Origin of the sequence: Gluconobacter sp. DsW_058 (assembly GCF_002153615.1) — a bacterium.
Lineage (GTDB): Bacteria > Pseudomonadota > Alphaproteobacteria > Acetobacterales > Acetobacteraceae > Gluconobacter > Gluconobacter cerinus.
On sequence record NZ_JOPH01000039.1, the window covers coordinates 1 to 46318 of the forward strand.

45 protein-coding genes and 1 pseudogene are annotated in these 46318 nt (G+C 57.0%); 21 read left to right on the plus strand and 25 right to left on the minus strand.

All coding sequences use genetic code 11. From position 1 onward, the window contains the following. The 6 genes from HK24_RS14005 to HK24_RS08610 form a co-directional block, all read right to left on the minus strand. Positions 1–696, minus strand: a 696-nt coding sequence (locus HK24_RS14005) for a MerR family transcriptional regulator (protein WP_304441049.1), incomplete at its 3' end; no start/stop codon positions are given. Then, a complete protein-coding gene (locus HK24_RS08590) occupies positions 689–1012 on the minus strand; it encodes an integration host factor subunit alpha (protein ID WP_064273136.1) in 324 nt (107 codons plus the stop codon). The genes HK24_RS08590 and HK24_RS14005, both read right to left, overlap by 8 nt. 72 nt (positions 1013–1084) lie before the next feature. Beyond that, positions 1085–2053: a beta-ketoacyl-ACP synthase III gene (locus tag HK24_RS08595; protein ID WP_086634128.1), complete on the minus strand. Its 969-nt coding sequence runs from the start codon at positions 2051–2053 to the stop codon at positions 1085–1087. A gap of 8 nt (positions 2054–2061) precedes the next feature. After that, positions 2062–3171 (minus strand): phosphate acyltransferase PlsX, encoded by a 1110-nt coding sequence (gene plsX, locus HK24_RS08600; protein WP_086634129.1) that lies wholly within the window; start codon positions 3169–3171, stop codon positions 2062–2064. A 63-nt stretch (positions 3172–3234) separates the two neighbouring features. Next, positions 3235–3438 (minus strand): 50S ribosomal protein L32, encoded by a 204-nt coding sequence (gene rpmF, locus HK24_RS08605; RefSeq protein WP_046901404.1) that lies wholly within the window; start codon positions 3436–3438, stop codon positions 3235–3237. A 154-nt stretch (positions 3439–3592) separates the two neighbouring features. After that, the gene (locus tag HK24_RS08610) at positions 3593–4174 is read right to left on the minus strand and encodes a DUF177 domain-containing protein (RefSeq protein ID WP_086634130.1); all 582 of its coding nucleotides are present in this window, start codon (positions 4172–4174) and stop codon (positions 3593–3595) included. Positions 4175–4282: 108 nt separating this feature from the next. Here HK24_RS08610 and HK24_RS08615 point away from each other — a divergent pair, with 108 nt between their 5' ends. Further along, positions 4283–4855 carry an outer membrane protein assembly factor BamE gene (locus HK24_RS08615; RefSeq protein WP_086634131.1) on the plus strand — a complete coding sequence of 191 codons (573 nt, stop codon included), beginning with the start codon at positions 4283–4285 and terminating at the stop codon, positions 4853–4855. Between the two features lie 8 nt (positions 4856–4863). Here the strand turns inward: HK24_RS08615 and HK24_RS08620 are convergent, their stop codons facing one another. Genes HK24_RS08620 through def form a run of 4 tightly spaced genes read right to left on the minus strand, consistent with a single transcriptional unit; the run spans position 4864 to position 7901 of the window. After that, on the minus strand, positions 4864–6231 hold the full coding sequence (locus tag HK24_RS08620) for an ATP-binding protein (protein ID WP_086634132.1): 1368 nt from the start codon (positions 6229–6231) through the stop codon (positions 4864–4866). Beyond that, the gene (locus tag HK24_RS08625; protein WP_046901400.1) at positions 6209–6907 is read right to left on the minus strand and encodes a response regulator; all 699 of its coding nucleotides are present in this window, start codon (positions 6905–6907) and stop codon (positions 6209–6211) included. The genes HK24_RS08620 and HK24_RS08625 overlap by 23 nt, the downstream gene beginning before the upstream one ends. Beyond that, positions 6904–7386, minus strand: coding sequence for a MarR family winged helix-turn-helix transcriptional regulator (locus HK24_RS08630; protein ID WP_232309068.1), 483 nt, complete (start codon positions 7384–7386; stop codon positions 6904–6906). Before HK24_RS08630 ends, HK24_RS08625 begins: the two co-directional genes overlap by 4 nt. A 2-nt stretch (positions 7387–7388) precedes the next feature. Continuing rightward, a complete protein-coding gene (def, locus tag HK24_RS08635) occupies positions 7389–7901 on the minus strand; it encodes a peptide deformylase (protein WP_086634133.1) in 513 nt (170 codons plus the stop codon). 189 nt (positions 7902–8090) lie between these two features. Here def and rpsU point away from each other — a divergent pair, with 189 nt between their 5' ends. Then, entirely contained in the window at positions 8091–8294 is a 204-nt protein-coding gene (rpsU, locus tag HK24_RS08640) for a 30S ribosomal protein S21 (protein ID WP_007283570.1), read from the plus strand. A gap of 128 nt (positions 8295–8422) precedes the next feature. On the opposite strand, the gene HK24_RS08645 is transcribed toward rpsU, so the two are convergent. The 6 genes from HK24_RS08645 to HK24_RS08670 form a co-directional block, all read right to left on the minus strand. Next, positions 8423–10540, minus strand: coding sequence for a prolyl oligopeptidase family protein (locus HK24_RS08645; protein WP_086634134.1), 2118 nt, complete (start codon positions 10538–10540; stop codon positions 8423–8425). A gap of 68 nt (positions 10541–10608) precedes the next feature. Continuing rightward, positions 10609–11475 carry a flagellar motor stator protein MotA gene (motA, locus tag HK24_RS08650; protein ID WP_046901396.1) on the minus strand — a complete coding sequence of 289 codons (867 nt, stop codon included), beginning with the start codon at positions 11473–11475 and terminating at the stop codon, positions 10609–10611. Between the two features lie 26 nt (positions 11476–11501). Next, a complete protein-coding gene (locus HK24_RS08655) occupies positions 11502–12422 on the minus strand; it encodes a flagellar motor protein MotB (protein WP_086634135.1) in 921 nt (306 codons plus the stop codon). Between the two features lie 49 nt (positions 12423–12471). Then, entirely contained in the window at positions 12472–13869 is a 1398-nt protein-coding gene (locus HK24_RS08660) for a glycosyltransferase family 39 protein (RefSeq protein ID WP_233126187.1), read from the minus strand. 1 nt (position 13870) lies between these two features. Further along, a complete protein-coding gene (locus tag HK24_RS08665) occupies positions 13871–14992 on the minus strand; it encodes a glycosyltransferase family 2 protein (protein ID WP_233126188.1) in 1122 nt (373 codons plus the stop codon). Further along, positions 14992–15474 (minus strand): Lrp/AsnC family transcriptional regulator, encoded by a 483-nt coding sequence (locus tag HK24_RS08670; protein ID WP_046902047.1) that lies wholly within the window; start codon positions 15472–15474, stop codon positions 14992–14994. The genes HK24_RS08665 and HK24_RS08670 overlap by 1 nt, the downstream gene beginning before the upstream one ends. 98 nt (positions 15475–15572) lie before the next feature. On the opposite strand from HK24_RS08670, the gene trxB reads away from it, so the two are divergent. Together trxB and HK24_RS08680 are read left to right on the plus strand one after the other, a co-directional pair. Next, on the plus strand, positions 15573–16547 hold the full coding sequence (gene trxB / locus HK24_RS08675) for a thioredoxin-disulfide reductase (protein ID WP_086634136.1): 975 nt from the start codon (positions 15573–15575) through the stop codon (positions 16545–16547). Between the two features lie 117 nt (positions 16548–16664). Further along, the gene (locus HK24_RS08680; RefSeq protein ID WP_046901392.1) at positions 16665–17561 is read left to right on the plus strand and encodes a LysR family transcriptional regulator; all 897 of its coding nucleotides are present in this window, start codon (positions 16665–16667) and stop codon (positions 17559–17561) included. Between the two features lie 22 nt (positions 17562–17583). On the opposite strand, the gene HK24_RS08685 is transcribed toward HK24_RS08680, so the two are convergent. From HK24_RS08685 to HK24_RS08700, 4 genes are all read right to left on the minus strand, one after another. Further along, positions 17584–17778 (minus strand): hypothetical protein, encoded by a 195-nt coding sequence (locus tag HK24_RS08685; protein ID WP_086634137.1) that lies wholly within the window; start codon positions 17776–17778, stop codon positions 17584–17586. Between the two features lie 232 nt (positions 17779–18010). Further along, on the minus strand, positions 18011–18316 hold the full coding sequence (locus HK24_RS08690) for an integration host factor subunit beta (protein ID WP_046901391.1): 306 nt from the start codon (positions 18314–18316) through the stop codon (positions 18011–18013). Positions 18317–18355: 39 nt separating this feature from the next. Next, the gene (gene sppA, locus HK24_RS08695) at positions 18356–19309 is read right to left on the minus strand and encodes a signal peptide peptidase SppA (protein ID WP_086634138.1); all 954 of its coding nucleotides are present in this window, start codon (positions 19307–19309) and stop codon (positions 18356–18358) included. Between the two features lie 68 nt (positions 19310–19377). Next, the gene (locus tag HK24_RS08700) at positions 19378–19842 is read right to left on the minus strand and encodes a MucR family transcriptional regulator (RefSeq protein WP_086634139.1); all 465 of its coding nucleotides are present in this window, start codon (positions 19840–19842) and stop codon (positions 19378–19380) included. Between the two features lie 207 nt (positions 19843–20049). Here HK24_RS08700 and HK24_RS08705 point away from each other — a divergent pair, with 207 nt between their 5' ends. From HK24_RS08705 to HK24_RS08735, 7 genes are all read left to right on the plus strand, one after another. After that, positions 20050–21312 carry a UdgX family uracil-DNA binding protein gene (locus tag HK24_RS08705; protein ID WP_086634140.1) on the plus strand — a complete coding sequence of 421 codons (1263 nt, stop codon included), beginning with the start codon at positions 20050–20052 and terminating at the stop codon, positions 21310–21312. A gap of 31 nt (positions 21313–21343) precedes the next feature. After that, entirely contained in the window at positions 21344–23590 is a 2247-nt protein-coding gene (locus HK24_RS08710; protein ID WP_046901387.1) for an FUSC family protein, read from the plus strand. Between the two features lie 328 nt (positions 23591–23918). After that, positions 23919–25211, plus strand: coding sequence for a phage integrase central domain-containing protein (locus tag HK24_RS08715; protein ID WP_086634141.1), 1293 nt, complete (start codon positions 23919–23921; stop codon positions 25209–25211). A 657-nt stretch (positions 25212–25868) separates the two neighbouring features. After that, positions 25869–26075: a hypothetical protein gene (locus HK24_RS08720; RefSeq protein WP_048843891.1), complete on the plus strand. Its 207-nt coding sequence runs from the start codon at positions 25869–25871 to the stop codon at positions 26073–26075. Then, positions 26072–26662 (plus strand): hypothetical protein, encoded by a 591-nt coding sequence (locus HK24_RS08725; RefSeq protein ID WP_086634142.1) that lies wholly within the window; start codon positions 26072–26074, stop codon positions 26660–26662. The genes HK24_RS08720 and HK24_RS08725 overlap by 4 nt, the downstream gene beginning before the upstream one ends. Positions 26663–26729: 67 nt before the next feature. Further along, positions 26730–27377, plus strand: coding sequence for a hypothetical protein (locus tag HK24_RS08730; RefSeq protein ID WP_086634143.1), 648 nt, complete (start codon positions 26730–26732; stop codon positions 27375–27377). Then, positions 27374–28021, plus strand: a complete 648-nt coding sequence (locus HK24_RS08735; RefSeq protein ID WP_086634144.1) for a hypothetical protein — start codon at positions 27374–27376, stop codon at positions 28019–28021. Before HK24_RS08730 ends, HK24_RS08735 begins: the two co-directional genes overlap by 4 nt. A 137-nt stretch (positions 28022–28158) precedes the next feature. Here HK24_RS08735 and HK24_RS08740 read toward each other — a convergent pair whose 3' ends face one another. From HK24_RS08740 to HK24_RS08750, 3 genes are all read right to left on the minus strand, one after another. Next, on the minus strand, positions 28159–28455 hold the full coding sequence (locus HK24_RS08740; RefSeq protein ID WP_086634145.1) for a hypothetical protein: 297 nt from the start codon (positions 28453–28455) through the stop codon (positions 28159–28161). Between the two features lie 6 nt (positions 28456–28461). Continuing rightward, positions 28462–28686: a hypothetical protein gene (locus HK24_RS08745; protein WP_086634146.1), complete on the minus strand. Its 225-nt coding sequence runs from the start codon at positions 28684–28686 to the stop codon at positions 28462–28464. A 164-nt stretch (positions 28687–28850) separates the two neighbouring features. Continuing rightward, positions 28851–29489 (minus strand): LexA family transcriptional regulator, encoded by a 639-nt coding sequence (locus tag HK24_RS08750; protein ID WP_086634147.1) that lies wholly within the window; start codon positions 29487–29489, stop codon positions 28851–28853. 191 nt (positions 29490–29680) lie between these two features. Between HK24_RS08750 and HK24_RS08760 the strand changes: the two genes are divergently transcribed. The 9 genes from HK24_RS08760 (at position 29681) to HK24_RS08800 (ending at position 43403) form a co-directional block, all read left to right on the plus strand. After that, positions 29681–29923 (plus strand): hypothetical protein, encoded by a 243-nt coding sequence (locus HK24_RS08760; protein ID WP_007284186.1) that lies wholly within the window; start codon positions 29681–29683, stop codon positions 29921–29923. Positions 29924–30013: 90 nt separating this feature from the next. Beyond that, the gene (locus HK24_RS08765; RefSeq protein WP_086634149.1) at positions 30014–30862 is read left to right on the plus strand and encodes an FkbM family methyltransferase; all 849 of its coding nucleotides are present in this window, start codon (positions 30014–30016) and stop codon (positions 30860–30862) included. A 451-nt stretch (positions 30863–31313) separates the two neighbouring features. Beyond that, positions 31314–31943, plus strand: coding sequence for a DUF6088 family protein (locus tag HK24_RS08770; protein WP_198942098.1), 630 nt, complete (start codon positions 31314–31316; stop codon positions 31941–31943). Next, positions 31936–32973, plus strand: coding sequence for a nucleotidyl transferase AbiEii/AbiGii toxin family protein (locus HK24_RS08775; RefSeq protein WP_086634150.1), 1038 nt, complete (start codon positions 31936–31938; stop codon positions 32971–32973). Before HK24_RS08770 ends, HK24_RS08775 begins: the two co-directional genes overlap by 8 nt. 184 nt (positions 32974–33157) lie before the next feature. Continuing rightward, positions 33158–34477 (plus strand): SIR2 family protein, encoded by a 1320-nt coding sequence (locus tag HK24_RS08780; RefSeq protein ID WP_086634151.1) that lies wholly within the window; start codon positions 33158–33160, stop codon positions 34475–34477. Further along, positions 34474–35007, plus strand: coding sequence for a hypothetical protein (locus HK24_RS08785; RefSeq protein WP_198942099.1), 534 nt, complete (start codon positions 34474–34476; stop codon positions 35005–35007). Before HK24_RS08780 ends, HK24_RS08785 begins: the two co-directional genes overlap by 4 nt. After that, entirely contained in the window at positions 35004–37052 is a 2049-nt protein-coding gene (locus HK24_RS08790) for an AAA family ATPase (RefSeq protein ID WP_086634152.1), read from the plus strand. The genes HK24_RS08785 and HK24_RS08790 overlap by 4 nt, the downstream gene beginning before the upstream one ends. Further along, positions 37049–39361 (plus strand): hypothetical protein, encoded by a 2313-nt coding sequence (locus HK24_RS08795; RefSeq protein ID WP_198942100.1) that lies wholly within the window; start codon positions 37049–37051, stop codon positions 39359–39361. The genes HK24_RS08790 and HK24_RS08795 overlap by 4 nt, the downstream gene beginning before the upstream one ends. Beyond that, positions 39348–43403: a hypothetical protein gene (locus HK24_RS08800; RefSeq protein ID WP_198942101.1), complete on the plus strand. Its 4056-nt coding sequence runs from the start codon at positions 39348–39350 to the stop codon at positions 43401–43403. Before HK24_RS08795 ends, HK24_RS08800 begins: the two co-directional genes overlap by 14 nt. A gap of 104 nt (positions 43404–43507) precedes the next feature. On the opposite strand, the pseudogene HK24_RS08805 reads toward HK24_RS08800, so the two are convergent. Continuing rightward, a pseudogene (locus tag HK24_RS08805) lies at positions 43508–43699 on the minus strand (ATP-binding protein); the annotation flags it as partial. Between the two features lie 589 nt (positions 43700–44288). Here HK24_RS08805 and HK24_RS08815 point away from each other — a divergent pair. After that, on the plus strand, positions 44289–45284 hold the full coding sequence (locus HK24_RS08815) for a serine protease (protein ID WP_086634153.1): 996 nt from the start codon (positions 44289–44291) through the stop codon (positions 45282–45284). A gap of 150 nt (positions 45285–45434) precedes the next feature. Here the strand turns inward: HK24_RS08815 and HK24_RS08820 are convergent, their stop codons facing one another. Continuing rightward, on the minus strand, positions 45435–46139 hold the full coding sequence (locus HK24_RS08820; RefSeq protein ID WP_086634154.1) for a hypothetical protein: 705 nt from the start codon (positions 46137–46139) through the stop codon (positions 45435–45437). Between the last annotated feature and the right edge of the window lie 179 nt (positions 46140–46318).

Here is a 46318-nt window from a genome sequence, read left to right on the forward strand (position 1 = left end):
TTCGGCTTCGGCTTCGGCTTCGGCTTCGGCTTCGGCTTCGGCTTCGGCTTCGGCTTCGGCTTCGGCTTCGGCGAATGTCCTTCCCGTCAGACACTCGTCAAGCACCTGATCCGCTTTTTCTTCAGGTTCAAGAGTTTCGCGATACTCTGAAAGCGATACGTCTTCTTCGTCGTGAAGCACTGACGTCTCACCAACGAGGACGCTCTCTTCTCTCAGTTCAGGAGTACCAGAGATCTCTGGTACTGCCGGAGCTTCGGGAAAGATAATATCGTCCGCAGCGTCTCCTAAAATTGGCTCCTCAACTGGAGCGGGCGCTGCATGAACACTCGCAATATTCTCCTCTGCCTTAGGAGAAACAGTGCGATTTTCTAGAGATTTCCGAGCTTTTTCTTCTCTTAAAACTCGCAGAACGCCCTGACCCTTATAGCCCTGCACGTAGAGAAGATCGGAAATAAGACGTAGCGTCTCGACGTGTTCAGGGCTGTAATAACGGCGCCCACTCTCCCCACGAAATGGCTTCACACCCGGATAAAGAGTTTCCCACGAACGCAGTCGATGCTGCGGAATATGGAGTTCCTCCGCAACCTCGCTGATGGTTCTGTAAGCGTCTGGGCCCTTTTTGATTTTCCCAGCGCCAGAATCAGCCAGATTATCATCAGAGAAATCAGCGCCATTGTTCGAAGCGGTATCAATCATCTGCGTCGTCCACATCGTCAGCATGGCTTTCCACGCCATTCATCTGGTCCCGCAGAAGCTGCGAAGACCGAAACACCAAGACAGCGCGAGGCAAGATTGGAACCTCAACCCCGGTCTTGGGATTTCGCCCGATGCGTTCTCCCTTCTGGCGAACAGAGAAGGTCCCGAAGCCGCTCAGCTTCACGGACTCACCTGCTTCAAGTGTGGAGGAAATTTTTTCCAACACACTTTCCAGAATCATGGAGGAATCGTGCCGGGACAGCCCAACACGGCTATAGATGTGCTCGACAAGATTCGCGCGCGTGACTGTACTCATGACACATGCGTATCATGACGTTCAGAACAGTCAAAGGAATCAATCGTTAACCTTGAAAGACGATGCGCCGTTTCACATGCGGACGAGCGCAGAACCCCAGGTCAAACCGCCACCCAGCGCTTCCATCAGAACAAGATCGCCCTTCTGGATACGACCGTCTCTGACAGCTTCATTCAGAGCCAACGGGATGGAGGCCGCAGATGTGTTAGCGTGACGGTCCACTGTCACCACGACACGATCGGCAGGAAGAGCCAGCTTTTTGGCCATACCGTCAATAATACGGAGATTGGCCTGATGCGGTACAAGCCACTGAATATCCTGACCCGTCAGGTTGTTGGCTTCCAGCGCTTCATCAACAGCCTGAGACAGCTTAACAACCGCATGACGAAACACTTCTCGCCCAAGCATTTTGAGATGCTGAGTTGTGCCTGCGCAGCCTACTGCCCCGTCAACGTACAGAATATCCCCTGATCGACCGTCAGAATGAAGATGGGTCGAGAGAACGCCCTCACCCTCCTCAGCTCCGGCTTCCAGAAGCACCGCGCCGGCGCCATCTCCGAACAGAACGCAGGTTGTGCGATCATTCCAATCCAGCAGTCGGGAAAAGACCTCGCTCCCAATCACGAGAACCTTCTTGGCCAACCCGGATTGAATGAACGAATTTGCTGAGGCCAACGCATAGACGAACCCCGAACACGCAGCGCTGATATCGAAGCCGAACCCTTTGGTGACCCCGAGCAGGGCCTGCACCTGCGTTGCCACAGCGGGAAAAACCTGATCTGGCGTTGAGGTTGCCACAATGATGGCGTCAACGTCTTCAGCGTTTACACCGGCCTGCTCAAGAGCCTGACGCGCCGCGGCAGCGGCCATAGACGCCGTCGTCTCATCCCCTGAAACGATGTGACGCTGCGTGATGCCCGTGCGTGCCCGGATCCACTCGTCGGATGTTTCGATCTTCTGAGCGAGATCGTCATTCGTGACAATCGTGCGTGGCAGATAGCCACCCACGCCTGTCAGGCGGGCACGAAGGGGACCGGACATAAAGTTTCTCAGCTCACAGGTTCTGGGGCGACCGTGCTGGCAGCAGCAGAAGCTACATCAGCTCCAAGCATACCGAGCTGATCTAGGCGGGCACGGATCTTGTCGTTCAGGTTATGGGTTACGGCATCCATTGCGATATCGACGGCTGAGGCAAAAGCTTCGCCATCTGCGCCACCATGAGACTTCACAACAACGCCATTCAACCCAACAAAAACGGCGCCATTATAACGCCGCGGATCAATCCATTCCCGCATTCGCTCCAGTCCGGGGCGAACCAGCAGATAACCGATGCGAGTCAGCAGATTGGTTTCGAAAACGCGCTTCAACAGACCGAAAGCAAGCTTAAGAGCCCCCTCGCCTGTTTTCAGAGCAACATTCCCCGTAAAACCATCTGTCACGACAACATCAGTCGTCCCGGCCGTAATGTCATGACCTTCGACAAAGCCATGGAACTGTTCCGCCAGCGCGCTGTCTCGAAGGCGCTCGGCAGCCTGACGCAGCCTTTCGTCACCCTTGAGGTCTTCAGAGCCGACGTTCAGGAGCCCGATTGTTGGCTTTGGCAAACCCAGCGCGGCCTGAGCAAAAGCCTCGCCCATGACGGCGAATTCTACCAGATTTCGGGCGTCACACGCGATGTTAGCGCCCAGATCCAGCATAACCGTGTCACCGCGCGCAGAAGGCTGGACAGCTACCATCGCAGGGCGGGAAATTCCAGGCAGCGCTTTGACGATAATCTTGGCGAGGGCCAGCATCGCTCCGCTGTTTCCAGCAGACACAACACCACAGGCCTCACCAGAAGATACAGCCTCCATAGCCAGGCGCATGGAAGAGCCACGAACACGCAGTGCTGCGGTCGGCTTCATTTCCATCGAAATGCTGGCTGGAGTATGACGAATGTCACAGATGCGGGCAGCTTTAGGATATCGTGCCAGAGCCGGCTTGAGAACCGCCTCATCTCCGATCAGGAGCAGTCTGGCTGTCGGATGACGATCAGCCGCCAGTTCGAGACCGGCAAGGACGATATCCGGTGCCCTGTCTCCCCCCATTGCGTCGACGGCAAGGGCATAAGGCCCTAGGGCCGCGGCGTCACGAACAGGCGTGACAGGCGCTTTAGACATTAAGACAGTTTCCCGGACAGCATCGCAGATGCGGATACTCCATCAGAGCATCCGCAGAAGAGATCAGGCGCGGACGGCCGTCTTCAGGCTCTTGCCTGCTGCAACAACTTCACGACCATCGTAATGACCGCAATGGCTGCAAACGTGGTGCGGGCGCTTCAGTTCGCCGCAGTTCGCGCATTCCGCATGCGCTTCAGCCTGTAGGGCATGGTGGCTGCGACGCATGCCAGCACGGGACGGCGAGGTCTTTCTTTTAGGGACGGCCATGGCTTTTATGCCTCTTTCTGCTTCTGTGTCGGCACCCTTGCTCCGCTCCCAGCGGCATCCGGTGCCCCGTTGTTCGTCGTCTCGTATTTACGCCGAGTTCAGGCGGGCGGCTCTAGCAGAGCAAACGCAAACCCGCAAGCTAAAGCGAGGGATTTTATTCTTTTTTATCCCCGTTCTTCAGACCTGCGAGCGCTGCAAATGGGTTTGGGCGACGCTCTGACTCAGGCAGGTCCTCGGACTGATCGTCCCCTTCTTCCCCTTCCGCAGGGGCCACGTCAACAGCATTTTCCAGACCGGCACCCGGAAGACGAGGATATGGGTCCAGCATCAGGGCCAGTTGTTCGGCAGCGGCTTCACCAATGTCCAGCGCCCTGCCATCATGCGGAACGTCGTCAGGGGCATCCAGATTAATGGAATCGATGTCGAATTCATCTTCCGGCATCTGGGATTCCGGAATGAACCGCAGAACAAAGGTCTCGGCGAGCACATCGTCAAATTTTTCTGCCGTGATGACGCATTCCTGTGTCACCTTCGCGCTCAGACGGCCCTGAGCAAGAATTTCGGTCTTGCTTTCAGGTGTCAGAACGAAGCGACACTCAAGATGATGCACTGCCGGAATGCCAAACCGCCGCGCCAGGGCTTCACGCTCCTGCGGGGTTGCCGTCACGGTTTCTTCTGTTCCTGCCCCTACCCGACTCAGGGGGATACGACGTGAAAATTCGGGAGAATGAGACATTTGAGCACTCCATCCCCGGTTACATAGGGGAAATCGTTGACAGGCAGGTATCGTTTAAGGCACCCGCAGGGTTGAGCGGTTCTCTTGCACAGGATAGTTTCCGGTTCCATGAATAACGCATCTTTTCTGACGACCAAAAGCAGAACACGTCTTGTGCAACGCCTCGGTTTCACCGGTTTGGCCTGTGCTCCGCTCCTTCTGGGAGGATGCTCGGTATTCAGCCCGATTCCCGAGCCGCGCGGTTCGCTCATCGAGAAGACCGACTATGCCCAGCTGGTGCCAGGCACCAGCACACGGTCTGACGTGCTCGACAGCCTCGGCTCCCCGACCGCACATGCAACCTTTGACGACAACACATGGATCTATGTGTCCATGATCACGTCTCCAACGCCGCTGGGCTTCCCAACGGTGGATAAGCAGCAGGTTGTGGTTCTGAATTTCGACAATTCTGGCGTACTGCGGAAGATGGATACCCTGAACCGCAAGGATTCCATTCGCGTCGGCATGGTGGGCGCTACAACCCCAACGCCAGGCACCAAGACGTCGGTTATTCAGGAGCTGCTGGGTAACGTTGGTCGTTACAACCCAATGAGCAACATGAGCAGCACATTTGGTGGCAGCCAGGGCCCGCTGGGTAATCAGGGCACCGGCAATGGCGGCGCGGGTAATACCCTGCCCTGATCTTCTACTTATTTTGGCAGGCTGAGCAGAACGCCCAGCCCGCCAAGTGGGCTTTCAAGCAGCCTGATGGTGCCCCCATGGGCATGAACGATATCGCGGACAATCGTCAGCCCCAGGCCGCTTCCGCCGTTACTCCCTGATCGTGTTGACTGCAAAATTGTCTCCCGCTGATCAGGGGGAATACCGGGACCATTATCTTCCACTGTAATCTCGATCCTTCTCTCTCCTTCCCAGAGAGAGATTCGCATGGCGCCCCCATGCCGTCTGGCATTATCCGCCAAATTGGTGAGCGCACGCTTCAGCGCATCCGGCCGGACTGGTATTTCAACACCTTCCCGTCCTTCGACCCCCAAGACCTGACCGCCAGCACGTCTGGCAGCCACAGCAACCTCATCAATTAGGGATCGCAAATCTGTCCGGACGGGACGTTCCGATCCTTCTCCACGCGCAAAAGACAGATAGCTGCCAATCAGCCGCTCCATATCTTCGATATCCGTCACCATGTCCTGAATATCGGGCTGTAGATCTTCAGCCTGAATGCGTCCTTTTGTCGGGAGCATGGCCATACTGAGACGCAACCGCGTTAAAGGGGTCCGCAGATCATGCGAAACCCCCGCCAGAACCGCCGTCCTTTGCGCGACAAACCGATTGACGCGATCCTGCATGCGGTTGAACGCGACAGCGGCCTGACGCACCTCACGCGCACCCTGAGGGCGGATAGCCCCTTCATCACGGCCTAACCCAAAAAGCTCAGCTGCTTGAGCGAGCCTGCGAATGGCGCGTACCTGATTGCGCATGAACAGTGCGGCAATGACAAAAAGAAGCGCAGAACTGCTGAACGCCCAGGCAACGAACATCCAGATCGGGCCAATGCTCAGCCTCTTATGAGGCGTCAGAACATCCAGCACACCATCAGGCAGAGCGATAGAGACTCTGACGGTTTCCGGAACGGCAGACCAGTCCACAAAAAAGGGACGTCCTAGCCCTTGATGCAGAGCACGCTCAAAATCATCATCGATGGGACCGAGAACATGGTTCGTCCCTTCGTGCCCTAAAGTCGCATGCGGATGAAAAACGAATTCGAGCTGGGTTCGAGCAGACGCATCTCGCAGAAGAGCCTCGCGTCGATCCTGCTCAGGCGTTCGCTCCAGCATGGACATGACGAGCGAGACCTCGCCTGTGATGCCATCAGACAGGCGCCGGGACACAACATTCAGATAAGTCCCGTAAAACAAAATCAGGACGATTGCCTGCGTGACGAGCAGCGGCGTCAGGACGATCAGCATGGACCGCCCTAAAAGAGAGCGCGGAAGAACGCGCCTTAGCGGACGATCCAGTCGTCCCCAGTGATCTTCAGATCCCGGGTTTGAGAACATAACCCTTCCCACGAACCGTATGGAGGAAACGTGGCTCCTTGGGATCGACCTCAATGCGCCGTCTGAGACGCGTCACCTGCACATCCACAGCACGTTCTCCGATTTCATCCATGTCGAGCGCTTTGGCAATGTCTTCGCGCGACATAACAATCCCTGGGCGACTGGTCAGCACCCCCAGCAGGGCTGCTTCGCCTCCTGTCAGATGGACCGGTCCATCCGGGCCGGTCAGAAGGCCACGCGGCACATCAAACTCCAGCACGCCCAGCCGTAAAAGAGAGGGCACTTCGGAAACTGCGGAAACGGCGGGCACAATTCTTCTTAGATGTGCACGAAGGCGAAGCAGCAGTTCTCTGGGTTCGAAAGGCTTGCCCAGATAATCATCCGCACCGGATTCCAGTCCGTCGATCCGATCCGCCGGCTCGCCCCGCGCCGTAAGCAGAAGAATTGGTAACGACAGTCCCTCTGCTCTGAGCGCCCGCGTTAGCGAAACACCGTCTTCTCCTGGCATCGTGACATCCAGCACGATGGCATCCGGCTGGATCAGTTGCAGCACTTCGCGCGCCTGACGAGCATCTTGCGCCGTAGTGACACGATAGCCGTTTTCAGCGAGGTACCGCTGCAAGAGCCTGAGCAGGCGGGAATCATCATCGACAACAAGAATATGCTCGTCACTCATCGAAAACCTCCTCCCGGAGCGATCTGGAGAGGTGAAAGAACACGCTTGAACCCCTCAACCGCAGTTACTCCTGCCTCCCTGTAGGCCCGTGTCATGACGTCACGGATTAGCTGAAAGAGCTGTCGCTCGATCGCTTCGCCTTCAGGCGTGAGCTTTAGCGGGCGCTTGCGCCGATCATGCCGATCTTCTTCCTGCACCAGAAAATTTCGCTCACGCAGGTCTCCCAAAGCCCGACCCAGGGACTGCTTTGTGATCCCAAGGCTGGCAAGCAGCGCACTGGGAGTGATCCCGGGATGGGCTGCGACCAGAAAAAGAATTCTATGATGGGCAGAGCCCAGACCGTTTTCCCGCAAAAGTGTCTCGCACTCTGAGTTAAGACTGCGCCACGCGAGCATGAGTGCTTCGTAGGACTGACGAATCTGCTCTTCACGAAGATAGAGATGTGCGGTCGCAGAAGGTGGTCCGTCCGGAAGGCGCATTGTCACCGAACTATTTCCTCAACGTACCCGAAGCGGCTGAAATCTTCGATGCGTTGCGGGTAGAGAATGCCATCCAGATGATCGTTCTCATGCTGAAGAACATTGGCGTGGAACCCGACCGCCTCGCCTTCAACCTCTTCTCCATTTTCATCGACGCCCCGATAATGGACTTTGGCATGGCGAAGGACATCGCCTCGCAAACCTGGAATCGAGAGGCATCCTTCGCCACAAACCATCATCTCTTCACCAAGAGGTGTAATTTCCGGATTGATCAGAACACGTGGCAACAGAGCCTGTTCAGGATCGGAAACCCGGTTTGCCGGCACGCGATAGACGAAAAGTCGCAAGGGGTGATGAACTTGAGGCGCAGCCAGCCCGGCGCCATTTGCATCGACCATCGTGTCGAGCATATCCTTAATCAAATGGCGGATTTCCGGGGATGTTGGATCAGAAACAGGTTCTGCGATCTGGTGCAGGACAGGGTGACCCATACGGGCAATCTTGAGCAGGGCCATGAGCTTCCTCTATCAGTTGCAGAACGTTAACGCACAAATCGCCCGCAGATTGCGCATGGATAAAAATCAGCACAAGCACCATCGAATGAATTGCACATCTCCAAAAGAGTGTGTTAAGGGCTCCATCCCAATTGGATTGCCATATCACGGGTGACGCTAAAGGCGGGCCCAGAAGGAGTTGACGGCACCGTGCAGGTACTCGTTCGTGACAACAATGTTGACCAGGCGCTAAAGGCGCTCAAGAAGAAGATGCAGCGCGAAGGCGTGTTTCGTGAGATGAAGCTGCGTCGCCACTTCGAGAAGCCCTCTGAGCGTCGCGCCCGCGAAGCAGCAGAAGCTGTTCGTCGTGCCCGCAAGATGGAGCGCAAGCGTCTGGAGCGTGAAGGCTTCTAAAGTCCTTCCCGTTGTCTGAACGGACGAGAAAAGCCGCAGCCCTTAGGGGCGCGGCTTTTTTTATTGCCGTACACAGAGATTTCAGAATTCGCCCCCTTACCTGTTACGGCAAGGAGGCAAGCCTCCCCTCAGCATGGGTCCATCAGCCTGCGGCTTAGATAGACTGCTTCCAGGGCCCGTTCATGTGCCACCTCGGCAGCATTGACGGTGCCAGCATGACCTCCCTCCATATCTTCGTAATAGAAGAAGGGTACATGGAGCTCCTGAAGGCGCGCCGCGAACAGGCGAGCATGCACAGGACCAACACGGTCATCTCGGGTCGAAGTGAAAATGAATGGTGTTGGATAGTGCACATCAGGCTTCAAAGCCTGAAGCGGCGATGTCTTGTCCCAGAATGCTTTTCCTTCGGGTGTAGACACACTTCCGTATTCAGCCGCCCATGACGCGCCTGCCGCCATGTGCTCGTAATTCAGCATATCGAGCAGCGGCACACCAATGATGGTCGCGTTCCACAGTTCCGGATGCTGCGTGAATTCTACCCCCATCAGCAAGCCGCCATTGGATCGTCCACGAATACCCAGACGCTTGGCCGATGTAATATTTCTCGAAAACAGGTCCCGGGCCACGGATGCAAAGTCATCATAGGCAGACTGGCGCCCAGCGTGACGCGCAGCTTCATGCCAGGCTGGGCCGAACTCTCCGCCACCCCGGATGTTTGCCATCACGTAAACCCCACCACGCTCGAACCACGTGATCCCAAGGTCTGGATGATAGACAGGCAGATACGAGAGGCCAAAGCCACCATAGGCGGTCATGAGCGTGGGGTTCGCGCCATTCTTCGTCCAGTCTTTCGCATGCACAACAAAGTACGGAACCTGCGTTCCGTCTTTACTGGGCGCAAAAAGCTGCTCAACCGTGAGCTTGGATGAATCAAACAGCTCGGGCTGGCTGTAGAGAAGCTGGGTGTTCTGCTTGGCTGTGTTGACGCTCCAGATCTGCGGCGGCTGAATGAAGCCTTCGAGCTGGAGGTATGCTTCTGAGCTGTGGGGATCAGAGGAGACAATACTGGCGGCCATGTTCTTGGGCAGCTCAATGCTCCGCCCAGACCAATGGCCGCTCGAACCCCGTCGATAGAGCATCAGTACCGGCTGAACATTGTCATACATAACAACGATCAGACCATCCTTGGTCGCCGCAATAGCGCCATCCATTCCATCCCCGATGGTCTGCCGCTTGGTCGGGGTGACAATGATCTCGAGGGCCTGAGGATGATCTGGATCTACCGCGACAACGCTGTCTGCAGGGATTGTCCCCTTCGCCGTGGGCCAGTCCTGGAGCAGATGGAAAACCAGTTGGCCATCCTGATAGCTCAGACCGTCATATTTCTCCGGCATGGGAAGCTGGCTCGTTTTAAGCGTTCCCGGATCCAGTCGTTCAACTTCGCTATGGAAAAAATCCTTATGCCGGTCGATCAGCACGACCTGATGCCCCTGCCCGTCCCGCAGGACAGTGGGAACGACTTCCATATCCTGACCGGTTCCACGGAACACTTCCTGAGCCTGAGACAGGCTCTGCCCGCGCTTCAGGGCACGGACAACATATGGATACCCTGATGTTGTCAGACCGGCATCCGTCGTGCCCCAGTCCCGAGAGACCAAGACTGTATCCTTATCGAGCCATGCGACAGCCTGCTTCCCGTTTGGTAGCCGGAAACCGTTCTGCACAAACTGATTGGTGGTCGTGTCGTATTCGCGTAGCTCGTGCGCGTCTTCGCCCGCATTGGACAGGCCCAGAAGGCAGATCCGGTCTGCTGGTTCCAGGCAGTTCAGACCTTCCATCACCCAGTTGGCATGTTCCGACCGAGAAAGCTCATCCAAGTCAAAGCGCGTCTTCCATAGCGGATGTCCGCTTTTGAAATCAGCCTCGGACGTGCTTCTCCAGACCCCGCGGGCATGGACTTTGTCCTGCCAGAAATTCCAGATCTCTCCCGCCATTTGTGTGGGAACAGCGAGACGATCCGGTGACTGCTGAGCCGAGAGGATCCGATCATAAAGCGGCTTGTATCTGGGGTCAGAAGCCAGAGCGTCCTGTGTTTTTTTATTTTCAGCCTTTACCCAGTGAAGAGCTGCTCCGCCATCGACCTGCTCAAGCTGAGCCCTTGAGGGAGTGGCCGTAGCAGCCTGTACCGACGCAAAAGGAAAAAGAGGAAGTAAGAGACAGAGAGCCCGCAGTGCGGAGGGACGCATGCCTGATCCTTTCGGCCGTCATTCATAGTGATGACGGCATCGTAAAGATCACCCACGGGAAAACAACCTCACCCCACGGCAACGGCACTAACAGCCTCTTCCACCTCCTGAAAGGTCGGCATGAGGTCACAGGGAATGCTTTTGCGGCCGATTTCTACACTGACCTGAGGCGCATTCCCTTGAAGATGCGCGACAATGACGGAACGAACCAAATCAAGGTAAGACGCCTCTTCTTCCACAACGCCCCCGAGCCGACCAGCAATCGGGGCAACAATGCCATATGCCAGCAGAATACCGAGGAACGTTCCGACAAGCGCACCGGCAATCATCTCGCCCAACACGATAGGAGGCTTGCTGATGGATGCCATAGTCTTGATCACACCGAGAACGGCAGCAACAATTCCGAGGGCTGGAAGTGCATCGGAAACGGATTGCAGTGCGTGAGGAAGATGCATTTCCTCACGCAGGTTCTTTTTAAGCTCCCGTCCCATCACGTCGTCCATCTGGAACGGATCTGTCGCATTCATGCCTGCCATCCGCAGGTAATCGCAGATGAAGGAACAGACCTGTCCGTTATCCCGAATCTTCGGAAACGCCCCGAAGATTGTACTGCCTTGGGGATCTTCAATATGGCTCTCAATAGCCATCATCCCCTTGCTGGCCGCCAGCTTGGTCACGTGGAACAGCAGCCCCAGAAGTTCAAGATAATCCTGTCGACCGTACTGCGAGCCTTTCATGGCTTTCTTCAAACCGGCCGGAAGGTGTTTCACAGCGGAAATTGAGTTGGCCATGACAAATGTGCCGATTGCTGCCCCCAGGATCGTCAGGAGTTCAAAGGGCATAGACGCAAGCAATGGGCCTATGGCGCCGCCTGATGCCACGAAGGAGCCAAACACGCAGGCCAGAACGACACCAAGGCCGATAAGAATAAACATTCAATATTTCCTGAGTGGCGACTTGATTATGGTTGATCGGGAGACAGAACCAGAACGACGCGTCTGTTCCGTGGACTCAGCGGATTGGCATGATCAAAAAGGTTTCTATCGGCATAGCCGCTGACGGTTTGCAGGCGTCGGTCGGGGAAGCCCGCCTGAACAAGAACGTCCCTCGCCGCAACTGCGCGGCTGCTGGACAGGCTCCAGTTGGATGGAAAACCGGCTTTGTAAGGCGCCGCATCCGTGTATCCGGCAATGGAGAGGTGCCCGGGAAGCTTTTCAAGATAGGGAGCGACCAGCCTTAGGAGTTGAAGCGCGCGCGGCATTGGAGTGGCAGAGCCCAGCGCGAACATTGGCTGATGTTCAGAATCCGCAATCTCCACATGCAACCCGTCATCACCGACCTGGATGGAAACCTGATCTCGGACGTCTGCCAGTTGTGACGGAGCATTCAGGGCTCTACTGATCTGATCGGCAGCATTCTGGAAGGCCGGCTTGTGGGGGAATGCCCCTTGGCCGGATACGGGCTCTCCTGGCTCGACCTGCCCATCATGCAGAACTACAATCTGTGCGCTGTGCTTTTCCGCATCTTTTTGGGGAAGATGATTCTGTCCTGATGGACCGTCATCTGGATTTGGCCCCGCGGCCTGACCGGGCTTGACCGCCATAGGGCGATCAGATGACGCGATGGGAGAGAGATCAGGCATGACACTCAGTTTGGGGGGTGCGTCCTGCTGAACTGCTATCGGATTAAAGAAATTAGCGATGCCCTTACGTTGCTCTTCTGTCGTGGCATTGATGAGCCACATGACCAGAAAGAACGCCATCATGGCCGTCACGAAGTCCGCATAGGCAATCTTCCAGCTTCCGCCGTGATGGCCACCTTCTACAACTTCAAAACGCTTGATGATGATCCTGCGCTCGTCCTTGCCGTTTGCTTTCGACATGCTGCCTCCTGAGAGAGGTCAGTATGGCAATCAAAGGTTAAGGAGAGCTTTAAGTCCGCCCTGGCAACTGCACACCAGACGGCATTTTCACAACGTCAACGCGGTAACACCGCACATTATGGTCATGGCTCTGGCGACACAGCGTGTCCTGATCCAGCACTGCGGGAATGCGGTGAAGCTCTTCAATTTTTAAACCGAGCGGCACCTCAGCAGGCGGAAAAGAAAACAGGCTCCACCTTGGATCTGATCCCAGAACTGGAAGGCTGTTCTGTGTCAAAGCGAGTTGAGATGCGAGACCATACTCTTCAGCTATGAAAGCAGATGCTCCCGTCTCCTGAGCACGAGCGACAAGTCTTTGACTGAAATCAGGCCATCCAGCGGTCTGTCGCTGGATCGGATCTTTAGCGGCGGGAAACGGCAGCGGAGAGAAAACGGCTTGCCCATAAACCAGCACGGTCAAGACTATTCCGCTGATGACCGGCCACCGAACACTCCGACCTGCTTCTATCGCAGCCAGAGCTAGGACGGGATAAACAACAGCCGGCCAGTTTGCCTGCACCCGATCGCCCAGAGCATGCATGACAAACACAGCGAGAGGCAGAAGGCTTAGCCATGCCAGAAGCCTGTTCCGTTTGATGCACGCCCAGCCACCCAGAGCAAAGAGCCCGAAAACAAGGGGGGTCGCCAGACCAATCTGACCTCCGAGAAGCTCCAGCAGAAACTGGGATGCACGAGCCAGATGCCAATCGCCGGCTCGTCCGCCCTGTTTTAGCAGGCTGACCCAATGATGGGATGCATTCCAGAGAAGGACTGGGGTCGTCGTGATGATCAAAAGCGGAATTGCCAGCCATGGACCAGCTTGCTTCCTGAGCCTCGGGGTCGTGAGAACTGCCCCCCCAAGGGCTAAACCGATGAGAACAGCAGTATATTTTGAATCGAAGGCGAGACCGAGCAAAACACCTGTTAACAGCCACCAGCCGGTTGTTCTGCCCCCCGACGGCGAAACGGCTTTCCCGAGTGCAAAAAGCGACACCGAAACGAAAAATACCAGCGGTGTATCCGGTGTCATGGTCGCTGATCCAAGTCCGAGCATCAGCGTTGCATTCAGGAGAAGAACGGCCTGAAAGCCCGATACCGGCCAAGGGCGCGACGGTAGCAACAGCCTGGCCGCATGGTACAGGGCCCAGCTTCCGGGAAGAACGGAAAGCGGCCCGAGCAGACGCACCCCCAGAGACGTGTCACCAGCCAGCCATGTCCCAATTCTGATCCAGAGGGCTACCATGAAAGGATGGTCGAAATAGCCACCCTGAAGATGGCGGGACCACACCCAATAGTAAGCCTCATCGGGCGTGAGCGGCAGACATGCTGCCAACCCGAGGCGCGTCACAGTCAGGGCAACAAGAAGCGCCCAGAACAGGCTGGCCTGCTTCTTGAAATTATCAGTCACGTCAGCGCCAGATGAGAGTGGAAGACACAGCGTAATTCCAGACGACACCGATCACGGCCCCTGCGGCAGACGCACGGTCCCAGTGCCCATGGCCAACATCGTGCAGCACCATACGGGCCACCCCGATATTAGCGGCCGCCCCAAGAGAACAGACTGCGAAGAAAATAATTAATCCCACCCACATCTTCGCGCCCTTCAGGCGGCGGTCATGATAAGTGAGACGGTTGTTGAGCAGAAAATTCGTCAGGATCGCAACGGCCGTTCCAACCAGTTGAGACTGAGAGAAATCCATTCCTCCCAGTCGGGCAATCTGCATCACGGCAACATTCACGACCACACCAACAAGCCCGACCAGCGCAAATGCCAGAAAACGGGATGGCAGCCAGCCATGCGTGACTTTATCCAGAATCATCATTGCGAACTGGAGAAGAACAACGACATCCAGCTTGCTTTCTCCCGCAAGACGCGGACGGAAAACAAAGGGAACTTCCGTAATCTTCACGGATTTTGGCGCAGACATCGCCAGATCCAGCAGGATCTTGAAACCGGTTCCGGAAAGTTTTGGAAGAACAGCCTGAAAAAGCTCTCGCCGCATGGCAAAGAAGCCGCTCATCGGATCAGTCAGGCGGTGCGGCAAAACCGATTGAGCAGCGCGAATTCCGGTGTCTGACAGGAGATGCCGCCAGTAACCTGCCAGCCCGGCGTTGTCTCCGCCTTCTACGTGGCGGCTGGCGACAACAATATCGGAGCCGGCATCAAGATCTGCCAGCATTTTGGGCAGAACAGTCTCGTCGTGCTGCAGGTCCCCATCCATGACCGCCACATACGGTGCGCTGGACGACAGAAAACCCTCGATAGCAGCGGATGAGAGACCCCGACGTCCTACCCTTTTGATGACCCTTACACGAGGATCATTATTCGCAACTTTTGAAACGCGCTCGGCAGTTCCGTCCGGGGAGTTGTCATCAACAAAAATGACTTCCCAACGTTCTCCTTCCAAAGCTGCGTCCAAAGCCGCGACAAGGGGACCAACATTCTCTGCCTCATTGTAGCAGGGAACAATAATGCTGATCCGGGCAGGCAAAAGCATCCCAGCGCTAACCGTTGGGGATGCTTCTGCCATCAGATAGGAACTCCAGCCAGATCACGACTGGTATGAATGGTCTGGAGTGTCTGCACCCGCACGACGTGGACACTGTCTGTCAGACGCCGGGTCAGAATGTTCTGGTGGGCAGCATCACGAGCGACGAGACGGACGAGGAAATCTCCTCCGCCACGGATCATGTGACATTCGCGTGTTTCGGGCCAGGCACCCACCTGCGCCTCGAAGGCCTCCAGAACACTTCCCTTCTGGCTATCGAGACCGATGAGGGCATAAAAATTGAGCGACCAGCCAAGCAGGGCTGCGTCAACTTCTGCATGATACCCTTTGATGATGCCAAGTTCTTCCAGACGCCTGACACGCCTCAGACAGGGGGGAGCGGAAATACCGGCGCGTTTGGCCAGCTCCACATTGGTCATACGACCGTCTGCCTGAAGCTCGGCGATGATCTGCCGGTCAATGGCATCCAGTTCAACGGGGATGGAAGAGAAAGAAGCGTTCATTTGAATCTGACGTATATGGCAGGTGGCAGCGTCCGCAAAGATGGCACATGCGTCTGAAAGCTCTATATGAGGGGTCAAAACACGGACGAGGATCGATCATGCCTGAAATCCATCATACGGACCTTCTGGTCGTGGGCGCAGGCCCTGCTGGCTACACTGCCGCCATTTATGCCGCACGCGCCAGTCTGAAACCGATTCTCGTGACTGGTCTTCAGCCAGGCGGCCAGTTGACCATCACGACCGACGTTGAAAACTACCCCGGCTTCGCGGCTCCCATTCAGGGCCCGTGGCTGATGGAGCAGATGCGCGAACAGGCTGAACATGTCGGCACACGCCTGATCTATGACCTGATTACCGAGGCAAGCCTGAAGAACGGTCCGGCCGCAGATGGATACTTTCATCTGAAAGGCGACTCAGGGGACGAGTTTCTTGCACGTACAGTCGTGATCGCAACGGGCGCCCAGGCCAAATGGCTTGGCCTCGAGTCGGAAAAACGCCTTCAGGCTGGCGGCGTTTCGGCGTGCGCAACCTGTGACGGCTTTTTCTATCGCGGCAAAACGGTTGCGGTCGTGGGTGGCGGCAACACGGCCGTGGAAGAAGCGCTCTATCTGACTCACCACGCTGACAAGGTTCACGTTATTCATCGACGGGATGGTTTCCGGGCAGAACGCATTCTGCAGGAGCGTCTTTTTGCGAATCCGAAAATTGAAGTTCACTGGAATCGTGCTGTTGAAGAAGTTCTTGGTGCGGGAACGCCGGAAGTTGTGTGTGGCGTTCGTCTGAAGAACACTCAGACGGGAGAAAGCGAAACTCTGCCCGTTGATGGCGTGTTCGTCGCCATTGGCCATAGCCCGAATACGGGGCCGTTCCGCCATGAAGTGGCCTGTGACGAAGATGGATATATCATCACGGAAGCTGGTGGAACGCGCACTTCGGTAGAGGGTGTTTTTGCCGCAGGCGACATTCAGGATCGCATTTATCGGCAGGCTGTGACGGCTGCAGGCACAGGATGCATGGCCGCTCTGGAAGCCGAACGCTACATTTCTGGCATACCTGCTATGACAAAAACTTGACCCTCGTCGCAGGTTCAGACAGTTTCGTCCCTTCAACGACACACCGCTTAAACAACGCCAGGTGACATGGGCAAGAAGGACGAGGACCGACGCGCCAGCGATCGGGGAGACCACCACATGGATTGGGACAAACTGCGTATTTTCCACGCAGTCGCCGAAGCCGGGTCCTTCACCCATGCAGGTGACAGACTTAACCTGAGCCAGTCTGCCGTTTCGCGGCAGATTTCAGCTCTGGAGGAGGTTCTGCGTGTTCCGCTGTTTCATCGGCATGCACGAGGCCTCATCCTGACTGAACAGGGTGAGGTTCTGAATCGCACAGTGCGTGAAGTCTTCTCCAAGCTGGCCCTGACACAGGCATTCCTGAGCGAAAGCAAGGAACGAGCGGCGGGCAAAATAAAGATCACGACAACCACCGGGTTTGGCCTTTGTTGGCTTTCTCCGAGGCTGCATCGCTTTCTGGAACTGCACCCTGATATCGAGGTCACGCTTCTTCTTGAAGACGCAGACCTTGATTTGGGAATGCGTGAAGCAGACGTGGCTATTCGCCTGCATCCGCCGACACAGCCAGACCTTGTGCAGCGTCATCTCGCTAATTTTCCTATGCCAATCTATGCCAGCCCAGACTATCTGGACCGGTATGGCACCCCGACAAATTTGCAGGAATTAGCGGAACATCAGATCATCGGCTTTGCAGGACGCCACCTGCCATTGCCGAATGTAAACTGGCTTCTGGACCTCCTTCGCCATGAAGGTCTGGCCCATCGTGGAAGCAGGCTGGCTATCAACAATATTGCTGCCGTTGCGACTGCGATTGCTTCAGGCACAGGTATTGGTTCTTTGCCGCTCTACACGGCTGCGTCCTACCCCAACCTAGTCAGAGTTCTTCCCAATCAGGCCGTTCCGTTGGTTGAGGCTTACTTCGTGTATCCGGAAGAACTGCGAACTTCCAAAAGAATCGCCGTATTCCGAGATTTTCTGCTTTCGGAAATCAGCAGCCTCAAAGGCCAGGAATAAAACCCATAGAATGCCGTCGCGCTCACCCGCGGCGGCCATGCCCCGTGATGCAAACATGTTGAGCTGCACTGGACCGGAAGACGGCTTCCCCGACAGGCGCAAAGCCATTTCCATGCCTGGAATGAGTGCTCTCTACATTGCTCTTGAGAACAATTAGCCCCAACTGGGAATGATAGCAGGGCGTGACAGTGGCCCGAACTTTCTGATTCTGTAGCATTTTTACTGAAGCTGCTTTTTTCAGAGGAGAACCTGAAGCAGCTTTTGCCGAGGACGCCCCGGCACAGCACAGAGCCCCTATAAAAATCGGGATTATCCAGACAGATAATGAAGGGGCTTTCCACATTGCCCCACAATAGCGCACGACGCTTCTCAACGCGTGCCTGAAAGCATCAGGTTCGCTTTTATGCTTCAAAAAGCGGCATCCAGAACACAGGGAACAGAAACTCCTGTCATTCTGCCGTGGCTGACTTGGTCGCGCTCTGATTCACACGCTCACGCAACTCTTTTCCCACTTTAAAGAAAGGAACGCTTTTTTCTTCGACAGAAACAGTGTCTCCCGTGCGTGGATTCCGACCCGTCCGCGCATCTCGGCGCCTGGGAATAAATGCGCCGAACCCGCGAAGTTCAACACGATCACCTCGCGTCAAAGCTGCACTGATTTCGTCAAAAATGGTGTGAACGATCCGTTCGATATCCCGCGTCAGAAGGTGAGGATAAATCGTGGAAAGCTCTGCAATAAGTTCCGATTTGGTCATGACTGCAGCCTATCTGCCTCCGCCCATGAAACTGGCTTGTCAGGGTTGCAGAATCGCAACGGCCCCGTCAAGGCTGCTGAGGGTTAATCGCCCTTCCAGCATCTCCGTAAAGCCTGATCCAAACACGCCTTCGAGCATGGCCCGTTTGCGAGGAAAATCATACCAGTGTCGCTTGGTTACAGAGAGCAACGGCATCACCGGGTACTGTGCGTCTCCAATTTTCAGGCGCTGCCTGAGCCATTGCCGAGCAGTGTCTTCGTCTCCCAACTCGTCGATCAGGCCCAGGCTCAAAGCCTGACGACCCGTATAGGCCCGACCATCCGCAAGGCTTCGCACCTTGTCTTCAGGCATGTGCCGCCCTTTAACCACCATGGCGACGAACTGATCGAAGAGATCATTGACCAATCCCTGAAGCATCATGCGCCCTTCTGGCGTCAGATGACTTGTGGGATCAGTCTGATCTTTCATGGCGCCAGACGTAATAGCAGCAACATCAATGCCGACACGCCCCAGCAGCTGAGAAAGATCGGGCCGCTGCAGGATTACACCGATCGAGCCCGTCAGCGTTGAAGGCAATGCCACGATATGCTGCGCTGGAACTGAGAGCATGTAGGCGGCAGACGCGCCCATATCACCCATCGTGACGACAACAGGCTTTACCTGTGCAAATTTCTCGATCGAGTCGTGCAGACGTTCCCCGCCCGTGACACCACCGCCCGGACTATCAACAACCAGTAGTAGTCCGGTTACTGAAGAGGACTTCTGTGCTTTGCGAAGAGCCGTCGTGATCTGGGAAACGTCATTTCCGATCACGCCGTGAATAACCAGACGCGCAATGTGCGGACGCGCATCTAAACTGGAAACAGTTGAGTGGCTTTTACCAACAGCAATAATAAGCGCTGCAATAAAAAACAGAAGCGCAGCGCCCCTCCAGAGAAGGAGGCGCTTGCTGTCAGCCATTGATCGGAGAAGCGTCTCTGCCTCTAAACTCATGAAACAGTATTCTCCGACCACATGACAGATAGTGCTTTTTCAGAAAGACAATTCCAGAAAGCCAGGAATTAGTCCTGTTTTTTGGACTGACGCGTCCGGCCAGTTTCTTTCTTGCTTTCGCCTGTTGCGCTGATCTTGCGGCCCAGACCGATTTCGCGAGCCAGAGCCGAGCGACGCTGTGCATAGTTCGGAGCAACCAGCGGATAATCGGACGGAAGACCCCAACGCTCGCGATACTGCTCTGGGGACATATTATAAGCGCTCTGAAGGTGCCGCTTGAGCATCTTCAGCTTTTTACCGTCTTCAAGGCAGACGATGTAATCCGGGAATACTGAACGCTTGATCGGCACAGCAGGCTGCGGACGCTCTGGCTGCGGCTCTTCCTGTGGAGCACCAGCATTTGCAAGAGCTTCATAAACCTGGCGGATCAATGCCGGGAGAGACGCCGCATCCACATTACCCTTGGAAACCTGTGCAGCAACGATCTGCGCTGTAAGCTCCAACAGATCCGGGTGGGATGTATTCTCCGACATAATATCTTACCTTCCATTCAAAATAGCATTTTTACTATGCTCAACAGCTTGAAATCATTCTGCCGAGCCTGTTTGCAGAATATATACCCAATACCACCGAGATAGCCACTCAACTTTAATACCAAATTGACCACACGTTCCTTAAAAAAGAAGTAATCACTTCAGAGCGTGTTTCGGAATTCGCTAATTTTCTTTCCGGGAAGCCTTATGCAAACCGTTGACGCTACACTCTGTTCACCAAGTGATTTTTCAGGATGGCGAACACAATCGCGTAATTTCCTGAGCAAGCGAATCCCGGCGTCTTCCATCACTTGGAGTATTAGAGCGCCTGCCGCTCTTTACGCAGCGAAAACAGATCGGGATTTACCTGACACTCCCTCCCCGTTGCGTCTGCCCCGAAAATTTGCGGCCCTGATCCCGTCCGTGTTTGCATCCGATATTCTGGAGAGATTTGATGTTCTCTATCGCGCACTGGAACATATCCAAGAGCACGGAAGCCCGCTTGAGACAGACATCACCCGGTTTGAGCAGATTGCCAGCACCGTACGAGAGCAAATTCTTGAATTGAGAGGCGCGTTCCCAGAGAACCGGATAACAGACTGGCAGATCATTCGAACACGCCAAAAGTTACAACTCATAGACAGTCAGAGATCCCCTCTTATTAGACTACGGGTTTCTCCTTGGGTTCTCCTTTCAGACGAGACGACTCTTTGCTGGGACGGCCACAAGTACCGCGTTGGACCACCCATTGATGACGCAGGACAATCAGAGGCAGATCTAATTCGTCTTGCACAGAAAGCGGCGACGGCCGGGCAAGACAATGCCTTTTGGACCAACCCGGCCACAGTGCATGTCACACCTGATCTGGAGGAGATTGAAAAGACGTCCTCTTTGTCAAACCTGCGGTCCCTCGCCGTCGATTGTTCTCTCTGTGATCTTTGTCACCACGCGTCACGCACCGTTTCCGGAGAAGGCACAACGCAGGCCCAGATCCTCTTTGTTGGCGAGCAACCAGGAGATCAGGAAGATCTTCAGGGAAGACCATTTGTTGGCCCAGCCGGACAACTCTTCGAGCGCGCACTTCAGGAAGCCGGGGGCAATCGGGAACAGGCCTGGATCAGTAACGCAGTCAAACATTTCAAATTTGTCCGCCGCGGTGCAAGACGCATTCATCAGAAACCCGATGCGACAGACGTAAAATCCTGCTCCCCGTGGATTACAGCTGAACGGCGTATCCTTCAGGCAAAGGTTACAGTTCTGCTCGGCGTGACCGGAGCAAGTTCCGTTCTTGGACGACCCATCACTATTTCACGGGAGCGTTCCCGTTACATGACTTTGGACGATGGCAGTACTGGCATTGTGACTGTCCATCCCTCTTACCTGCTCAGAATTCCGGATGAGGACAGCAGGACACGCGAATACACAAAATTTGTTGCAGATCTGAGAATGGCCATTTCCGCTCTCGCCTAATTGACGGCTTCAGGAGTAAGAAAGCCGCACAATGAGTGGTAGTACTACGTCAACAGGACGTCCGACTCCGAACAGTTCCCCATCAGGTGCAGGTGCGTCAGCCGCTCTGCGGCCCAGGGTCAAGCTGCCCCTGTCATGGATCTATGCGCCATCCGCAGCGACCCTGACTTTTGCTCTGCGAAATACATTTGCAGCCTGTCTCGCCATCGGAATTGCATTCTGGATGGAGCTGGACAGTCCTGCATGGGCCGCAATGACTGTCTGGGCTGTTGCGCAGGCCACTCGTGGGGAAAGCCAGTCCAAAGCCAAATGGCGTATCATTGGAACAATTACCGGAGCGGTCGCATCCATTGCGTTGATGGCTGCCGCGCCTCAGGCACCTTGGCTCTTCTTCCCCATGATCGCCGTCTGGATTGGCGTGTGCAGTGGGCTCGCAACATTTGTAAGTAACTTCCGCTCCTATGCTCTTGTTCTTGCAGGATATACCTGCTCGATCATCTGCATGGATGCGGCTTCCGATCCGGACAATATCTTCACCGTTGCCGTTTCCCGAACCACTTACATTACCCTTGGCGTTCTGTGTGAAGCCTTCATGGGTCTGATCTTTGCCACCACTCAGGAACGGCAGGCCCGGATCCAACTCCGCCAGAAGCTGGAATCTGCTCTGGTTCTCGTTACGAAGACGCTTACGAGTATTCTCGGTGAGGAACGCGGCGCCCTGAATGCCGCACGCAGACAATTTGGCACCATCCTCAGCATTAACGACCAGATTGAATTTGCAGAAGTCGAGATGGGCCCGCATGGACACGAAGGTGACCATGCCCGTGCGGCTCTGGCCTCCGTATCAGCCCTGCTCTCTCGCGGGTTCGGTATGGCAATGCGCCTGCAACTTCTGAACCATGACCACCCTGCCTTCACGCAGGCCGCTGATGAGATCCTCTCGTTTCTGAAGGATTTCCCGAAGCGGATTGCCAATACTGAGTCCGTTCCGGATCTTTTGGCAGAACTCCAGCATCTCCGTGATGTTTGCCGCCTGTATGCTGCCCCTCACCGGATTACCGATCTGGAGAACAGCAATGAACCCATTCCGGGAACAGACCCGTTCGATCTACGCCTGAATGAGCAGGATACCGAGACACACCTCGATGAACGCGTTCTCTTCATGTCACTTGGAGAATTGCTCGGGGATCTGGAACTCGCCATCAAGGAATACGAGGCCAGTACACACTCCATTCCAGGCGATCATTTTCATTTTCAACGCCAGACCCACCGTGACACACGCGAAGCTATTCATAATGGCCTCCGCGGAGCATGCGCCGTACTGGTTACGGCCCTGATTTATGAAATCACAGCGTGGCCAAGCGGACTTGGCTTTATCGCCATTACAACGCTGGTCTGTGGCTTGTTTGCGACCAAAGAAAACCCAGTCCTTGGGACCACGGAGTTCCTGAAAGGAGCACTGGTCGCTTACATTGTGGCCTGGATACTTGTCTTTGTGCTCATGCCCAAAGTCACAACGTTTGAAACCCTGACGCTTTTCCTAGGGCCGGCCATGTTCCTTGGCGGTCTGGCGAAAGGCAACCCCTCCACTGCTGGCGGCGCGGCAGCTTACGGCCTTCTCCTTCCTGCCATGCTTGGGTTGGAGAACCATCACGTCATGAACGAAGTGGCATTTTATAACGGCAATATGGCCGTCGTTATGGCAGTGGGCATCAGCGTTCTGGTTTTCAGGACAGTATTGCCGTTCAACAGTTCTGATGAACGGTTGCGTCTCCGCAGAATTATGCTGGCTGAACTGCGCGGCCTCGCAGATCCCGCACAGACACCACAAATCAGTATCTGGATCGGCCGTAACACGGATCGTTTCGCACGTCTGATCCGCCATGCTGGCCCCACCCCTGCTCCGCTCATCGAAGCCTGTATTCTGGGGACGCTCGCCACACTCACGCTGGGTCTGAACATTATTCGCCTACGAACCCTCTTGGACCGCGAATACCTTCCCGACAGCGCAAGACGCCCGATCCAACTGGTGCTCCATTACGTCGAGCAGTCTACCCGACGCCATGATAAGGCCGCTCGTGTCGCCAATGCGGCCGTAAGACGACTGCGCGCACTGGATGAGCATGAGACAGATCTGGTCACGCGACTGGAAATGACGCGGGCAATCACTTACCTCGTCGTTATTGCTTATACGATGCAAACGAACGCAGACTTCCTGGATGCCAGCCGCCCATTTAGAGGCGAGCGCAGCCATCTGAAAGTACAAGAGTCCCGTTAGGCGACAAGAGAAGTACGCTTCTCGCATAGCTTGGGAATTTCGAAGATTGCAGAGCGATTACAACCCACTCTGATTTGTTCCCAATACCGCGACACAACCCACGCTCCAAGACGGAAGATAGTCTTCGTAAGGGTTAAGGTCAGATACACAGATCTTAGAAATCATGGCGGAGAGGGTGTCCGCCGATGTGGGGCGTCACGGAAAAGCAGACCAGCGCAATAACCCTTGTTTTTCATGGTTTTACAGAAATTCATGCCATCCTGAAGAAGCAGATAGACGCATTGAAACCCATCCCGTAAGGTGGGACGGAAGATGGGACTGAAAAGCCATGAGCAAGCTTCCGCCGAACCAGATGAATGCCCGCAAGGTCGCCTCCCTCAAAGACGGGGTTCACGGCGATGGCGGAAATCTATGGATCACCGTCCGGGGCGACACCCGGGCCTGGACCTTTCGCTACAAAAGCCCTGAGACCGGTAAAAGACGGGAGATGGGACTCGGTCCCGCCCGGGATATTTCTCTGGCCGATGCCCGGCTCCGGGCAGCCGAGAACCGGCGCCTGCTTCTGGAAGGGCTCGACCCTCTCGAAGAGAAAGCCCGGCAGAAGGGACCTGACGTTCAGGAGCGCACCTTCGCACAGGTTGCCGAGCAGTACATCACCGAGCAGGCGCCGGGCTGGAAAGATCCGCGCTCGGCGCCCATGTGGCGCAGCTCTCTGGAGCGTCATGTTTCTCCCATCCTCGGCCGGAAACCGATTGGCAGCGTGCAGACAGAAGACGTGCTCGCCGTCCTGCGACCGATCTGGGAGAGCACGACCGAAACCGCAACACGGCTGCGTGGACGGATGGAGCGTATTCTGGACTACGCGCAGAGCCATCACTGGCGCGAGGGGGAGAACCCGGCACGGTGGCGGGGGCACCTGGCGAACATCCTTCCCAAACCCACAGCAGTCACGAAGGTGGTGCATCATGCCGCCTTGCCCTATCGCGACCTCCCGCCAGTCTACAGTCGGCTCGGCGCCGAGCATGGCGTGGGAGCCTTGGCCGCACGGTTCGTCTGCCTGACCGCCACCCGGTCTGGCGAGGTCCGCAAGGCCCTGTGGTCGGAGATCGATCTGAAGAAAAAGATCTGGACCATCCCGGCCGAGCGGATGAAGGCCGGGCGGGAGCATCGTGTGCCCCTGACGGGCGGAGCGATGGCTTTGCTGTATAAAGTCCAGACTCTGAGATCCAGTCTCGGTGAGGACAGTTTCGTGTTTCCCGGTGGCCGGGTCGGATCACCATTGAGCGATGTCGCGGTCTCCAAAGCCCTCCATCAGGCCGCAGGCACGAAGGATGTGACGATCCATGGTTTGCGCTCCAGCTTCCGGGACTGGGCGGCCGAGGAAACCGACTTTCCACGCGAGGTCGCCGAAATGGCTTTGGCCCATGCCATCGGTGACAAGGTCGAGGCGGCCTATCGTCGCGGGGATCTCTTCAACAGGCGTTCAGAGATGATGCATGCCTGGGAACGCTTCTGCGCCGGGCAATCCAGTGAGGCGGTCGCAAAGCCTCAGCGTCCCAATCCTGACAGCGCCCCGCTCTTCACCTGGAAAGACTCTGACATCGGGGATTCAGACGCCTGAACAGGCCTCAAACTTCAAAAACCTTTCCGGATAAGGAATGGTTTCAGCGCCTTCAGAACCCCGTCTCCGCGTCTGTGGCAAAATGCATGAAGTCTGCCGATCGCCCTGAAGGCCCCTCAAACGCCCGATGACGCGTCACACATGCGTCATTCATGCGTCATGCTGGTCCGAACACTCTCCGTGACGCGTCATCCATGCGTCATACGCCGAGGGTGGATCAGAGCGAGACCCGATCAGCAACTGCAGACCATGGCACTGCGCCATAAAATCGTACTGCCAGATTGTCCGAAATGGCACGATAACAGGTTTTTGGAGCAAGGCTCCAAAAACCCTTTTAAAACAGCACCTTAAAACCGTTTCATGTTCGTGCCCCGCCGGGGGCGTCCGCATCACGTTGTGACGCGTCATCCGGACCTGCACGCGCCCCCGTTCCGGGGTCGCGCCGCCCTGAGGGCGGCGGTGCAGAACCCGGCCTCTCTCCCTCTCTCATGACGGGAAATGATCAGAGAGGTTCTGTCGTTTTTTTGGCTTCGCGAGGGAGGACCGGGCTGGTCCTCACCCCAGAGGGCTCACGCGGGGCGTGAGCTGGAATGGTCGCCGTGCGACCAGAGCTAGGGTTTTCTCTCTGGGGCTCTCTTCTCTTTGGAGCCTTTCGCAATGACCAGATCATTCACCGAACTCGACACGCTTTTTGACACCCACGCCGTCCTGGCAGGCGTCGTTCTTCCCACCCTGCGCGATGTGATCGCACAGCCTGGAGCCTTCACCAGCGACACGCGGCTTGAGGGCACGCTGATCGTTCTGGCGCAGACAGTCCGCTCACTGAACCGGGCTCTGACGGAGAACGCAGGAGACCGGACATGACGTCCTTCCTGTGCACGGACCTGGCTGTCCGCCTGATGGGTCTTGTCTCCTCCCGCGATCGCCCGGACGCTCCGCTCGGGCCGACCGGGACAGCGATCTGTCTGTACGATCTTGTTCTGTCCCGGGCCGAACCCTTCGCCGTAACGGAGCGCCTGGGCCTGTGGTTTCCCTGCCAAGCGGCCGATCAGGATCCGGCCAACAGACAGGCTCTGCGGGATCAGATCCTGCAGCAGCCCATGCCGTCACCAGTCGGTGCAGCGGAGCACACTGAAGATGGCGCTTTTCTCTCTCCTGGCCTGCTTCCAGATCTCGTTCTGCTTATCGGGGAACGAGAGATGACCTGGCTCGGGCCCTGCTCAACGAAAACAGCGCAGGTCATGACCCTTGCCGATCTGATGCACCAGCTTGCGCCAGAGTTGGCAGGGATTGGAGATGATCCGGAAAGACTTCTGGCCCGGTTTGCAGCGGAAGACCGCTCGGGCGTCCATCCGGCTTCCGATCTCGTCCGCATTTATGCCGCGGCAAGACTGATCGAGGCGCTTTGGACCGGACAGATGCCTGGGAGCGGCCTCCCGTATCGCCTGTAACGCCTGACACCGACAGGTCGGACAACTCCGGCCTTTCATTTTCTCCCCACAAAAATCTGGATGCTTCATGCTTCTTACAAAAACCCCGGTCGCTGCTGCGACCGTGTCCCGACACGTGCGCTCTTTCTTCGAGCCCACGGATGACGATCTCGATCTGTATCGCGACATCAGTCTCAGACTGAAGGCACAACCGCCCTCAAGCCTGTTCCGCTACCTTCAGCCGGCGGGGCGGCATCTCACGCAACTGGGTGATGAAGGACCCGGCGTCTGGGCCGGTCTCCTGCGCACGGTCGAGCAGCGCTGGCCGTGTCTGCCCAGCCATGGCCGCGTTGCCTCTGACGGAACGCGGCTGAATTCAACCCCGGAGCGGATTGCCTATGAGGCGATCAAACCCGTCGTTCCGCGAGATGTTGCGCTGGATCTGGAAATTGCCCTCGACCCGTTGCAGCAGCCGCGGTTCTATTCCGATTTCGCCATCCGTCACGGCTCGCGTGTGATGCATATCGAGATCGTGGGCGCCTGCGGTGCGGACCGCGTGACACGCAATGACTGGGAAGCGCATCTGCTGGCCCAGTTTGACCGGCGTCTGGAGGTCTACCGGCAGAAGCGCCTTACGCCCGAGATCTGGTATCTCAACGACCTCCTTGAGCCAGCGCAGTTACAGAAGCGTTTCCTCGCCCTGGTAGCACAGCTGCGCGCGGGAGGCAGATCATGACCCAGGGTCCGATCCGGCTGCCGCGCTGGCCCATCACGCGCCTGAAACTGCTCGATATCACGCCGGATCAGAAAGGAGCGCCCTATGCGGGCGCTCCCGTCACGCTGCTGCAAAGGGATGGCTTCGTCGAAGGACGCAGCCTTCTCTGGCTCGGCGCCCCCCGGCGTTCCTCGGGTCATCTGGAGGAAAGTCTCGACGAGCATGGGCAGCCTGCCCTGAGCATCAGCGATTCCCTGTTCCGGGCCGTGATGCCGGTGGATGCCCCGCGACCCTTTGTTCTGGCAGGGTTTCACATGTCCTTCCTGCGCCGCGTGCTGGGTGGGCCGCAGGATCGACCGCCTCATGATCTCTGCCTGTACCGGCTCGCACGCCAGCGGGCGTCCTGGTTGCGGCCGTGCGGGTTGCAGGAATCCGTCCTCGAACTGCGGACAGACCTGATGACAGAACTGACGCAGGACAGCCCTTTTCTGCGTTTGAACTGCGCAGCTGCTTTGCTTGAAACACTGCTGGAGTGGGAGCCGCTGACCCGGCTGCTGGTGCTGTCAGGCAATGTTGTCTCTCCACCGCCTGGCGAGGAGGAACCTTTCGGCCAGGCCGCAGAGTGGGGCTGCCTGCCTCAAGGCCCCGCCATGCTGGAAGACTGAGTGACCAGCGGATGCGTCGACGGTGACTTAGGAAGGTTTGAAAATGCCCTCAGACCCGGACGATGCATCCAGCTCTTCAGCGGCCTGGGTTACCCCCCTCTGCTCGCAACAGCAGAGGGGCTCTCTTTTGTGTAAACTCAGTCCAGCCCGCGAAGCCTGCGACGGTCTTCAGCGGCTTTCAGTTTGCGAAGAAACGGTTCACGCGACCCGCTCCAGACGCTCATGCCCAGAACGAACGCAAAAAGCGGATGCCAGGGCAGAGCCAGGGCGATGCCGCATAAAAGACAGGCTCCCGTTCCGAACCACGAGACATATCTCAGCAGAACCCGCGTTTCGTCTTCCTCGGCGCCATACTCTTCGAGATAGGCAGCCAGACGGGCCGCGCGTTTTGCTTCGGTCGCTTCGCTGTACAGACCGTCTGTTGAAGACATCATGAGCGCTTATCTCCCCCAGTGGGCATGGAAGACGGCCCGGATCACCAATGCCGTACCCAGCATCAGAGCCGCAGGCGGCAGGATGTCGCGCGCCTTCAGCCAGGCGAACAGCCTGACCGAAGACCCCAGAGCCAGAACCAGCAGGAGAAGAACGATGAGGACAAGAAGGAGAGACACGACCATGTCAGACGCCCCCTGACAGGCAAGAACAGGGGCCAGACCGGAAGACACAACGGGACAGAGACATCATCGCAGCTCCTTGCAGTTCCTGTGCGGCAGGACGGCCCTGCACACACGATGAACTCAACGAAGCTGATGATCTACGATTTCCCGTGTACCGTCAATACGAATGCGCGCCCGTTTGTAGAAACAGGTTCCCGTATATCAAGAACGCCTCAGGGATGAGGCACGCCGCCGATCCAGACCACTTCGCCGAGCAGCTTAAAGCAGTCCAGGCGATCGGCCTCGACGTCCTGAGGCGGGTAGCGATGATTGTCAGCAATCACCCGGACCCCACCACCGAGTTTGGGATCAAGACGACGGATCAGCACAGCGCCAGCGCTCTCCAGCGCATAGAGCGCGCTGCCCGTCACAGCCGTGACGCTCCGGTCCACGATGACCAGATCGCCTGAGGACAAAGTCGGCTCCATCGCATCCCCTGCATTGCTGATGAGGCAGAGGGACGTGAGGTCCCGAGGAATGACGCTTTGCAACCAGTCACGGCCAATCCGCAGACCGTCTTCATGAAGGTTATACCAGGGCACGACGATCTGACGGGTCGATGTGGTCTGGACCGCTGTCGCCCCGGAAGGTGAGCCGCCTGCCGTGCCGAAGGCGATCCAGTCCAGAGACACGCCGCAGACCCGGGCCAGTGACGCAAGGGCGGAGAACTTCATCTCCCCGCCATTCATGTAGTCCCTCAGGGTCGTATACGGCACGGCCGCCGCCTTGGCGGCATGGGTGATGCCAATACTCTGGGCCGCTTCGCGGAGGCGCTCGCCGCGCTCGCGCATCAGGCGGATCTGATCGTCCATGAGTTTACGCTTTCGCCTGGAATGTCGGGGCACGCAGAGGGTCCTCATTCGGAAATGAGGCATGAATACGATATTCCGCTTGATATGGAAGCCGGAAAACCGTATCTCTTGGCATCGAAATGTTGCGTGGCCCGTGACTCGTCATCGTCAGATCCTCGCATGAAACCGACATTTTTGTCCAAGGGATTGTCATGCCTGAAGATCCACTGTTGCCACCACCCCGTCCAGCCGGTCTCGAGGACCTGCATGCTGGCCTGCATGACGTGCTGCGTCTGATCGAGATCGAGCATGCGCTGCTCAAAGGGCGGCTGGAGAGCCTGCGGGCGGATACGGAAGGCGCGCGCCTGCTGGAAGGCGTGATGGTGCTCGGGGCCGTGCTGCAGCAGCGGATGGGCGGTCTGCTCCAGCTCTGCCGTGAGGTCGGGAAGCTGTGACGGAGTGGTCGGTCGGACACAGCGCGTCCTGACCCTGCCGTTTGCTTCATCGAAGCCCCGTTGTTCCCTTCCATACGGTCATCATCTCTTATGCCAGAATACTCAGACCCGTCTTCTGAGCACATCGTGCTGGACGGACACGGCCCTGCGCGTGCCCTTTCTTTTGGTACCTATCCGTTGACGGATGTGCAGAAGAAGATCCGGAAAGCCTTTTTCAACACGCCCTTGGGGTACAGCCGTCTGCGTCGGCCGTTCATGGAGCGGTTCAGGAAAGACTGCTCCTCAGGTCCTGTTGATGCGACCCTGTTCGGACTGAAGGTGCGGTTTTATCCGCAGGATAACCAAACGGATGCAAAATCAGCGGTTTGTGGCGCGTGCTACAATCATCGCGAGCTGAAATGGCTGCGGCGCCATCTGCCGAAAGGCGGCACGTTTGTGGATGTCGGTGCGAATATGGGGTTCTTTTCCCTGTATGCCGCCCAGCGGGAAGCCCGTGTCATCGCCATCGAGCCGAACCCGGTGCTGTTCGAGCGCCTGACAACCAATCTGAGGCTGAACGGGATGCAGGCCGATCTCTTCCGTGTGGCCGTGGGCGATCAGGACGGCTCTGGTCAGCTTGTGCAGGTGAACGGGGATTTTGGCGGCGGTCGGATCGGTGCGGGGCACGGTGCTGCGGTGCGGATACGTCCGCTTGTGGATATTCTGCAGGCCTGCGATGTGACGGCCGTGCATGTTCTGAAGATCGACATCGAAGGTTATGAAGACCGAGCGCTGCTACCGTTTTTTCGCGAGGCCCCTGCGACGCTATGGCCCGATCATCTCATCATGGAAGACACCGAGCATGGCCGGTGGGCCCAGGACGTCTTTCCGGTGCTGCGGCGCTGTGGGTATGAACGCCGCTCCCGCAGCCGGGGGAATATCCTGCTCTCCAGGTTTTGAGGGGATCTGGTGAGGAGAAGCTTGTCAGCTAAGGGGGGGGAAGCGGAATGTCTGGTTTCGGATGGGAACTGGAAAAACCGGACATTCGTTTGGTAGTCCTATTTATAGTTCCCACTCAATTGTTCAAAACCAAGCTAGAGCATTGATATAGCTTGGTTTTTTATCAAGCGGAGCGCAATATGCCGTTTCTCGGGCCGTCAAAATCATACGGTGTAGATTTTAAAGGGAAATCAGCCTGAAATTTTTTGCGCGGTTTCGACATCTATCGGCACCAATCGACCATTTGAGCCGAATATTCTGGTCCGCATCAATCTGCTGCCGACCTCGAAAAGTACCATCATCGCGAGTTTTAGCAGACCGGAACCCGGAAATCGAGGCCGCGTGTCACACGACCCGAAGCGATCAAATCCGCCCCTTGCATGTCAGAAAAGGATACATTATTTTCTGACGCATGAAGATGATCGCCGCCTCTGTTCCTGACCGGGTTATGAAGCGCGTCCGCGCCAGCGGACGCGGCAGCGCCTTCACGCCCAGCGACTTCCTCACCGTCGCCGTACGATCTTCTGTTGACCAGGCTCTTTGTCGGCTGGTCAAGGGCGGTCAGCTTCGTCGTTTAGCCCGCGGGCTGTACGATTTTCCCAAGCTGCATCCGAAGCTCGGGCCTCTCTCGCCCGCTCCCGATGATGTTGCGCAGGCGCTCGCCCGCGAGACCGGCTCGCAGGTGCAGATTGCCGGGGCACGGGCAGTCAACGCGCTCGGTCTTTCGACGCAGGTCCCCGCCCAAAGCACCTATCTGACCGACGGACCGTCGCGACGCGTCGTGCTGGGAAAGCGCGTCGTCGATCTTCGCCACGCCTCGCCCAAGCATCTGATCGCTCCGGGCAGTCCTGCCGGTACTGTGGTTCAGGCGCTTCGCCATGTCGGACCTGCTCGGGCTGCTGACGTAGCGCAGATCGCGGCGCGCCGGCTGTCGCCCAATGACAAAAAGACGCTGGCCTCGGCCGCCATTCAGGCGCCCGCCTGGATGCGCCCGACACTTGTCTCGATCGCAAGCGCAGCGACGGCCGATATCGATGGATAACGTCGCCCTGCTTCCCACCGACGATCGCGCTGCTCTCTTCGGAGAAACCGGCGCACGTCGGGGCGTTGCCAACACCATCATCGAAAAGGACTTCTGGGTCTGCTGGAGCCTGAGACGTCTTTTCGGCCTGCCCAAGGGCGCGACAGCGTCTCTCGTCTTCAAGGGAGGTACGTCGCTTTCCAAAGCTTTCGACGCTATCCGCCGTTTTTCGGAGGACATCGATCTATCTTTTGATCGGGCCGAACTCGGATACACTGGCGAGCGCGATCCCGAGAAAGACGGGATCTCCAAGAAGCAAGCTGCGCGACTGATCGAAGATCTGGTTGGCGACGTCGAGCGTCACATAGCGGAAAAGCTGCTACCGGCGCTCCGTGCTGCGATCGTAGGACAGCTCGGCGAGCCGACCAACGGCGAGTGGAGGCTGGAGATCGATGCCGGAGACGCCCAAATGGTCAACTTTCATTATCCGACGGCACTGCCCGTTACCGAATATGAAGGCATGGCCTACATCACGCCGCGCGTGAAGCTTGAACTCGGCGCGCGAGGCGATCCATGGCCAACGGAAGAGAAAGTCGTTCGCCCTTATGCGGCGGAGGAGTATCCTGACTTTTTCAAGCATCCCGACACCAACGTGACGGTGTTGTCAGCACGGCGCACCTTTTGGGAAAAGGCGACCGCGCTTCATGCTGAAGCGCACCGCCCCGCGGAATCGCCCACGCCGCAATATTTCTCGCGGCACTATTATGACCTCGCCATGCTCCTCGATACGGAGGAAGGTAAAGCTGCGACGACCGATCTTGATCTGCTGGCGCAGGTGGCCAAACACAAGGCAACGTTCTTCCGCTCCGGCTGGGCCAGCTATGACAGCGCGCGGCCAGGAACGCTGCGGCTCGTGCCCAATGAGGCGCGTATCAAAGATCTGCGGGCCGATTACCGAGACATGGCGCCAATGATGTTCGATAGATCGCCACCTTTGTTCGACGACATACTTGCGAAAATCGCGACCATACAAGAAATAATAAACGCATAGCGCGAAGCAACTTTCCCGGGGAATTAGTCATCTCGATACTTTTTACAGATCAGAATTTGGCACGCGACCTCGTCGATTGTTTTCGAGCGCGCCCCCGCCTCTCGCACTTTCCGAGTCTCAGCCCCCTCAGCCAACCGGCCGCGAACTCCTATGCGGGGCTTGTTGGAGAAAGACGGAGGGGCGCTTGACGCCGCAAACGATCGCGCGGCTATTGGCATCCATGAACGCGGGTCGCCTTTTAGTGGTCTGCGGAGCCGGCCTTTCCATGGCGCCCCCAAGCAGCCTCCCATCCGCGCGAGCAGTAGCGGAGCGTTGCTTCGACAAATATCGGCTTGAGTCAGACCCCAATTGCGACGTCGGGCTCCGTGAGAACCTTGAGGCGCTGGCTGAGCACTTCGCTGGCCTCAGCACCCTGCAATCGGTCTTCATCGAGCACCTCGTCCCGTGGTCGTCCTTTGTTCGGCCTTCGAACCCGGGCCATGCCGCCATCGCAGATTTCCTCATCATCCGCGCCGCCGTAGCTGGCATATCGAGCAACTACGACACGCTGATTGAGAGACGCGCCTGGGACTATGGCGCCGACTTTCGTGGATCGCTCGATGGGGACGAAGCCACTTCCGACACCGTTCGACAGGCGCCGTTGCTGAAGTTTCACGGGTGCTCCCATCGTGATCGTCCCGCCACGGTCTGGGCGCCATCCCAGCTCAACGATCCGACCATTTCAGCACGTATCGCCCGCAGCAAGATCTGGATGGCCGCCAATATCCGACAGAAGGATGTCCTCGTCGTCGGTTTCTGGTCGGATTGGGAATACCTCAATGCGGTGATCGGTGACGCCTTGATTGATGTTCAGCCGCTGTCCATCACCGTGATCGACCTGTCGCCGACAAACACCCTTGAGCAGAAGGCGCCGCAGCTCTGGCAGATCGCGCACGCGCAGAACGTAACGTTTGAACACGTGCAAGAGTCCGGCGCGACGGCGCTCGACGAGCTGCGACGGGCATTTTCATCCAATTATCTTCGACAAGTTTTGAATGCCGGACGGGCCGCTTTTGAGCAGGCCACCGGCGTTCAATGCGATCCTGCGTGGCTTGAAGTCGCCGATTTCGATAGCGAGGCTTTGTACGGGCTGCGGCGGGATGCCGAAGGCGTCTCAGCGGCGGAGCCTGCGACGCTCCTGCGTCCTGCCAACCCGGAAGCCCTTGGCTTTTTCCACCTGTTGATGCGTCAAGCTGGGGCTGTGCAAAGCGCGGACGGCTACGAGTTCAATGGCCGGAGCGTCCGCGTCGTCAACGGAGCGCAAACAGTGCTGGGCACTCTGCGCGGGCGGTTTGTCGAGCCGCCGGCAGCAATGGAAGCCGACATCGTTGTCGCCGTCGGCGCGACTGATCTGGGTGTTCCCGACAACGTCATCCGTAGCGGACGGGTGGGCGATCTCATCCGTCCAGATGCAGGCGGCGAATGGTACGATCTCGCTGGGGCAAGAACTGCGTTGGGCATATGATGGACATCTACATCCAATCTGAAATCCTTCTGCGCGATGCCCAGTATGACACCTGGGCATGGACCGGACCGTTTGGGCCGGTGACATGCTTTGAAAATGCCGCGCTTATGGGTTTTGTGCATGTCTTCGACACCGCAGAAGCGCTCCTTGGTTCATGGGAAGAACGGCAGAAGCTCGCGCTGGCTCGACACGCGACATTTTTGCGCAGCGCCGGCGCCAAGGCGTGGAACGTCTATTCCCTCTTCCTGACGGAGGATTCCGATGTGCGCAGAGGACGTGAGATTGAGCGCATAGAAGAAGACTTCTCGCTGACCCGAAAGATAGCGCGAGCCTCGATCAGGACAGCCGATGACGTCGAGATGGCTCTGTTGCCACTGTTATCCATTCGATCAAAGCCACTGCTCGGCGCCGCCAACTTCGAAACGCGACTGCGCACTAGGCTGAAAGAAGTCTCCCCCGATGCCGTAACAGCCTTCCTCAATGAGGCCACGCCAGCGGACGTCGCTCGCATCCTGGGAGCGAAATCATGAGGCTGGATTTCGTTGAAATATGTGGTTTCCGCGGGTTCAGGGATGTCGCGCGGATAAACTTCGGTCGCGGGTTCACGGTCATCACCGGCCGTAACGGTGTGGGCAAAAGCACGGTATGTGATGCTGTTGAGTTCGCGATTACGGGCTCTATCGACAAATATTCTGTAGAGAAGGCTGCTAAGGAAAGCCTGAGCGATTATTTGTGGTGGCGCGGCGAAGGTGTGCCCGAAGCGCATTACGTCATCGCGTCGTTCGTCCGTGACGACGGCGAGCCATTCACGATCACGCGGACGCGGGAATCGGGGTGCGATCGTTCTCCGGAGGATATCGAAGCTGCGTTGTGTAGCGGGCCAGTGCCTGATGACGCACTCAAGCAGCTCACCCGCACGTCAATAATCCGCGACGAGTGGATCGCAGCACTGAGTTTGGACCTCACCGAAACAGAGCGTTTCGACCTCGTCCGTGCGGCGCTTGGTGCGATGGAAGGCTCCGAAGCCGGTAGCAAAGCAAAGGAGGTTGTTGCCGCTGCCGAGGCCAATCACAGCAAGGATGAAACAGCCTATGAGACGGCCCGCACGCGGCTAGCCGATCGGCTCACACAGCAGTCAGAGCTACAGACTGCCCTGACTCGATCTGGCGACGTTTCCTCAGCTCTGCAAGTCGTCGCTGCGGCAGCGCCTACTGCGCCGCCCGAATTGACCGCACAACTATCTGCAGCGCGGGCTGTTCTCGCGGACGGGCGCGCCAGATTGGGGCGCATGAGCGAGGCCGCCCAACTCGGTCGAGATATGGCGGCCGCGCAGGACGCCTATAACAACGCAGATGCCGTTGCCGCCCGCGCAGCGGCGACCGCCGCACATGAAGCAGCGCAGCGAGAGCATGAAGCGGCACAAAAAGCAGTCTCCGACAACGAGCAACGCCTCGCACGTGAAGAAGAAATGGATGCAGTCGCAGCCTCGCTCGCACTTCTGGTCGAGCACGGCGAGAGCCTGGGTCTGCATGACGATCACTGCCCGCTTTGTGCGGCTCACCGCACTTCCGAAGAATTTGCGGCTGGTCTAGCGATAGCGCGCAAGAGGGTCGCATCACTCTCGTCGGGCGTTCAGGCCGCACGCGCTGATCTCGCGAGCGCAAAGGCAAATGCACGCGAGCCCGGCCTGACGCTTCAGAAGACCATCGCCACGGTTCAGGCCCACGCGGACGATCTGCGAAGACTGCGAGCGCAGGAGGAGGCGCATGTCGAGTTCTTCGACCATTGGAAGCTCGATCACGCCTATATTCAGGACCCCGAGGGCCTTGAGCTAGCCGTGGCGTCTGAACGAGACCGGCTGATTGACCTTGAGCGAGCGCTGCTGGTGCTGGAGGCTTCGCAGGCAGTTTCCCGGATGTCATCGATCGAAAGCAATATCGCAGCCCTGAGGGATGAGATCGAGAAACTGGCGCGAGCAGTTGGCCAGTCGCAGAGTGCCGTCACGGCGGCGCGGGAAATCGAGCGGTCAGTCCGGCGTGTGAGCGCAGAGATCATTGATGAACGACTGGCTCAGATCAGCCCCCTGCTCAACGAACTATATCAGCGCCTGCGTCCTCACGCTGACTGGCGCACAATTGACTACAGCATCCGCGGTGATGTTCGCCGGTTTCTAAGCCTGAAGGTGGGCGATGGCCTGAATCCGCAATTCGTCTTCAGCAGCGGACAGCGCCGAGCAGCCGGCCTCGCGTTTTTGCTGTCCGTCCACCTGGCTCGCGCATGGACGCCGCTGCGATCGCTCCTGTTGGACGATCCCGTTCAACACATCGATGATTTCAGAGCGCTTCACCTCGTCGAGGTCCTTGCGGCCCTGCGTTCCGATGGGCGCCAGATCATTTGTGCCGTCGAGGATCCCGCTCTTGCCGATCTTCTGTCGCGGCGCTTGATCAGCACCGCGACGCAAGGGGGCCGCCGTGTGGATATCGAACTCGGATCATTGGGGGCGACGAGCGTCGTCATGGAACGGGAAATCTACCCCATGCCGGACGGCGTTCTGCGAGGCGTGAACTCCGCATGAGCGCTGAGGCCGAGTTGAAAGGGCGTCGGGCGCATGGTCCCTGGGGCGATCTCGCGCTTCACACAATCGGATGGCGCGCATTCCAGGATCTGTGCTCGCAAGTTTGCGAGGTTGTCCTCGGCCGGCCGGTCGAGATTTTCCGTGAAGCCAATGATGGCGGACAGGATGCAGTGTTCCTCATCCCCTCCGGACCCACGGCTCCATCGATCGGCACGGTACAATGCAAACATACGTCGGACGCCGGCAAAGCGCTGAAAGTTTCAGATCTGACCGCTGAGCTGGGGAACGTCGAGGAACTGGTTAAGGCAGGTCAGGCCGACACATACATCTTCATGACCAACATGAGCGTGGACGCGCCGGTCGTGGTCGCCGCACGCACGAAGCTGCGGGCGCTCGGCGTGCGCAAAGCGCATGTTTTTGGCCGACAGCATATCATTCGGGTCATCAGGAGCAGCACGCGTCTCCTTGCTCTGGTTCCACAGGTATACGGCCTCGGAGATCTCACGGCGATCATCGACGAACGCCTCAGTGAACAGTCGCGTGCGCTGCTGGATAGCTGGATTCCAAAATTACGCACCTATGTCCCGACCAAAGCCCATCGCGACGCAGTGAATGCCATCTCGAAACATGGAGTGGTGCTGCTGCTCGGAAATCCATCGAGCGGAAAGTCGGCGATTGGCGCCATCGTCTCAACGATCGCCTCGGAAAATGCCGATAATACCGTCCTAGCTCTGACAAGCCCGCGTGATTTCGAAGCCGGGTGGAACCCCAACGATCCCCGTCGCTTCTTCTGGATAGACGACGCGTTTGGCTCGAACGTCCTTCGCGATGATTACGTCCAAGACTGGGCATCGGCCTTTTTAAAGCTCCGAGCGGCCGTCGCACACGGAAACCGCTTCCTTCTCACCTCGCGCAAGCACATCTACGAAGCGGCAAAGCGGCGGTTAGGCCAACGAAACCTTCCGCAGTTTGCCGACGAAAGCGCGGTCGTCGGTGTTGGTGAACTGACGATCGATGAGAAGACGCAAATCCTTTATAATCACGTGAACTTCGGCACCCAGACCCAGAGTTGGCGATCGAGCGTGAAGCCTCATCTCGAGGCAGTCGCCGCCGTACCTGGTTTCCTTCCGGGCATCGCCGAACGTATGGGCGATCCAAACTTCACGAAAAGCCTGGCGCCCCGCGAAAGCGCGCTCGTCCAGTTCATGAAGGAACCGCGCGAGCATCTCGTCGATACCGTCAACGCGTTAGACGACCACCTTCAGGCCGCGCTTATCCTGGTCTATGTGCATCAAGCGGGCTTCGACCCAAACGATCATGATCCTTCAGCCGCGCAAGCCGTCGCCGAACTGACGGGCTTCACCCTGACTCGCATTCAGGATTGCTTCGCTGAACTGAAGGGTTCGTTCCTGAAGCTTTCCGGGAGCAAATGGACATTTGCTCATCCCACCATCTCCGACGCGTTGACGGAGATCCTGCGACAAAAGCCGCACATGATGGCTGCACTCATCCGCGGCGCGACGATCGACACGATTCTTAGCAGCTTCACCTGTGAAGGTTCATCGCTCATTCGCGACGCGCTGGTGATCCCCACCAGCCTCGACGACGCCCTTGTCGGCCGACTCGGCCGCACGCCCAACGAGCTGCATCGCAATTGGATGCTGTTCCTCTTCTTGGCGTACAGGACCAGCGACGCGGTCTTCACCAAATTGATAACCTCATCGCCGGAACTATTGCGCCGCTCATGCTGGCCCACGGAACCGATAGGTAATGATCCGAGAGTGGCCACCTATGCCCGTGCGCATCGATTTAATTTGCTTCCGGACGACCTCTGCTTGGAGGCCGCTGACGAGCTTGAATCTGCCGCGCTCAAAAATTTCGACGCATCGTTTTTCGGTGAGGATGACAAGCTCGCCCTCATTCCACCACTCCGACTGATCGGCTTGGGTGTTGGACTACGCACTGCCGTGCTGCCATCGCTCGAAGAGCGCATCGATGAGATTACGGCTGATGCCGACCTAGACGAGGAGCCGGACAGCCATTTTGAGAAGCTGCTTGGCGTGCTGGACCATGTCGAGGCGATGGGTGTCGATGACGATGCCGCCGCACTTATCGGCAACGTGCGCGAGCAGGTGAAACGTTCGGTCAAGGCGATCGAGGAGCGCAAGCGGGAACGCGACGAAGAGGCTGAAGACACCACAGACTGGACCCATATCGTCACACAGAAGAAGGACGAAAAATCGACTGCCGCCCCGCCGCCGCCTCCGACTGCCACCAAACGCTCGGTGTTCGACGATGTCGACAAATGAGCCTTCCAGCTTCGAGGCTGTAAACACCGGTCAACTTTCGCCTGCCCAAACGCTGCCACCTTCTAGGCAATCCTTGAGAGGAGCGGCTGCTGCTCAAGCGGGGTTTGACTACCAGCTCGACGTCTCGATTCTGGCGGCCCTGCAGCTCCTCCTCATATCCAAGGCGGCGTCGCGCTTGGTCCTGGAACCCGCAAACGAAGAAGATCTCGAAGCGGATCTGCAACCGAATGTGCCCGGCCGCGTGCAATCCAGCGCGACTGTGACCGGCAATCAAAAACTGGTCATTCAGGTCAAGCTGGACAACGGGGAACCGTGGCGGGTCGAGAATTTTGAGGCGCTGCTCAAGCACGGCTCCGATAAAAAAGGTGGTCGCCGGAAGGCATTACATCATCTTGACGATCTCAACACACGCTACCTCCTCGTCACCAATGCTGATGCCGCGGGCGTCGCGAGAGGATTGCTTGTCGAAGGCTTCGAAGAACTATCCGACAAAAAGAGCTTCCCCGCTAGCCTGCATGCGACACTGAAGAATTCCCCTGAAGGCCGTGTAGCGATCTGGGGGAGACTCACCGAAAAGCAGCTCGCCTCCGACATCCGCGAGCTGATGTCGGACCTCCTGCATATTCCCAAGGTTGAGCAGCAGAAGCTCCTTGAACAGCTACGCCTCGAAGCGAAGCGCCGCACCAGAGGAGGCGCCCCAGGGATATGGACCCGCGACGATCTCCTCGCGACCGTGCGTTCGCATGGCGGCTTTCTTGCCAGTTCTGCAAGCCTCGAACACTTCGTAGCGCCGGCAAATTTCGACGAGATGGTCCGTCTGCTGAATGATAAAAATGCCGTGGTCCTTCGTGGCCCGTCGGGAACGGGCAAAACCCAAGCTGCACTGAAGCTGTGCGACATGGCAAGGCGTCGGGACGGGACGTTAGATGTTGTCAGCCTTGGTCCTGACGATGCTCCCACGAACGCGCGCAAAGTAGTCGATACCGGTCCGACTCTCTTCTACGTCGACGATCCATGGGGACAATACAGCCTCGCAGGCGGTAATGAGGCTTGGACCGAGCAGTTGCCGCGCCTGCTTGCGAAAGCTACGCCGGGGCATCAATTCGTGGTCACCACCCGGAGTGACATGCTGCATGGCGCAGGCGTTGGCAGCAGTCTCGACGCCTGGTCCGTAGAACTGGATGCCGTTCAATATCGCGACGGCCAGTTAGGCGATATTTATGATAATCGCATGGACCAACTGCCGGCGCCCCTGCAGACGAAGGCGTATGAGTTCCGCAAGGAGGCGCTCGAAAAACTCGAAACGCCGTTAGAACTCGAACTGTTCTTCAGTCATTTGCAGGGCGGTCCCGAGGCAGAAGAGCCAAACCACGCGTTTTGGCGCCGCCTGCTCGAACTAGCGCAGCGCGACGCAGTTGAGGGCGTCGTTGTTCGAGCGCTTTCCTCAATGGACACATCCGGCGCTTCCGCCCTCATTTGGGCACTTCTGACGTCGCGGGCTCAGTTCGACCGTGCGCGAATGCACCCCCTCCAGCGCGCCCTGCGCGCCTTCGACCCTCCCCTCAGCGAAGCCTTCAGCAAGGTCGTCGACCGGATGGTTGCCGCCCGGCACCTCCGCCAGCCGGCAAGAGTGGTCGCCTTTGCGCATCCGAGCGTCAAACAAGGCTTCGAGGCGTTTGTCATCGCCAACTGGTTGCGGGGCGAAGCCGCCATCGAAACCCTGATATCGGCCCTTGTCCAGTTGCCCGAGGCACACAGGGACTGGGGATTGGAGACAGCCGCGCGCGTGCTGGAAATGACCCGATCATTCTCACGCCGCAGCGATATCGATCAGCCCTTCGAGATTGATGTCGCCAGCCAGTCGTTGATCGACGGCTGGCTCGACGAGAGACTGCTAGATCCACAATCGAAATTTGCGCCCTTGCTTGAACTTGCATCCGAGGTCGGAAGCGACGCATCCATCCCCAGCCGAGTAGCGCGCTGGATTTTAAAAGGCACACAGCGCGGCGCTTCGGTCTTCAACCAGAACTGGGAGCCCCCGGTATTTGACGACGATTGGTATCGGACCGTCGCGGCCGATCCTGTGTCGGCCCAAGTTGCCAAACGATTCATCCGGGAGGTGCTTGGTTTCGATAGAGGCAACTACGGATCCAGCTTTGCCCAGCGGCTCGACCGTTTCGCTCCCAATTTAACGCCGGCCTACCTGGATGCAGCACGCCAGATGGTGGGCAATGGGTTCGAGTTGAATGCAGATGCCGTAGCGACCGGGGCAATTCGCGATTTGGTCGGCTTCGAAAGCGTGCTTCAGGCATCGCTCGACGATCTGGCCACGATCCACCGCCGATACGTGCAAGATGGCCTGGAAGAATGGCGCGCGATCGAGGATGGCGAACGCGACCATGCTGCCGAAGAAGCAGCACAGTGGAACCATGAAGGTGACGGTTACACGTCAGGTGTCTTCGTCGATGCCTACGTCCGCCGGCTTCGTACCGAGGGGCGCTGGCAAGTTCTATCCGATCACCCTCGCGTTGCGGAATTGGTTCAGGCTTGGTCCCAAGATCTGCACAGATCTGCTGACCGCGTGAGCGAAGATGAGCTTAGAGCGCTGATAAGTGCCGGCAAGGGGCTCGACGCAGAACCCAATATCTGGGCCGCCGTTCGACAACACTGGCACCCCGCACTGGAGGCCTTGCTGACCGAGCGACTAGGTGCCGGGCTGCTCGCTCCGGACCTTCGCGATGAACTCGCGCTCACCGCTCTAAGCGTCGCACCCACCGCGATGATCGCCGCGTGTGCTGCCCAACGCGAGCATCCTGAACGACAGGTACTTTTGCTGTGTAATATGCGGCGCGCTCAGTATCGGCTTGGAAAAAGTGGCCGGGCGCGCAAGCTGAAGCGCGTCGCCGATGCGCTGCAACCAGACTTGGCTGAGATCGCCAACGCCCTGCCGAACAAGCGGAAGACTGCGCATCGAGTTGGACCGGGAGCCCTCGCTCTTCTGACGAACTGCGCAGCGAAATTGGAAGCGGAAGCGCTCGCGCTGGTCGTTCCAGTCATTCTCAAAAGTGGCGGCAACGCCTCCGCCGCGATCGCGCAGTGGCTTGCCGTTGCTTCCCGCAAAGAACACGCGATACAGGCAACGGAAGCTGCAATCGCTATCGGCGACACCCCTCTGATCGAACAAGCGCTCCGGCACGATCGCGCCGATGCACGTCGTTTGGCGTTGCTGCATTTGGCGAGGACTCTGCCGGACCCATTGCCGCCGCCGATGCTGGCGATGGCGGGAGATCCTGGTAGTCGAGTACGGCGCGCCTTGGTCTCCATCCTTGGCGAGCGCCCGCATCCGGAGCATCTCCGCACCTTGCTGAGCCTGATTCACGACCCGTGGTCGAGCGCAGAGCCGCATCATCATGAGCCCGAGAGTTACGATGTGGCTCAGGAAGCCGTTATCGCGCTCGCGGCTAACAAACCTTTGTCGGATGAAATTGGAGATGCGCTGCTGCATCTCGCCAACACGACCGATGATCGAGCGCTCAGCCAATACGCACTCATTGTTGCAGCCCATTGCTGCAGCGCTGGAATCCAGCAGAAGATTTCGAACCTGGTCAACATTCCTGAAGCGCGATGGATCCGCCTGGACGCCATGGATGCGCTGGCTGATGCAGAAGCCATCGATCCTTCTATCGTCATCCAGCTAACGCCCGCATATCTACTGAAAGCGCCGCCTATTCTCGCCGCGCCGGCCGCTCACCTTATCGGCGCGCATGCCGCAATCTCCGAAGCCGTGCGGTGTTTCGAACGGATCGCAAGCTCGAATAAGAGACGCGCGCTGCTGCTCGTCGGCGCCGCTGCCATGGCCCCACGCGACGGCGACGCTGCCGCTCGCATTCTCGACCTTCTCGAACCGGACCATCCCGGACGGCACTTGCTCTCGACGTCCGAACCTTTGCCGGCGTCGATTTTGGATGACCTGGGCAAAGTGCAGCTACGAGAGGCCGTCCGGAAACGACTCGGAGATCGCATCGCATCCGGCGAGAAGTGATCTCGTCGCCTTTCGGTTAAGCTAGACAGCTCGGTGTTGCATGCCAGCGAGAACTGCCCCGGGTTTTGTGGATGTGAGCGGGGTTTTTGTGTCCCGTCAAACGGGTTCTGGTTTCCTTTTGTGATGTGACAGTGATGGGTCACCCGGTCGAGCAGAGCGGTTGTCATCTTGGCGTCGCCGAAGATGTCGGCCCATTCACGGAAACTGAGATTCGTGGTGATGACGACGCTGGTCTGCTCATAGAGTTTGCTGAGCAGATGGAACAGCAAAGCGCCACCTGAGGCGCTGAACGGCAGGCACGGATCTGACCGCTGGTAACGACATCGCCGATGCGCAGTGTCACAAGATCACATCCCCTGAGCTCGCTGTCGAGAGCTAGATCGAACAACGCCCGATCTCGGATCCGGCCCTCATGGGCCAGCCAGAAGCGGATGGCCCAGACGTGTTTCTCTTTCAAAGCCCGTTTGGCGCCGACCATTTTGCCGGCGTTCCACGGGATTTGGGTTTTCAGTGTGGGTGATGGGAAGCGTATGCCTTGTTCCATGACACGTTCTCCAGAAAGGCTGCTTTTATGCAGCCCAGCGGAGAATGCGCTCGGACGGGAGGAAGCAGCATTCATTCATGGTGATTACGGACTGTCCGCTTCGGGGCGTGAAGCATGGGAGGCTGTATGACCGACATGAGGCGTAAGCAGTAGGTCCGCTTACGCCTACATGCCGGACATTTGAGGGGGAGGGGAGCTTACGGAAGCCGACATCCGCTCGGCGCAATGACCAGGGCAGCATCGCAAAGATTCCGTTATCTCAATCTCTTGATAAGAGTATTGTGATCACACACCTGTCTAACAATGCAAATTGATACACCTTTCAAAGGCGTCAAGTAAAAATGAATACGATCACAGGTAAGATAACGGACCCTCAGATGAAATTAAAAATCGGGCAGAAATTCCTGATTCAGGAACTTCTACTCAAACCTTGGCCTAAGCCAGGTTTGAAGCGCGCCGAAACGCTTTCCGCTTTCCAGGGAGCAGTTCTCATCCTAGCAGGTTTCGCTGGCGGCGTAAGCTACACATACGGATCGGCGGTACTCATTGCGCCTGGAGTAGCTATAGCTGCCGGCCACGTTATCCAACAGCATAAAGATGATGGATTTTTCGAGGACGAAATGTCTCCGATGTACGCTTTCGGCATTATGGATCAAAACATGACTGCTTGGGCAGTAACAACGATTTCACATTCTGAAGGAAGTGACATCGCGGTTCTGACTCTAGCATATGCTTGCGAACTCGGACCTGAAACACGCATTGCGCACTATGCAGTAAGTGCCAGACGGCCCGAAGTTGGTGATATAGTTACTGCTGTCGGGTTCCGACCACGCGAAGCTCAGAGGACTATTGAAGATGGCGATGATCTGCCTGACCTAAGTGGAAATTTTCTCCTCAGTTCGGGGCCTGTCATAGATGTATGGGGTAGCGGGCGTGATAAAGTTCTAGCGCCGCGCCCCTGTTTTGCTGCGGAGATTGTCACTCTTGGGGCTATGAGCGGCGGCCCTGTTCTTAACGCTGATGGACACGTGATCGGCATTGTCACCAGTTCCGATAATGAAGGTTCTGCTCCTTATACTATGGTGACAATGCTTTGGGACGGACTTACCGTAGAGATTGAACCGATTTGGCCGCCTGAATACTGGCCGGGTCGAGACATGCTCATGAATTTGATCAATCCCGAGGAAGGATGGCGTCTTCGTTGGTGCCACCATAAGGAAGAATGGCGCTATCAAATAGATGAGGACACGGCAGAAGATTGTTTCGGCGTTTGTTCTCTTTCACAGCCCTGCAGGTATTGTATAAACGCGGACCTTAATCACGAACCGTTAAGTTGAGGTGGTCAAAATTGTTTTTGCTGATCTCTTAAGCTAGGAAATCCGCTATCACGATGTGATGACGGGGAGACCTACCGTCAGTTTAGTGCTTTCCCAAAAGCAGACAGGGAGGATTCCCCTCCCGTGACTACTTGTTGGCTCAACAAAATGCTAAATACTTTTCTTAATCCATTCACATAACATTTGAGATGTGTTAAAGAAATTACATTTTTGCCTAAGGTTATTAGATACTCTGATATGTGCCTCTATCAATCCAAGACTTTCAAAAGCTAGCATTCTGGAACATGGAAATAGCAAGTCGAAATCACTTTCTGAGATTTGGAATGCTCTTGATAATAATGATGCGACGTAATCTTCAAACATTCCGTTAGTGAGAGGAAATGTTTTGTCTAATTTCTCTCTAACCTCAGCAGGATTAGCGTGGTCATTTAACTTTGCCCCATATACTCCAAAGTCTGGGGTATATGCCCATATTTCGCAGACTCCAAGTTTGAGTAATAACTCTAAATCATTGTAACCAAGTGCTCTTTCATCTGGATGAGTATGATGTATGGAGATTAACGATGCTGGATTATCGTATAATTTTTCAAGCGCTTCAGGAGGGTTAACAGAGTTCGCCGTACCAACGGCGAAACCAGAGACCTCTGACGTGTAATCCTTTCCCCAATAGTGTTCATTTTTGTCATTTTCGTATTTTTCAATTAAGATCATTGACTTTTCTATGTAATCTTTTTTCCATAAAAGCATGTGCTTATTCCTTTTGAAAACACTATCGATACATGAATATAGAGTGTCAAATGTTGTTAATCTATCATGCGCTTCTGCTTCTTTAAGGATAAAATCCAGAGCGGACATTCCGTTTGCCCCCTGAACTGCCTGTCCGCTCAAGGAATATGAAGCAGACAGGCGGTACTCGCCTACGTTTTAGACATTTGAAGCCATAGAGTGCTTTTCCGAAAGCGGACGTGGAGGGATCGAAGAACTATTGGTTGATGTACCTTGGTTTTGATTTTGGGCTTTTGGCGTGCTGATTG

What these genes read in the sequence shown, in the direction of transcription:
- HK24_RS08590 (WP_064273136.1), bottom strand. Translation starts at nt 1,012, where the DNA reads ATGAGTACAGTCACGCGCGCGAATCTTGTCGAGCACATCTATAGCCGT.
- HK24_RS08595 (WP_086634128.1), bottom strand. Translation starts at nt 2,053, where the DNA reads ATGTCCGGTCCCCTTCGTGCCCGCCTGACAGGCGTGGGTGGCTATCTG.
- plsX (WP_086634129.1), bottom strand. Translation starts at nt 3,171, where the DNA reads ATGTCTAAAGCGCCTGTCACGCCTGTTCGTGACGCCGCGGCCCTAGGG.
- rpmF (WP_046901404.1), bottom strand. Translation starts at nt 3,438, where the DNA reads ATGGCCGTCCCTAAAAGAAAGACCTCGCCGTCCCGTGCTGGCATGCGT.
- HK24_RS08610 (WP_086634130.1), bottom strand. Translation starts at nt 4,174, where the DNA reads ATGTCTCATTCTCCCGAATTTTCACGTCGTATCCCCCTGAGTCGGGTA.
- HK24_RS08615 (WP_086634131.1), top strand. Translation starts at nt 4,283, where the DNA reads ATGAATAACGCATCTTTTCTGACGACCAAAAGCAGAACACGTCTTGTG.
- HK24_RS08620 (WP_086634132.1), bottom strand. Translation starts at nt 6,231, where the DNA reads ATGTTCTCAAACCCGGGATCTGAAGATCACTGGGGACGACTGGATCGT.
- HK24_RS08625 (WP_046901400.1), bottom strand. Translation starts at nt 6,907, where the DNA reads ATGAGTGACGAGCATATTCTTGTTGTCGATGATGATTCCCGCCTGCTC.
- HK24_RS08630 (WP_232309068.1), bottom strand. Translation starts at nt 7,386, where the DNA reads ATGCGCCTTCCGGACGGACCACCTTCTGCGACCGCACATCTCTATCTT.
- def (WP_086634133.1), bottom strand. Translation starts at nt 7,901, where the DNA reads ATGGCCCTGCTCAAGATTGCCCGTATGGGTCACCCTGTCCTGCACCAG.
- HK24_RS08645 (WP_086634134.1), bottom strand. Translation starts at nt 10,540, where the DNA reads ATGCGTCCCTCCGCACTGCGGGCTCTCTGTCTCTTACTTCCTCTTTTT.
- motA (WP_046901396.1), bottom strand. Translation starts at nt 11,475, where the DNA reads ATGTTTATTCTTATCGGCCTTGGTGTCGTTCTGGCCTGCGTGTTTGGC.
- HK24_RS08655 (WP_086634135.1), bottom strand. Translation starts at nt 12,422, where the DNA reads ATGTCGAAAGCAAACGGCAAGGACGAGCGCAGGATCATCATCAAGCGT.
- HK24_RS08665 (WP_233126188.1), bottom strand. Translation starts at nt 14,992, where the DNA reads ATGGCAGAAGCATCCCCAACGGTTAGCGCTGGGATGCTTTTGCCTGCC.
- HK24_RS08670 (WP_046902047.1), bottom strand. Translation starts at nt 15,474, where the DNA reads ATGAACGCTTCTTTCTCTTCCATCCCCGTTGAACTGGATGCCATTGAC.
- trxB (WP_086634136.1), top strand. Translation starts at nt 15,573, where the DNA reads ATGCCTGAAATCCATCATACGGACCTTCTGGTCGTGGGCGCAGGCCCT.
- HK24_RS08680 (WP_046901392.1), top strand. Translation starts at nt 16,665, where the DNA reads ATGGATTGGGACAAACTGCGTATTTTCCACGCAGTCGCCGAAGCCGGG.
- HK24_RS08685 (WP_086634137.1), bottom strand. Translation starts at nt 17,778, where the DNA reads ATGCTACAGAATCAGAAAGTTCGGGCCACTGTCACGCCCTGCTATCAT.
- HK24_RS08690 (WP_046901391.1), bottom strand. Translation starts at nt 18,316, where the DNA reads ATGACCAAATCGGAACTTATTGCAGAGCTTTCCACGATTTATCCTCAC.
- sppA (WP_086634138.1), bottom strand. Translation starts at nt 19,309, where the DNA reads ATGAGTTTAGAGGCAGAGACGCTTCTCCGATCAATGGCTGACAGCAAG.
- HK24_RS08700 (WP_086634139.1), bottom strand. Translation starts at nt 19,842, where the DNA reads ATGTCGGAGAATACATCCCACCCGGATCTGTTGGAGCTTACAGCGCAG.
- HK24_RS08705 (WP_086634140.1), top strand. Translation starts at nt 20,050, where the DNA reads ATGCAAACCGTTGACGCTACACTCTGTTCACCAAGTGATTTTTCAGGA.
- HK24_RS08710 (WP_046901387.1), top strand. Translation starts at nt 21,344, where the DNA reads ATGAGTGGTAGTACTACGTCAACAGGACGTCCGACTCCGAACAGTTCC.
- HK24_RS08715 (WP_086634141.1), top strand. Translation starts at nt 23,919, where the DNA reads ATGAGCAAGCTTCCGCCGAACCAGATGAATGCCCGCAAGGTCGCCTCC.
- HK24_RS08720 (WP_048843891.1), top strand. Translation starts at nt 25,869, where the DNA reads ATGACCAGATCATTCACCGAACTCGACACGCTTTTTGACACCCACGCC.
- HK24_RS08725 (WP_086634142.1), top strand. Translation starts at nt 26,072, where the DNA reads ATGACGTCCTTCCTGTGCACGGACCTGGCTGTCCGCCTGATGGGTCTT.
- HK24_RS08730 (WP_086634143.1), top strand. Translation starts at nt 26,730, where the DNA reads ATGCTTCTTACAAAAACCCCGGTCGCTGCTGCGACCGTGTCCCGACAC.
- HK24_RS08735 (WP_086634144.1), top strand. Translation starts at nt 27,374, where the DNA reads ATGACCCAGGGTCCGATCCGGCTGCCGCGCTGGCCCATCACGCGCCTG.
- HK24_RS08740 (WP_086634145.1), bottom strand. Translation starts at nt 28,455, where the DNA reads ATGATGTCTTCAACAGACGGTCTGTACAGCGAAGCGACCGAAGCAAAA.
- HK24_RS08750 (WP_086634147.1), bottom strand. Translation starts at nt 29,489, where the DNA reads ATGGACGATCAGATCCGCCTGATGCGCGAGCGCGGCGAGCGCCTCCGC.
- HK24_RS08760 (WP_007284186.1), top strand. Translation starts at nt 29,681, where the DNA reads ATGCCTGAAGATCCACTGTTGCCACCACCCCGTCCAGCCGGTCTCGAG.
- HK24_RS08765 (WP_086634149.1), top strand. Translation starts at nt 30,014, where the DNA reads ATGCCAGAATACTCAGACCCGTCTTCTGAGCACATCGTGCTGGACGGA.
- HK24_RS08770 (WP_198942098.1), top strand. Translation starts at nt 31,314, where the DNA reads ATGAAGATGATCGCCGCCTCTGTTCCTGACCGGGTTATGAAGCGCGTC.
- HK24_RS08775 (WP_086634150.1), top strand. Translation starts at nt 31,936, where the DNA reads ATGGATAACGTCGCCCTGCTTCCCACCGACGATCGCGCTGCTCTCTTC.
- HK24_RS08785 (WP_198942099.1), top strand. Translation starts at nt 34,474, where the DNA reads ATGATGGACATCTACATCCAATCTGAAATCCTTCTGCGCGATGCCCAG.
- HK24_RS08790 (WP_086634152.1), top strand. Translation starts at nt 35,004, where the DNA reads ATGAGGCTGGATTTCGTTGAAATATGTGGTTTCCGCGGGTTCAGGGAT.
- HK24_RS08795 (WP_198942100.1), top strand. Translation starts at nt 37,049, where the DNA reads ATGAGCGCTGAGGCCGAGTTGAAAGGGCGTCGGGCGCATGGTCCCTGG.
- HK24_RS08800 (WP_198942101.1), top strand. Translation starts at nt 39,348, where the DNA reads ATGTCGACAAATGAGCCTTCCAGCTTCGAGGCTGTAAACACCGGTCAA.
- HK24_RS08815 (WP_086634153.1), top strand. Translation starts at nt 44,289, where the DNA reads ATGAATACGATCACAGGTAAGATAACGGACCCTCAGATGAAATTAAAA.
- HK24_RS08820 (WP_086634154.1), bottom strand. Translation starts at nt 46,139, where the DNA reads ATGTCCGCTCTGGATTTTATCCTTAAAGAAGCAGAAGCGCATGATAGA.